The following is a 57,671-nucleotide window of genomic DNA, read 5'->3' as shown; positions in this document are numbered from 1 at the left end:
AACCCAAAGATGGAGTTGACCTCGCGACATTAACTCTCAACATTGAGAATGAGCTAAAATCCAAATTTTCTATTGAACATCCAACTATAGCCATTGATTGGCAAGGCAATAGTACTTGTAGCTTAGAAAACCCAACTCAAATTGATCCACACGCTGGACATAATCACTAACCTTAAATCTTTATTGTTATTCACTGATGAGGAGACTTTAATGTCTGATAAATACTACAATTTAGGAGATTACCAGCGTCAAATAACTACGTCATCTCCTGATACTCAACTTTGGTTTGATCGTGGCTTATTATGGACATATTGTTTCAATCCGAGTGAAGCCATAAATTGTTTTAAGAAAGCTCTAGAACATGATGCAAAATGCGCAATGGCTTATTGGGGCATCGCCTTTGCATCTGGTCCAAATTACAATAAAGCTTGGCATTTATTTGATCCTTCAGACTTACAGAATACCATTCCATATATTAATGAAATTATGGAACAAGCAAAGTTAGCAGCGACTCATAATGCGACACAATTTGAGAAAGATTTAATTGATGCCCTTGCTCCACGCTTTCCAAAACACGTGACTATAGATGAACAAGACTTTCATGAGCTGAATTTTGCATATGCTCAAGCTATGAGATCATTTTATGAAAAATATTCTAATGATCTTGATGCAGCTGCAATGTTTGCAGATGCACTCATGTGCTTGAGCCCTCGTAAATTGTGGGATTTAGATACCGGTGAAGCCATAGGTTTAGGTACAGTTGAAGCTAGAAACGTGCTTGAAGTTGCTTTCACTAAACCTGGGGCAAATCGTCATCCTGTAATTAATCATCTCTATATACATTTAATGGAAATGTCACCTTATCCTGAAGTTGCATTGCCAGCTGCTGATAACCTTCGTAATTTATCACCTGATGGGTCACATTTAGCCCATATGTCCACACATATTGATAATGCATGCGGAGATTGGCGTCGAGTGGTTTATTCTAATCTTGATGCAATCGCAGCCGATGAAAGATATTTTTCTAGAGAAAAGAATCCAGGTGGTTGGAATATCTTGTATCGCGTTCATAATTTAATGGTAGGTGCTTATGGTGCAATGATGGCAGGTAAATCACAGGAAGCGTTATTTATGGCTCATCGTATCAATGACATTTTAACACCCGAAGTACTACATATCACTACACCGCCAATGGCTAATTTAACTGAAAGCCATTGCACAACACTACCACATGTTATGATTAGATTTGGCATGTGGGAAGATATTCTGAAACTTGAGCTACCTAAAGATAAAGGTCTATATAGTTCCACAACCGCAATGATTCACTACGCAAAAGGCATAGCATTTGCTTCATTAAGAAGAGTTAAAGAGGCCGAAAAAGAAAGAGAGTCTTTTATAAAAGCAGTAGCTAATGTATCAGAAGAGCGCTTTAACTCTATACCTGTTAAAGAGGTCGAAGCTTTAAAAATTGCTGCCAAAATGATTCATGGCGAAATTGAGTATCGTAAAGGTAATACGAAAGAAGCATTCGCAATCTTGCGAGAAGGCATTAAATTAGAAGATGCTCTTCCTTATTGTGATCCTCCAGCTTGGTTACAACCAGTTCGGCATGCATTCTGCGCACTTAATATGGAACAAGGAAACTTTGAAGTAGCAGCCCAAGAATATCGGATTGAACTGGGGCTAGAAGGTGACCTTGGACGTCGCCGAATTCGCCCTAACAATGTATGGAGTCTTCATGGACTTTATGAGTGTTTAGCAAAACTAGGTCTAGAGAAAGAAGCTCGAGATATTTCGCTGCAACGTGATATAGCACTTGCCTCGGCTGATATTAATATTGAAGCATCCTGTTTCTGCCGATTAAGTGCATTTGAAGATAACACTACAAGTTGCTGTTAAAAACAGATAGCACTTTCCTCAAATAGATATCAAGGCATATAGCTAGACATTTCTTAATTATATGCCCTTGATCTTAACTTTTTGTAGATGATACTGATAACTTAAATAAATGCATGATATATTTCTTGTTTAGAGTAATAAAAATAAAGAATTCCTATAACCCTCTTTCCCCTTAAAGTTATTTAATTTAGATATTTTTGCAATACATTACGTACTACTATAAATTAGTGCTCCTCACTAATATGACTTGCCATATCTAATAAAACCTGACTAACATGTAAATCATCAATCTCATAAAATACTTGTTTAGATTGTCTTTCGCCTTTGACTAAACGAGCTGAACGCAATAAACGAAGATTATGACTGACTAAAGATTGGGATAAATCAAGAGCATCACTGATTTCACCTACTGAACTAGGCCCCCGCATACAAAAAAGTAGAATTTTAAGTCGTGAAGCATCACCTAATAGCCGAAATGTTTCAGCTAAAGACATAATCTCATCTTGAGATAATGGTATCGGGTGATTATTAAAATTCATACTAATACTTAAATTCCTATTATTTAGAAAATATATATGTTTACATATTCTACCCTTGACCTTCCCATAATGGCAAGGTTTATGCTCTTAATAATTGGGTAAGCACTATAGGTATATCTTATGGGAAAGGCAACAGATAAGCTTTCTAATAATATGAAAGTTACATTAAAAATTGAAGGGATGACATGTGCCAGCTGTGTTGGGCGTGTTGAAACAGCACTCAAAAAAGTTGATGGTGTACAGTCTGCCTCGGTCAATCTAGCGACAGAACGTGCAGATATTGTACTTGATCAGCCTGTGGATCGTCAGGTACTGGTTCATGCCATTGAACAATCAGGTTATGACGTGCCCGCAAATAATATTGAATTATCAATTAAAGGCATGACCTGTGCTAGTTGTGTAGGTCGTGTCGAAAAAGCCCTTAAAGCCGTTGCAGGTGTAAAAGAGGCCAATGTCAATCTTGCGACTGAGCGTGCAACGGTCAGTGGTTCAGCAAATGTCGATGACTTGATTACCGCAATTGATAAAGCTGGTTACGATGCCACAGAAATTCAAGCTTCTATTCCTGACCAGACAGAGCTGCTTGAGAAAAAAGATCAAGAACGTGCTGAACTTAAGCGTGATTTGATTCTTGCAACCCTATTGGCTTTGCCTGTATTTATTTTGGAAATGGGATCTCACCTTATCCCTGGTGTTCATCAACTGATTGATCAAACTATTGGGATGCAGAATAGCTGGTATTTACAATTCATCCTGACCACGTTGGTTTTAGTTATTCCAGGACGAAGATTCTATCTAAAAGGTTTGCCTGCATTACTCCGTTTAGCACCTGATATGAACTCGCTGGTTGCGGTTGGTACATTAGCAGCTTACCTATTTTCTATTGTTGCCACATTCATACCCAACATCCTTCCCACAGGAACGGTAAATGTATATTACGAAGCTGCTGCGGTGATTGTGGCATTAATCTTACTGGGTCGTTTTCTTGAAGCAAAAGCCAAAGGGCGAACATCTGAAGCAATCCAGCGTTTAGTCAGCTTACAGGCCAAAACTGCCCATGTTTTACGCGATGGCCAAATGGTAGATATTGCACTAGACCAAGTGGTTGCAGATGACATTATCATTGTGAAACCAGGTGAAAGAATCCCTGTCGATGGTCAAGTCACTGATGGAAAAAGTTTTGTTGATGAATCCATGATTACGGGTGAACCAATCCCTGTTGAGAAAGGCATCGGCAGTGATGTGGTAGGCGGCACCATTAACCAGAATGGCACGTTGACCTTTACCGCTGTGGCGGTGGGTGGCGAAACTATGCTGGCTCAAATCATTCGTTTGGTTGAGCAAGCACAGGGTTCTAAAATGCCGATTCAAGCTGTGGTGGATAAAGTTACCTTATGGTTTGTCCCTGCGGTGATGATTGCCGCAGTACTTACATTCCTAGTCTGGCTTATTTTTGGTCCATCACCAGCCTTAACCTTTGCGTTGGTTAATGCTGTGGCAGTGCTGATCATTGCCTGCCCGTGTGCAATGGGATTAGCGACACCAACCTCAATTATGGTGGGTACAGGTCGTGGTGCAGAGTTAGGAGTGTTGTTCCGTAAAGGTGAAGCCTTACAACTATTAAAAGATGCTAAAGTTGTTGCAGTTGATAAAACAGGGACGTTGACAGAGGGTCATCCTGTGCTGACTGACTTTGAAGTAACCCAATTGTTTGAGCGTGATTATGTTCTAGGCATGGTTGCGGCTGTCGAATCCCGTTCTGAACATCCGATTGCTAAAGCAATTGTTGATGCGGCAAAAAGTGAAAACCTAGCTCTACCTAAAGTCGATACCTTTGATTCAGTCACTGGTATGGGTGTCTATGCAACCATCAATGGTAATGAAAAAATCAATATTGGTGCAGACCGTTATATGGTTCAACTTGGTATTGATGTTGCTCCATTTGCTGTTACAGCTCAGCGTCTTGGTGATGAGGGTAAATCCCCTCTTTATGTTGCTGTCGATGGCGAACTAGCAGGAATTATTGCAGTTGCCGACCCAATCAAATCCACAACGCCAGCAGCGATTAAGGCTCTACACCAATTAGGGCTTAAGGTGGCAATGGTTACTGGTGACAATGTTCGTACTGCTCAAGCGATTGCCAAACAATTGGGTATTGATGAAGTGATTGCTGAAGTTTTACCAGAGGGTAAAGTTAGTGCGGTTAAAGAGCTGAAAGCAAAATATGGCCATATCGCTTTTGTGGGTGATGGTATTAACGATGCGCCAGCTTTGGCTGAAGCTGATGTGGGACTTGCGATTGGTACAGGTACAGATGTTGCAATTGAATCTGCCGATGTCGTGTTAATGTCAGGGAACTTACAAGGTGTTGCCAATGCGATTGCCTTGTCCAAAGCAACGATTGGTAATATTCATCAGAACTTATTCTGGGCATTTGCCTATAACACCATGTTGATTCCTGTTGCTGCTGGTATATTGTACCCAGCCTATGGAATACTGATGTCCCCAATCTTTGCAGCAGGTGCAATGGCTTTGTCCAGTGTATTTGTACTCGGTAATGCATTACGTTTACGTCGATTCCAGTCACCATCCGTCAGTCAAGGCTAAGGAGGATATGATGAACATTGGTAAAGTCTCTAAAGCTTCAGGAGTTACCGCCAAGATGATTCGTTATTACGAGCAGATAGGCCTGATTCCCGCTGCTGGACGTAATAATGCAGGATATCGCTCTTACTCAGTAAATGATGTTGAACGTTTAAAGTTTATCAAACGAAGTCGTGAACTCGGTTTTTCAGTAGCGGAAATATCAGACCTACTCGATTTATGGAATAACCGCAGTAGACAGAGTGCTGATGTCAAACGCCTGGCTCAGGGTCATATTGAAAAGCTGGAAGAACGTATCAATGACCTACAGCAAATGGCGAATACTCTCAAGGACTTAATCGACTGCTGTGCTGGTGATAATAGACCTGATTGTCCGATTCTTGAAGGTTTGCAAGAGCCCCACAATGATATAAAGGACGTTCACCATCATAATGACCTGCTTTCCGTTTCACCTTTAACCCGAAAGAAATGACAAATAATGGGAGGTTATATCAATATAACCTCCTATGCCATACCTATAAAAATTCTTATAAATCAATATAGCTTATTGACTTCTAATATCAGTTCTTCAAAATCTAATTAATTAACTACATTTATGAATATATATGTCAAAAAGAACAAGAGATAATTTCACCCAAAGAACAATTGATGCACTACGTCGCAGAGTATCAAACTGTTGTTCAAACCCTGAATGCTATGTTCTAACAGTGGAGCCTCAAGCGACTGATCCAACAAAAGTAATTGATACAGGTGTAGCAGCACATATTTGTGCTGCATCTATCGGTGGTCCTCGCTATAAGGCAGAGATGACAACTGAAGAAAGAAAAGACATCAATAATGCAATTTGGCTTTGTGCACATTGCTCTATAAAAATAGATAGGGAACCAGAGGCTTATCCAGCCCCTTTATTGCACCATTGGAAGAAAGAAGCAGAACATAGAATAAAAATTAATTCAAACTCAAGGCTTTATACGCAGAATGAGGCAGACTACAAAGTTCATCGTACCTTATTACAAGGTATAGGAGTAAACCTATCTGATCGAATGCAGACTTCCATCTCAGAAGTAGCAAGAGCTGTAAAATCATATATTCATAAATTAGACCCACGGCTAGATGTGGAATACTCTTTTATCAATGGTTCTAACCACTTTGAGATCAATGTTAAAGAAGATACAGATGATCCTGTTATCATCAACTTTATTCCTATTGATCCATCTGAATATAATGAAAAATTTTCGGACTTAATAGATCATGGCCAAACTCTCTCATGTGATATTGCCAAGGTAACCACCAACTCATTAGGGCTAGACTCAATATTTCCCCAGAACCTAAAGGATGGCATCCTGATTATTGAGCCCAATAATAAAAGAACTGCCATTGTTGAGATACAGGATGAAGAGGGTGAAACGCTTATGAGTTTTGAAGATGAATTGATATTAGGAAAAGAAACCTTTTCCTTTTCCTCCATGAAATATAATCATCTTCTAAGTTTTAAAATCAATAAAATTCCATATTCTGGACAACCTATAAAGGATGGTTTTAATCTGGATTTAAACTTCCAGTTATGGGATAACAAAAACTTATCTAAATTACCTTACTTTGATCAAATTTTTAAATTTTATAAATCATTGTCAAATAGTAAAGAATTCAAAGCAATCATATATATAGATGGTTTAGAAGTATTCTCTTCAAGCACCTCAATTGGAAAAACTTATTTTTCCAGACTATTACCTTTACTATCATATACTTATTATTGCAGACTCATTTGTAATGTTCTTCATATCGAATTACCATTCAAAAGTGACATTACGTTTAGTATTGAAGAATACCGCGATGTTTTTGAAACTGCCAAGGCAATAAAAGCAGTTCAGATCAATAATAAATTTTCTTGTACTTTTACCTTGATTAGGGACTCTCTACTATCTATCAGCACCTTTATGGGAAGTAGTGAGATTATTATCCAACAGAATATAATTATAGAGCTCGACAATGTATTCAAAGAGAATATAAAGAAAGATGTTTTTATAAGACATACATTCACTAATCCAAATTTATCTGTAATTAATAATACTAAATCCAAGAAAAATTATACTTACAAAATCAAAGCAGATAACAAACACCATCTTGGTCGATATAAAAGGATGACCACATTAACTCCAATAACACCTGCAAATGAAAAAGAGGTTATGTCTATATGACCACATATATAACCAATAAAGTAAGAATATATAAGTCAATTACTTAAAGAGTTTTTTAATTAGTACCAAGATATTCTATACACCACTGCCAAATCTTGTTCACAGTAGTATTAGAGTGTGAGGATTTTTTCCGTACAAGATAATAACTTGGTTCAATGGTCATTATTTCCGAAACAACCTGTACCAGTTTTCCTGATTTAATCTCTTCATCTACAAAGGCTCGGCATGCTAACGCAATGCCTTGCCCTGACAAAGCAGCGTCTAATGCCAGAGTGGTTTGACTAAAAACAAGTCCAGATAACTTAACATTTGTATTTAGGAACTTGGGCCAGTTATCGTGAGCATCATGTAGAAGTGGCATTGATATTAATTGTTCAGGCTTTAAAGGAAGAGTTAAATCTTGGACAAGAAAAGGACTTGCCACAACAATCAGTTCCTGACGGAACAATAACTGCGCTTCCAAATTCTCTGGAAATGACTTTTTAGTAAGGCGTACAGCAATATCAACCTGATCCCGATCAAAATCTGATACAGCTTCAGTAGCTAATGTATGCAGCTTGATATCAGGCAATGATGTATGTAGTTTACCTAAAAGAGGGATCAACAACTTGGCAGCAATCGTCGGAGTTACACTAATGGTTACGCTATCAGGTTGATCCAAAATCGATTCCGTTTATTCTGTAAAAATATCAAAGGCATGAGTCATATTGACCAAGTAATTAGCTCCCTCTGGAGTCAAAGCCAGTCCTCTTGGAAGACGCTGAAATAGTGTAACCCCCAGATGTTCCTCCAATGCCCGGACCTGCTGAGCAATCGCACCTTGGGTAACTCCCAGTTCATCCGCAGCAGCACGGAAACTCAACTTCCGTCCTGCCGATTCAAAAGCACGCAAAGCATTTAAAGATGGGAGTTTCCGACGAGATAACATAGAACCAAATAGACAGTAGTTTTTCTACACTCTAATGCGTTTATTAATCGTGTGCAAGTCATTCAACTAGTTGAAATAATGTCCTAATAAAAGCAATTTTTATGCTGAGTCTTCCTTTAGAAAATAAAGTATAGGACTGGAAAATTATCCTGACTGAGGTGTCTGTTATGGCAAATGATCTTATTCAAATTAATACTTTGGCCTGGAAAGAACTTGAATTGGCAACTATCACCCCTGAATCAGGTTTCCGCTATATCAATCTATGCTCGGTAGATAAAGAGGATACGCCACAGGCCAGAATGGTCGTGCTAAGACATGTAAATCAATTAAAACGTATTCTTGAGATCCATACCGATATTCGCAGTCCAAAATGGAATGAACTCTTGGCAAACCCATCTACGACCATTCTGGGGTTTTGCTCAAAGACGCGTTTGCAGCTTCGCCTAAAAGGTATTGCCACACTTCATGCTTCTGGTACTGAAGTTGCTCAACAGGCATGGCAATCATTGAGTATATGGACACAGAGAACCTATACGGGTGGACCACCAGGAGATGAGTGTGCTTTTACCACTGGTTGCCACTCACTTCTAGAAACAGACAGTGATGAAAGACAAGATGGATATTCATGTTTTGGTGTTATTTCTGTCCAGATTGAGATTTTAGACTGGTTTCAATTGCAGCACCAAAACAACCAGCGTGCATATTTCACTTATGACAACGATGGAAATTTGATGAATAGCCATTGGATTAACCCCTAAACTGACTCAATAGGATACAGATAAGATGCTTCGCGCTTATGTCGCACTAGTTCTACTTGGAATCATTTGGGGAACAAATTTTATCTATATGAAATGGGCCACTATCCTTATTTCCCCCTCACAAACCGTATTCCTGCGAGTCCTATTTGGATTTCTTCCTCTTTTAGTGATTGCTATTTATACAAGGGCAATCAATCGCCAGCAATTACGTTATCTCCCTCATTTCACCGTGATGTCAGTATTGGCAACGACACTCTATTATTATGGGTTTGTCGCTGGAACAGCTCTTCTTCCCACCAGTATCGCTGGACTGCTTAGTGGCTCTATTCCCATTTTTACGTTCTTGGCTTCCATCATATTTCTTCGTGAGGAACAACCTACAAAGCGGATGACCCTTGGAATTATACTAGGATTCCTAGGCATCATCTTAAGTGCCAGACCATGGGAAAGCACACAGGAGATCCCTTTGATGGGTATCGTATGGATGATTGTTGGAACACTCAGTGTTGGATGTTCTTTTGTTTATGCCCGATATTTTCTTTCTCCCTTAAACTTACCTCCAGTGGCATTAGCAACATGGCAGTCAGGCATCGCAACACTTACATTGTTGCTTCTAACAGACTTTGACCATATTACTGCGATTACATCGGACATCCATACACTATGGGGGGTGATTATTGGCCTAGGGATGTTGGGAACGGGAGGTGCTTTCTTCATTTATTACTACATCATTCAAAAGCTTGGACCAGTAAAAGCTGCTGGGGCTACATATATTGCCCCAATTGTGGCTGTTATCATTGGCGCTATGATTGGAGAAAGTATAGGAGTAATTGAATTATTGGCATTAGTTTTGATTCTTGGAGGGGTGGTGTTAATTCAACTTCCCAAAAATACTTAAGTTTTAGCTTTTTATTGGAAATAAAAAGCGACTACTTTGAGTCGCTTTATTATTTTGTTCACTCTTAGCGAGGAGGAAAACCAGCCTCTGTTAAAGCCTCAACCACTTGTTGCTGAGTTGCAGTTGTTTCAACTTTCACACTGCGATTTGGAGGATCAGTAATTACCTTTGCATTAGCATCAACTGCTTGAATTGCTCTGGTGACACCACGGGCACAACCGCCACAGGTCATACCTTCAACATGAAATTCCATATTTATCTCCACTATTATTCAAGATTTATTTAATATAAACCTTGCCATAATTGTAAGGTCAAGTCTTACTAAAATTTAATTAAGTAAAAAGTAGTTATTTTGGCCATTTCTGGTGGTAATCATCAATTACATATTCATGAATATGGATTCCATTGACCAGATGTTGTTGCAAATGCTCATGTTCTGGTGGTAAATCATCATGATTATGAGCCAAATACATTTCGTCCTGAGCTGACCATACACGCATCGCAAGTATGAGTGAAATAACGGCAATTACTGCCATAGGTATAAAAGTCTGTAATGTTCCCACATTGGTACTCAACCACCCAACTAATGGATAAGTAATCAACCAGCACGCATGAGAAAACGCAAATTGTGCTGCAAATAAAGCTGTTCTATTTTCACTGGATGCTGATTTACGAATTAATCGCCCTGTTGGTGTTTGAGCCACTGAATAGCCCACACCTAAAATAAACCACAATGCCAATAACCAAGCATAGGAATGAATAAAATAGCCAGAGAACAAGCCAATGGTCAGTATGGTTGTACCTGTTAACATCACGGTTCTATCATTAAATTTATCAAGAACTTTAGGCAATATAAATGCTGAAAGCATAGAACCAAGACCAAATAGACCAAACGCCCAAGTTGTTGCATGTTCTGTCAGTTTAAAGGTTGATTGAACCAGTACCACTGTATTGACAATAACTACAGCACTTGCCGAAGCAATGGCTAGATTTAATGCAAGTAAGGCTTTCAATCGTGGAGTATTAAAATATATTTTTGCCCCCTGTTTGATTCGACTATATATACCTTTAAATTCAGGAATTTTTGCTACAGGTAGTTTTGCACTGACAACAAATAATGCTGAACCAATGAAGCCAATGACTGTACCTAAGAATAAATTGTTATAACTAATAACTGTCAATAACAGCCCTGCTAACATCGGGCTAATTATATTTTCTAAATCATAAGCTAGACGGGACAATGATAAGGCGTTGGTATAATCTTTTTCATCAGGCAATACATCTGGAATCGTTGCCTGAAATGTAGGGGTAAATGCTGCTGATGCGGATTGTAAAATAAAAATTAACAGGTAAATCTGCCAGATTTGGGTTACAAATGGTAAGCAAAGTGCTGTTAATGCCCGAATAATATCTAATCCAACCAAAACCTTTTTTCGGGGTAAACGTTCTGCAAAAGCTGAGGCAACAGGTGCGACGGCAATATAAGCAATCATTTTAATTGCCAGTGCAATACCGAGAACCTGTGCCGCTTTTTCGCCAGCCATATCATACGCAAGTAAAGCCAATGCAATCGTAATTAAGCCAGTACCAATTAATGCAATCACTTGTGCAAGAAATAGATGTCTATATGTTGTGTTTTTTAATACTGTAAACATTTTATCGGCTCTCCTAGTTCACCTGCTTTATCCATAGGACACTTAAGAGCATTGCCCTTAAATGTCCTTAAATAGATTAAAAAATCCGTTTTATTTCACTAAACTGTCCTTCAACTGTTAAAGTTACTGTGACAGATTCTTTGTTACGGTTTCGCCAGAACCAACCATGTTTACCGTCAAATGCAGCCGTTAAAGTCCCTGATTGCTGAGTTTCATTTCGACCTTTGCCATAACCATGATAAAAATCTTTCGGGGCATTCACTGGGTCTCCATGTGTATCAAAATTCAAACCACCACCTGATGTTTTCCAGTCGAAATTAACACTTGCACCTTTAGGCATTGCCAGTTTCACTTCTGTTGCCTGACCAGCCTTGAGGTCAATCGAAATAGATTCTTTGGTCACAGCAGGTATCATTTTGGCTGGTTCACTTTCATTTGAAACCTTTGTATTTGCTTCTGTTTGTCCTAGAGCTTGGGTTGCCTCTGAAACACTAGTATCTTGTCCAGAAATATCAAACTCTTCTGCAAAACCGCCAGTGTTTTCGCCCAATCCCTGTTCAGCTTCTTTGGCTAAAGACTGTTTAATTTCTCCCATCTCAACCAAACCAATGGCTTTTCCTATACCTGTTGGGTCGATACCATATTCAGCGGGCATCACACATGTCACTAATACAACTACCGCACTTATGGCTGCAATTACTGTTGATTTAATCAACTTTTTGGAAGATGGAAGTTGAATATTTTTTGGAATTTCAGTGTTGTACATAATTCAATCCTTATTGTGTGATAAAGCCAGTAAGCTGATAGCCGACCAATAAAAAACCAAGAAACATCAAAAAGACATTACTTTGATAAGCTGTTTTAAAGAAGTAAGGGGTTTTTCGCCACATGGTCATAAATAGCAAAATGATGCACAGTGCCATGAGCTGACCGAGTTCAACACCGACATTAAATGAAATTAAATTTGCCAATAGGCCATCTTTAGGGACTTCATATTCCTGAATTTTGACGGCTAAACCAAAACCATGTATCAGACCAAAAATTAAGGTTGCAATTTTGGTATTGGGTTGATACCCAAACCATCTTTGATAAGCACCCAAATTATCTAAGGCTTTATAAACAATAGAGAAACCAATGATTGCATCAATAATGTAGGCATTCATTGAGATGTTGTAGTACACACCAATCAGCATGGTGATTGAGTGACCAATGGCAAAAAGGCTGACATATAAGCCTATATCTTTTATTCGATATAGGAAGAAAATAATGCCAACGAGAAACAATAGGTGGTCGTATCCCGTGAGCATATGTTTCGCTCCCAAATAGATAAATGGGATGATATGGACACCGTAGATTTCCTGAATGTAACCTTTGTCACCTTCCGAAACACCATGCGCAAATAACATTGGGCTAAACAAGAATAGGCTTAATACTACTATCAGTTTTAAGCGGCTTCTTGATTTCACCCACTGCAAGAAAGAACTTGTCATATAAATTAAACTCCAAAAAATTAAATGATGAATTGATAATTCATTCATTTTTTGGCGGTTTAAAAATGCGACTCATCACTAAAAGGGTATAGTGTTTGATTCTGTCAATAATTTGAGAATTGAAAATCAGTACAATAAAACTAATATTTTGACCAACATCATAACCAACAAAATGTTCATGATAAGTATCTTGGTGGCTATGTATATGCGGTTGATTCACTTCATGTGGATGTGTTTCTGCATAAGGTGCGTTCTGAAATGAACTGATTTCAGTTACATGTGTATTAGAATGCAGGCACAATGCAAGACTAAGGATGCAGACAAGCCACATCATTGTTCCTTTAAACTTTTTATCTTGCACCATGCCTATCATTTCATTTCTTCCCTAAACCTGTTGCTCAGAGAAATTTTCTACTTCTGCTTTACGCTTGGCTCTTTGATTGAACCAGACATACAAGGTAGGCAGAATAATCAATGTAAGTAATGTGGAAGAAATAATCCCGCCAATAACTACAGTTGCGATTGGGCGTTGAACCTCTGAACCAATGCCGACATTTAACGCCATTGGAATAAATCCCAGAGAAGCAACCAGAGCCGTAATTAATACAGGTCTTAATCTTTCTAAAGCACCATGCTTTACCGCATCAACCAAACTTTGACCTTGAGCTTGCAAGCGTTGAATTGCGGTGACTAAGACCAATCCATTTAATACCGCCACACCTGAGAGGGCAATAAAGCCCACAGCAGCAGAGATTGAAAGTGGAATATCCCTTAATGCTAAAGCGATGACACCACCAGTTAATGCAAATGGCACACCAGTAAAGACCAATAAACTATTACGAATATTCCCTAATGCCATGTAAATCATGGTAAAGATTAATAATAGTGCTACAGGTACAATAATCATCAAACGATTAGTAGCAGACTGCATCTGCTCAAATGTACCGCCCCAAGACATCCAGTAACCTTCTGGTAATTTGAATTGGGAATCTACTTTGGCTTGAGCTTCAGCAATATAACTACCCATATCTGTTCCACGTACATTGGCAGTGATGACTATTCGGCGTTTACCATTTTCACGAGAAATCTGGTTTGGACCTTGAATGGTTTTTAACTCAATCAAATCGGACAACAGTACACTTGACCCATCTGGCAAACGCATTGGAATTTGATAGAGTTTTTCCAGATTACTGACCGCACTTTCTTCCATTCTAACGACAATATCGAACTTTCTATCACCCTCAAACATTCTGCCTGCGGTTTGCCCAGTAATCAGACTAGATACTTTATTTTGAACATCTTCAGCATCTAAACCATAATTGGCAATCATGTCCCGCTTAAGTTCAATAGAAACCATTTGTAGACCAGACATTTGTTCAACTTTTAAATCGGCAGTTCCATTAACAGTTTCAAGGATATCTGCGACTTCATTGCCAAGTTCCAACAGTTGTTCCAAATCATCACCTGAAATTTTTACAGCAACATCCGTACGTACACCAGAAATCAACTCATTAAAACGCATCTGAATGGGTTGGGTGAACTCGTAGTTATTGCCATAAACACCTTTTGAAACTCGTTCGATTTCTGCCACGACATCAGCTTTCTCCTTGTTAGGATTCGGCCACTCCCTACGGAGCTTTAACACGACATAGTTATCTGCCACATTAGGTGGCATAGGATCTGTTGCAATTTCGGCTGTTCCAATTTTGGCAAAAATCGATTTCACCTCTGGTATCTTTTGGATTTCTCGTTCAAGTGCATATTGCATTTCGATTGCCTGGCTTAGTGATGTTCCAGGAATACGTAATGCGTGTAATGCCACATCACCCTCATCCAACGATGGAATAAACTCTGAACCAAGACGAGTAGACAAACTGGCAGTAAATACAAAGAAACCTGCTACACAAGCAACCAGTATCAGTCGATGGTTAAGTGACCAGTCCAGAACAGGGTGATAAAACTTTTTAATGCCATGAACAATTTTGGACTCTTCATCTTTTACTTTGCCTGTGGTAACTAATGCAATCATGGCAGGGACAAAAGTAATCGAGAGAATCATCGCTGCAAGTAATGCCATCACCACTGTTGCTGCCATTGGCGTGAACATTTTTCCTTCAACACCTGTCAGCGTCATCACAGGTAGATAAACCAGAATAATGATAAGCTGACCATAAAGAATGGCTTTTCTAGATTCTTTGGTGGCATCAAATACTGTGGCAAATCGTTCCTGTCGAGTTAGTACTCTCCCTAACTCTTTCTGTTTTAAAGCAAGTTTTGCCAGAGATGCTTCGACAATAACCACAGCACCATCAACGATAATCCCGAAGTCCAATGCCCCAAGACTCATTAGATTGGCACTGATTTTCTGATTGACCATGCCTGTAATGGTCATCAACATGGATAATGGAATGACCATTGCTGTAATAAGTGCGGCACGGAAATGCCCAAGAAAGATAAATAGAACCACAATCACAAGGATTGCACCTTCTAACAGATTCTTTTTAACGGTTTCAATTGTTGCATCAACCAGTGTAGTACGGTTATAAACAGCTTTCGCTTCCACACCTTCTGGTAGTGACTTCTGGACTTCCTGTAATTTTTGATCTACAGCATGGGCGACACTACGAGAGTTCTCTCCAATGAGCATGAATGCTGTACCCAATACAATTTCCTGACCATTCTTGGTCGCTGCACCTGTACGCAATTCACTTCCGATAGATACTTCTGCAACATCATTTAAACGCAGGATATAGCCATTACTTGTCGTAATTGGAATACTCTTGATTTGCTCAATTGATGTGATTTGTGAATCTGAACGCAGTAGATATTGCTCACCATTTTTTTCAATATAACCAGAACCTTTGTTCATGCTATTTTTTGAAATAGCTTCAACAATTACCTGTTGGTCTAAGCCGATACTCCGCAAATAAGGATAATTAGGACGTACCACAAATTGTTTTACATAGCCACCAATGGTATTGATTTCATTGACACCCTCAACATTTCGCAGTTGTGGCTTAATCACCCAATCCTGCAATGTCCTTAAATCCGTAGCTGACATTGGATTTGGATTATTGGGTGTATTCTCAACGGTATACATAAAGATTTCGCCAAGTCCTGTAGACACAGGTCCCATTGAAGTGGAAATACTACTTGGCAGACTTGGTACAATACCCTGAAGCCTTTCATTCACCAATTGGCGGGCAAAATAAATATCTGTACCTTCTTTAAAGATAACAGTGACTTGTGATAGTCCATATCTTGACACCGAACGGGTATAGTTAAGATTGGGGATACCTGCTAGGGCTGTTTCAATTGGAAAGGTCACCTGAGTTTCCATTTCCAGTGGTGAGAGTCCCTGAGCCTCGCTGTTAATTTGTACCTGAACATTTGTAATATCAGGGACTGCATCAATCGGCAGTTTGAAATAGTTATAGACACCAAATGCCCCAATAAACAAAAATACAATCAATACGAACCAACGGTTCTTGATTGACAGTTTTACAATCTGGTCAAACATGTTCGCTACTCCTGCTTTTAATGGTCATGAGAAGCGCCAGATTTACCCAGCTCTGCTTTTATGAGATAAGAATTACCTGCTGCATATTTTTGTCCAACTTTTAAACCCGATTTGACCTCAACAAATCCATTGAATTTCTCACCCAACTCAAGTGGACGAACTTCAAAGTCATCACCAACACGAAGAAAAACCACGTCCCAGTCACGATAGGTTTGTAGTGCATCTTCACGCACCACCATCGGTTTCATGGATTGACTTTCAAAGATTTGTGCTGAAATCAACTGACCTGAACGCCAGTTAAACTGATTCGGAATTTCAACAAAGGCTTGAGCAGTACGAGTTTTAGGGTCAATCACATCACTGATATATTTGATGCGCCCCAATGCTTCTTCCGAAGCTGTTGTCTGTGATTGGATGGTGACTTTATTACTTGTTTTCACCACATTCAATTTATCAGCAGGAATATTCACTACTGCTAAAAGTTGTGAAGTGTTGGCAATTTTAAACATCGGAGTAGATGGGTTAACATTTGTGCCAATGGCACTTAGAATTTCCAGCACTGTGCCTGACATCGCGGCACGTACTTCAATCATTCCATTGCCAGAACCACCATAAGAGTTAATGATGTTACTTAACTCATTGACACGAACATGGGCATTATCAAATTCACGTTCGGCATTAATATAGTCAATTTCAGGGGAAACACGTTTCTGCCATAAAGCCCGTTCTTGCTCCATTTTTTTACGTGTAAACTGCAAGGTATCCTGAGCGATAGTACGTTCAGCATTTAGACGAATCACATCCTGACTTTGTACGGTTGCCAATAAGTCACCCTTACTGACCTTATCACCAATCGTACGATAGGTTTTAACCAGTGTGCCACTTGCTTTAGGGGTAATAAAACTCTCAAAATTGTCTGGAAATTTAAGTTCACCTTTAAGCTGTAAGCTATTTTCAAACATCATAGGCTGAACAGTTAATACTTCGAGTCCACTACTTTTTAGACTGGCATCAGGAATATTGGTACGACCCTCTTTGGTGTCCCACCTCCATGTATGCTTTTTACCTTGATATTCCACATTGATCATCATCAAAAATGAATGTGGTTCATAAATCACTTCATTTCCAATCAGATAGTCACTTTCAGGTACAAAGCTAATATTTTGTTCCGCATCAAGACGCTTGATGAAAATATTTGCAGTCAGTTCTTGAGGCTTTAAGGGCTTATCCTTGAAATAGCCATATACACGTAAATGAGGTTCAACACCTTCCTCAAAAATCTTAACTTCCGTAGAGAAATCGCCATCTCGATATAAACGTCCACCATGTTGGCCTTTTTCATCACCTGCAACTGCAACGCTTTCCTCTACCGTTTCACCTGAATTCGCCTTTGGTTTATTACCTGTCTTATACCAAGCAATCGCACACAGGATAATCAGTAATGCAACAACACCTGTTGCAATTAAAGTATTGGTGGTTTTATTCATGTTTGTGTTCCCCCTATTCCTGTTCTAAATTGGTGACGTAGTTTTTCTCAATCTCTGCAATTTGATTTTGCAAAGCCAACCACAGGTCATAACGGGCTAACTGTTTATCCAACCAAATTTGCTTATTACTATTAAATTCCAATAGGGAAGTCTTGCCTGCCTGATAGCCCAGTTCAGCAATACGTAAACTTTCATTGGCTGCGGGTAATACCGTGCTGTCATATTGCTTGATTGCATCAATCAGGTTTGAAATCTCAACCGATTTATTTTCCAATTCAATTTTAGCGTTACGATTTGCCCAGACAGATTGGGTTTCTGCATTGGCTTGGGTAGCTTGAGCAATGGCAATATTGCCTTTATTACGATTGAAGACAGCGAGGGGAATTGAGGTGGAAACTAAAAATACCTTGTCACTGGTTTCCTGATAATTTCGGACACCAACACCCAATGTAATATCAGGTACGGCCTCTCTTTTTGCCAATTCAAGTTGTGTTTTTGCCAACTGTGTTTTTAAGACACTTTCCTGTTCCAATAAACTGACACGATTGGAAAAGTTAATATCTAGAGGCACTTCAATGGCTTGATTTGGCAAATCAGGAAGATACTTAGAGCAGAGGTTTCTCTGATATTGAATCCTCTTTAACTCATTTTGATGACGTAAAGCTGATTCTGCTGACAATGCCGAACTTAACTGGACATCAGAGGGAATCACTCGACCGAATTTTAACTTTTCAGTGAGTACATTGACTTGTCGCTTATACAAACTACTTTCAGTTGAAAAAATTTCAGCACGCTGGGTTGCAACATACCAGTTTGACAGACAAGTCCTTAATTCTGATTTAAGTTCTGCCTGACGTTTTACAATCTCAAACTGATTATTGTTGCCCTGAAATCCTGCCAGTTGTTTACGTAACTGTAACTTATTATTTAAGGGAATATCTTGAGAAAGCCCAATCATGGTAGTAGGGCCATCAAGTTCTTTAAGCTTGGAATTTCCTAAATTATCCAGCTCCATATTAAAAGTTGGATTGTTCAATCGCCCAGCATATTGTTGATTGATATCATACGCAGACTGAACCGTACCGGGTTTGTCGGAGAGTCAATATTCTGAGAGACTATCCCGATGACAAAACCAAACTATACCCCCGAAATTAGAGAAAGAGCGGTTCAATTACTAATTGAATCTGAAAAAGATTATCCTTCTACTTGGGCAGCAATCACAGCTATTGCTCCTAAAATCGGTTGTACTCCTGAAACATTGCGTGTTTGGTATTTAAAGCATCTGGATCAACTAAATCCTGCCAAAGTACAACAGATATCTGACCAAGAAAAAATGAAGCAAATGGAACGTGAAATTAAAGAATTAAAACGTGCCAATGAAATTCTACGCAAAGCAGCCGCTTTTTTCGCCCAGGCGGAGCTCGACCGCCCACACAAATAATGGTGGATTTTATCCATAACAATAAAGATCGATATGGTGTTGAAGCGATTTGTAGAATTTTACCGATTGCACCTTCAACCTATTACCGAACTTTAGATCTCACTGACAATCCAGAACATCGAGCGAAACGAGATCTACATGATGAGTATCATGCTGAACAAATTAAACGAATTTGGAAAGAAAGTTCAGGTCGATATGGTGTACGTAAAGTTTGGCAAAAATTGAAACGTGAGGGTTATGTTATTGCACGTTGTACAGTTGCTCGATTGATGCAAAAGCTAGGTATACAAGGTGTTTGGCGTGGTAAGAATAAACAAACCACCCGTAACCGAGATGACCAAAAACGGGCAGATGATTTAGTGAAACGTAATTTTAATGCTGATCATCCAAACCAACTATGGGTGGGTGACTTTACGTATATTCAAACTCATTCAGGCTGGGTATATACCGCATTTGTTATTGATGTGTTCTCACGAGCAATTGTTGGATGGAAAGTATCTACACGGATGAATACAGATATGGTGCTTGATGCATTAGAGCAAGCATTGCATGATCGAGGCATGCCAAAGAATGTGATTCATCATTCCGACAGAGGTGTGCAATATCTTTCCATTCGCTATACCAATCGTTTAGAAGCAGCAAATTTACGAGCATCAGTCGGTACAACGGGTGATTCATACGATAATGCTCTGGCTGAAACGGTGAATGGCTTATACAAAACAGAGGTGATTGAATATTTAAAAGCAGATTGGCAAGGTTTAGCAGATGTACAACTTGCGACACTAAACTGGGTAGATTGGTTCAATAAAAAGCGTGTACACAGTGCACTGGGTTATGTATCGCCTTTTGAGTTTGAAGCAATGTACTATGATAAGATTAACCCGTTAGGTCAGGTGGCTTAACTTAAATAAAAAAGTCTCCGACAAACCCGGTACGGTTCAGACTGAGATTGTTGCAAACTCTTGAGAATTACATCATTTGCTAATACCTGTTGTTGTAGTCGGGCATAATCTTGCTCTGCAAAAGCAGGTGCTGCCATGACTACCAAACCACAGGTAAGAAATATCTGATAAATTTTAGACATGACTTTACCTATACAAAAAAAATGAAAAATTATTTTTTGTATAGAAAAATCAATTACGTAAAACGATTAAAGCTTTTGTATAAGTATAAGAGTTACTAATAAAAGATTGCCTTTTCCTAAATCCAAAAGACCTAATAGGTATTTCAAAAAAACTAAGAAAAAGTAGTATAAGAGGTAGGGCAAAGCTCAAGAAGAATACAGGATCAAGAGCAAAATGTTCTTGAATCGTAATAGGCTTAACTGAATGTTGTAAAGCAGATTGATCATAACTTTTCCAATTATGATTTTTTGTATCTTCCTGAGAAATTTGATTATCATGATGAACTAGAGTCCAGTGACTTATATCTCCAGACACAATAGAAATATTTAGATCATGGTGATGGTCTAAATTTTTAGCAATTACAGGCGCCCATGTATAAACACCCGTAGTTGTTATTGAAAACAAAAACAGGACAAATACAAGAATAAGTTTTATGAACTTATTATTTGACATACTGACCAGATTCACCTTTTATCTGTACCAAGAATACTTAATCAAGTTTCAAAAGTAAATGTCTTAAAAACAAACTAGAAACACTTATTCATGATGATCTGAAATATAGTTTACCGTGTATTTGGGGATTTCTACTTCCAAGTTTTCATCTTGGACTTTAACCTGACAAGATAGTCTTGATTCAGCCGTAAGCCCCCAAGCACGATCCAGTAAGTCAGCCTCTACATCATCCATTTCTTCCAGACTATCAAACCCTTTTTTCACGACAACATGACATGTTGTACATGCACCTGATAAATCGCAGGCATGTTCTATGGGAATGCCATGATCCAATAAACTTCGACATAAATTACTTCCACTTTCAATTTCAAGTTCCGCACCCTGTGGACAAATCTTTTCATGCGGAAGAACTATAATTTTTGGCATATAACATAATCCTCAATTCATCAAATTTATAGATAAAACAAGGGGCTTTAAAAAGCCCCTCATTTAAAAGAACATCGAATAGAGAAGTATCTACTTATGTTTACTTAACCATTCATTCATCATCTTGATTTCTGATTCCTGGGCAGAGATAACATCTTCAGCAAGCTGACGCACTTCTGGATCAGAACCGTATTGAAGAACTACTTTAGCCATATCAATTGCACCTTGATGATGGGGAATCATGCCTCTCATGAAATCAACATCAGCATTTCCTGTAAATGGAACCATCATATCTGCGTGCATTTCATCATTGACCTTAATGTATGCTTGAGTTGATGGGCTATCTTCATTTTTGCTGTCAGAATGATTTTTATTTTTTGCCAACCATTCATTCATCATCTTGATTTCTGACTCCTGGGCAGAGATAACATCTTCAGCAAGCTGACGCACTTTTGGATCAGAGCCGTATTGAAGAACTACTTTTGCCATATCAACCGCACCCTGATGGTGAGGAATCATACCCAACATAAAGTCAGTATCTGCATTTCCCGTGAAATCAATACCCATTCCGCTGTGCATACGAGTATTTACTTCCATATAGGCATTTGTAGATGGATTATCTGTTTTAGCTGAACCATTCATATCATGGTGCATTGAATGGCTTTCATGTTTATTCTCACTCATTGAATTATCCTTTGGAGCGTCAGAAGAGGAACACCCCGCACTAAATACAATCGCACCGATCATTAACATTGGAACAAAGCGTTTCATGGAGTTATCCTCTTACTACAATTATGAAAAAATAATGGGTAATAAGCTCGGAAGTTATTCTTTCCTATCAGGTACATCATTACCCTTGATGTAGTAACTCTATTCTTTCCAATTATGGTAAGGTCAACACCTAATCAAATAAAAATAATTAAAAAATAAAACAATTAAAAACAAATACTTAAATACAATTAACTCCGTAGTGAGTCACAATAATCAATAGAATTAAAAAAATCACCTCCAATCACAAATAATATTTTTATATAAATATAAATGTGATATGTGTTTTCATGGTTTCACAATTATTTATTTGATTATTGGATGCACTACAAAAGACTACAAACATTCTCAAACTTTATACTTAAAAATTATCTTACTTCTCATCTTAAATTTGAGCATTTATGACAATAAAACCTTATTTATTAAAACCTTAAAATAATTATTAAGGTATAATGAACCGTACCGGGTTTGTCGGAGAGTCAATATTCTGAGAGACTACCCCGATGACAAAATTAAAATATACCCCTGAAATCAGAGAAAGAGCGGTTCAATTATTGATTGAATCTGAAAAAGATTATCCTTCTACTTGGGCTGCAATCACAGCAATTGCGCCTAAGATTGGTTGTACTCCTGAAACACTTCGTGCCTGGCATCAAAAGCATTTAGATCAGCAAAATCCTATTAAAGTACAACAGATATCTGATCAAGAAAAAATGAGGCAAATGGAACGTGAAATTAAAGAATTAAAGCGTGCCAATGAAATTCTACGTAAAGCAGCCGCTTTTTTCGCCCAGGCGGAGCTCGACCGCCCACACAAATAATGGTGGATTTTATCCATAACAATAAAGATCGATATGGTGTTGAAGCGATTTGTAGAATTTTACCGATTGCAGCTTCAACCTATTACCGGACTTTAGATCTCGCTGACAATCCAGAACATCGAGCGAAACGAGATCTACATGATGAGCATCATGCTGAACAAATTAAACGAATTTGGAAGGAAAGTTCAGGTCGATATGGTGTACGTAAAGTCTGGCAAAAATTAAAACGTGAGGGTTATGTTATTGCGCGCTGTACAGTTGCTCGATTAATGCAAAAGCTAGGTATACAAGGTGTTTGGCGTGGTAAGAACAAACAAACCACCCGTAGCCGAGATGACCAAAAACGGGCAGATGATTTAGTGAAACGTAATTTTAATGCTGATCATCCAAACCAACTATGGGTGGGTGACTTTACCTATATTCAAACTCATTCAGGCTGGGTATATACCGCATTTGTTATTGATGTGTTCTCACGAGCAATTGTTGGATGGAAAGTATCTACACGGATGAATACAGATATGGTACTCGATGCACTTGAGCAAGCATTGCACGATCGAGGCATGCCAAAGAATGTGATTCATCATTCCGACAGAGGTGTGCAATATCTTTCCATTCGCTATACCAATCGTTTAGAAGCTGCAAATTTACGAGCATCAGTCGGTACGACTGGTGATTCATACGATAATGCTTTGGCTGAAACGGTGAATGGCTTATACAAAACAGAGGTGATTGAATATCTAAAAGCAGATTGGCAAGGTTTAGCAGATGTACAACTTGCGACACTAAACTGGGTAGATTGGTTCAATAAAAAGCGTGTACACAGTGCACTGGGTTATGTATCGCCTTTTGAGTTTGAAGCAATGTACTATGATAAGATTAACCCGTTAGGTCAGGTGGCCTAACTTAAATAAAAAAGTCTCCGACAAACCCGGTACGGTTCATAATTATTTTAACCATAACTACTATTTTTTGAGTTTCACAATGTCTGAAATTGATTTTTATAAAAGATTGAACAGATTAGAGAAAAGACGAAAAGGTACTGACCTTACATACAATGCTTTTGATAGTGTAACAGCAGGCGTAACTTCATTTAATGAGTTTGATGAATTAAAACGTACAATAGAAAAATGGCAGATTGTATCAGACAAACCATCTATCCGTTATGCAGTAGGAGCAATGCAAGAAGTTAGTAAACGTTACACAGAAATCAGTATTGAAACTGCTAAAAGAATTGAAAAACAATTAGAGCCTAGGCTACTAAATAATCATAACATTGTCACAGAATACAGATTACAAGGGTCAGTTCCCCTAAATATTCATATCAAAGGTGTAAGTGATGTTGATTTACTTGTACTTAACAAATCACATTATCGTACAGAGGGTTATTTAGGTACTTTACGTCATGATGATATAAAAATATTAAGAGAACTCAGGAACGCGTGCACTTATGAATTAAGACAAGCATATCCTGCCGTAACAATTGATACTACTGGTGCTAAATCTATAACTTTAACAGGTGGATCACTTCCTCGGGATGTAGATGTTGTACCCTCTCATTGGGTAGAAACATATGAGTACCAACAACAAAAGCACCTTTATTTAAGAGGAGTCAATATTCTAGATAATAAAACTCCTACTACATTGATGAACTTACCTTTCAAGCATATTTTTTATATAGATTACAAATGTAAATACTATGCTGATGGAGGATTGAAAAAATCTATCCGCCTTTGTAAAACAATAAAAGCCGATTTAGTTGAAGAGGGCAAAGTAATTTACTTAAGTAGTTTTGATCTAGCCTCTATTATGTATCATTCCAATCTAGAAAATTTAAAGAAAGGTAGAACAAATGCTTTAGCAATAGTTCTTGAAACAAAAAGATTTTTTGATTATCTGTATCATAACCCAAACTATAGAAATAGCTTATATACACCTGATATGACCAGAAAAATATTTGATAGTTATCAGAAAGAAACCTCTCTCACAACAATGAGCATTGCCTTAGATAAACTCGTTACGGAAATACGTAAAGATTTGGGTTACCTATATGACGAAACCATTGGCTCTTATCCATTAGTTATCTAATTTTTCCCATAACATTGTTCCCATGGTTCTTCGACCAGTAACATTATAATATTTAGCACTGGCACTTTTATTGTCTTTATGAAGTGTCAGCTCTACAAATCCTCGATGGATACGTAACTCTTCATGATCTAAATCTTTTGGTTTGTTTTCATAACTATAAAGAACTTTGTATTCTTCAATTTCGTCATAAATAATTGCAGCAGAAATACTGTCAGATGTGGAAAATTCTGTTTCTAATCTGATTCTTACTTTATCCCAACTTTGTAAAATTGTTACTTTTCCAATCCACTCTCTATTGTGCTTAATCATTTCAGAATTTTCTTCTTGGTAATCAGAGATACCTTTACATGACCATTCTCCCGAAATATCAGGATATTTCAGAATCTTGAAAAATAAACCTGTTTTCCATATCCATTTATCAAATAGAAAATAAAAAGTAAGAAATAATAAAGCAGTGATAGCACTAGAAATGATGACATTCCAATAAGGAGACAATCCACCCAAGAACTTCAGTAAAAAGTAAATCAATATCCAAGATATAAACGTAGCAAGTGAATAAACATATTTCCCTGCATGAGACCTATTGAATCCATTATGAACACAATATTCATGACCTAATTGCCCCATACATACCCTCTGGAAGCCCAAAATTCAGTTTTAACTTTATGTAGCTACATTAGCGTTATATGGTCCAGTTATACAAGCAATTTAGGTATCCAATATTGCTGATCACCAAACCTCACTTCAAAGCCATCATTCAGCCCCCTATAATTAATACTATCCATTTGATTAAAAAAGGATTTATCCAAATTATGAAAATACATCAATCCTAACTTTATCCACTCTAGTTCATTAAAATTTTCCTCTGGGGCTTTCATGATGGCCAACAATTGTTTTTCCAGTTTCTTCATATTACTTTTTTCTGTTATTTTTTCATCTAGTACCCATGACGTATCAAGGTTCGTATCATAATTCTTGTTTAAAAAATTAAGAAAGCCAACAATAGCGCAAGCTTGTCCAGGGGACTTAAATAAGTAATATTTTACATGCCACATTGTTGGTAAATCTAATCGTGATTGACTTACCAACAGCATTAAAGCAGATGCTGGTTTCATGGCTAAACGGGCAGAACGTATACTCGTTTTCCCTAAATCCATTTTATTTATTAAAACCTGATAATAGTTCTGAAGAATTTGGGCTGAAAGCGATGAACCAGGACATGAGTTCGCCAGTTTTCTCAGTTGGTCAAATTCAGAACAGTGGCCTTTAGATTGGGTATCTATATGCAGGTGATGTACTGCAACCAACCACCGGATGGGCAGCTCATATTTGCGTAAACCACTTGTTCTTAGTCTATGTAATAAAGAGTCATTGTCTGGGATCTGATCTCCCCAAAGATCACTGGTCGGTGGTGTTTCAAAAAGTATGCTGAAACAAAGCAGGTTGAATTTTGATAAAATAGAGAAATGCGAATAACTCTAGAAATCAAATGTCCAACCTGCCTCAGTGACAGTATAAAGAAAAATGGCATCAAAGTAGATGGGAAACAAAACTATCAGTGCAAAGACTGTAAACGTCAGTTTATTGGTGACCATGCTCTGAGCTATCTAGGATGTAATTCAGGCATTACTCGAAAAATATTACAGTTGATGGTCAGAGGTAGTGGTATACGAGATATCGCTGAAGTTGAGCGAATCAGTATCGGTAAAGTTTTACGTACTTTAACCGAATCGACCTACCAAATTCAGCCTAAACAAAGTCATTATGAGTCTCTTGAAGTTGATGAGTTTTGGACTTTTGTGGGAAATAAAAATAATAAACAATGGCTTATTTACGCCTACCATCGAGAAACAGGTGAGATTGTTGCTTATGTTTGGGGTAAAAGAGACTTAGCTACAGTTCAACGATTGAAAACAAAGCTTAAACAATTAGGTATTCACTACACCCGAATTGCAAGTGATCATTGGGACAGTTTCATAACTGCTTTTAAAAACTGCAAGCAAAGTATTGGTAAATTTTTTACTGTAGGTATTGAAGGTAATAATTGCAAAATAAGGCATCGAATTAGGCGTGGTTTTAGAAGGAGTTGTAATTTTTCAAAAAAGATTGAAAACCATTTTAAAGCTTTCGACTTAACCTTTTTTTACATCAATAATGGCTTCATTTAATGTCAGCATACTTTTTGAAACACCACCCACTGGTCTTTTCAAAAAAATGAATATGTTTACGAATTAGTAATGCAGCCTTATGCGGTCCAACCTCATGATCAAGCCAATTCATATAATCTTTAAAGTAACCTTTGAGGCTTGGATTTACTAATGTATTAACCAGTTCCTTAATCCTATTCCCCAATATTCTTCGCCATGTACATAATTCACAGTATTTCCCATATCCAGCAGGAATCTGTTGCTGGCAAGTTAGACATTGAAGTGGTGGACAGGTCAAACATTTCTTACAAAGCATTTTGCCTGACACAACATCCTGTTCAATCAACCTATATCTTCTACAACTTTGGCATGTCTGGTAATCACGGGTTGCACACTTTGGGCAAACTCTTAAATTATCTCCAAAACGGCTGATACGAGATAAGCGTTGTGATGTCACACCACACCGTTCACAAGCTTGAAACTCTCTAAAATAAACTGAACAACTATTACAAACAGGGCCTTGCTCCGTTATTTTTCCTATAGGGTAATCAATACGCTGACATCTAATGCAAGGTCTATTGGTTTCACATTGTTGGCAAACGGCCAAGTTATCAGCTTTATATAATCTGGAACTTTTACCACACGACGGACAATCCTGTTTTTTAAAAACTCGTACATAGCACTTATGGCAATAGTTACGCTGTTTATAAAGTCGGTGTATCTTTTCAACCGCATCACCACATTCATCACACTGAGGCATGGTGTTGTCCCCCCAAAAGTTACCCTAGTTTTCTTTTTAATCTTAAAAACTTGCGTATTACAGTCTCCTTACTTTTAGGTTTAAAGGTAGCTACCAATGCTCTCTTTGGAGGGTAGTTCCGATAAATCGAGCCTAATTGTTCTTCAACAGGCCTTAATATGGCTGGCAACTGGTTTCTCTTATCCCAAAATGAAGACCTGTTCATATTTAAAGATTTTGCTGTTTCAATAAACTTTTCCTGGGGAATAATGAGTAATTGATAAATACAGGAAAATAGCCGTTCTCTCTCGGTAACTGGAAGTTGGTTAACAGCCAATCCATTCGATATAAGCTCAGGATGGGGCACCTGAATTCTGAGTTGTTCAAGAAAAGCCCATCCTTTTCCATTTACTGAGCCAGCTAAAGCTTTTCTAATAAATTGTGAAAATAACTTAATCACCGTTAACCAATCAGTTACTGAAATCAACTTGTCTTGATAGGTTGCACAGCCTTGTTCCAGGAATTGATCAAAGATTTTTTGGAATGCCAAGGCATGACAATCCACAAGGCTTTTATTAACCTCCAATAGACTTTTTTTACATATTGAACAGCAAGTCATAACCTGATCAGGGGCTTCAAGACGTCTAGGTTGAATAGCATTATGGCAATGAGGACATTGATCATGTAAATGCTGATTATGTTTTATACAACCTGTATGCCAGGCAAAACGCCAAGGCAGACGGAAATAGGCAACATTATCCTCAGATAGACACTCAGGACAATATTGCCAGCCACCTCGATGCTTACGGTTTCTTGTACCTAATACCAAGTACCATGCATCAAGAGTTTGATTATCCAGATTATATTTAATTAAAAAATTGCGAAGCGTAGCAGAATTAAATTGGCTTTCATCAATTTTTGTCGTATTGATCAATACCTGTACTTGCTCTGCACTTAAACCACGATCTACATCTACAGACCAGATTCGCCATTTGGGCCAAAGTACTCCAGTTAAACTTAATGGGTCACAACCACTGTCAAGTGCGGCACGTATCAACCAAGAAGATAATGCCTCATCTTGCTTTAAGTCCGTGGGAATAAACCATGAATGGATTTCTGTTGCACTTATCATACCTAGTCCTCCACATTGCTTATTTCACACTTTCTAGCAAGCTACGGTCGATAAACTCCTGACCAGAAACAACAGCTTTCTTTGCGGCGTCCCGTAAAATCGTTCGCAGATTACCTAAGTTTCCATCTGTAATATCATGCAGATATTTTACTGTTGCTGGTTCAGCCAGTTTTGAAGCCTGTTTGAGGGGAAGAACTTTCTCAAATTTATTTACCATAGCTTGAAAGTCTTTATCTAGTTTCCATAAGGGCAAATTAACCACACGAAAACGGCTGACATGCTGTGGATCAGTACGCAGAACACTAATTGCTTCTTCTGTACCAAACCCAACAATGGGTATCTGTGTTTCATTACACAAATACTTAATCGCATTCATTACTGTTCTTTGCTTAATCGGACTGCCACATAATAGAGAATTCATTTCGTCGATAATGAGGAGCTTTACCTCATAAAGTTTAAGGCAATGGACCACTTGGTAACGTAGCTTCGCAACGGGATCTCTTTCTCGAAAAGGAACCCAGAACTTATCAAGAATAGCCATATACAGAGCTTTTTCATCAGGGGAAACAGGTGCCTGTACAATGATTACAGGTTTTACTGCATTATTTTCTGCATTGACATAACCCTCCCCATACAGCTTAAAGAACTGGTTAATAATTGAGGTTTTACCATTATTTGGCTTACTCAATACCAGTAAGTTGGGCATACGGCTCCGCTTAGGAAGTGTCAGGAATCCTTTCAATTGGTCTAACAAGTCATTGGCTGCTGGATACCCAATCCATCGGTCCTCTTCCAGGAAGTAGAGTCTGTCCTCATTAGACTGTTCCACAATAGGGCGAAACTCTTGAAAAACATGTGAATAGTTACTCATGAAATATCCTCATCATTTTCCAGCTCATCGAGAGGCAATAAACCATATACGTTTTCAAGCTGTTGCTCCAAAATCGTACTCTCTTGTTGAGGTTTTTTGCCCTGAATTGAAGCAGGGTTAACACTCTGTTGATGTTGGGTACTGCGCTGATGTGATCTGCGAGCCCGTCGAGTTTTAGTACTTGCCTCCTGAACACGCTCCCGAAGTTTAGCTAGAGCCTGTCCAAGTTCATGATCTTTTAGATATTCGCCAGTTTCCTTTTTCAGTTCCTGAATCTTTTTGTGTTCCCAAATACTAAATGGTGGAATACTTTGATCCGCTAAAGGAACCTTAAAATAATTTTTGATTTCGGGATCAAAGAACCATATCTCACTAATATTTCTTGGATCACGCCTAAAGATAAATTTACGTTTTTCCTTTTGATTATCAGGGTCTACAGCATTAATCCAACCTCTTAGTACATCAGCATAATAAGCAAGACCATCAATTGTTACACCTGTTGTTTGAATCGTCCTTTCAAAACTTGGTAGAAAATCAAGAAAGAAATTATGATCATTTGCAGGCAATCTAGCAGCCCCAGAACCTAACGTGTTTTTATCACCAAAGATACCTAACTCAAAAGCATGTAGTGGAGAAGTACCTAAAGCAGAGTGTTTCCTTTTGTGGTAAACATTACAGATAAAATCAATCAGCCAGTCCTCAAATTCGGAGAATGTGAAAACTGCTTCCGCATCTGAGTTATAGCCTTTTCTTTCAAAAATATTTGAAAAAGTTGTTCCTGGAACTGCGTGAATATCGGTTGCAAATGTTCCCATCAAACGTTCAATGTGCCCGCCAAAACGTGGTTTTTTAACTGGTCGGTATTCCAGACGAATATCATGTGCCATACAAGCATTTCTGAAAGTTTCTGAGTGAAACTCAGGTCCATTATCGACATGAATGGTGTTCATAATTCCCCAGACAGGCCATTCAGCTTGAATCTTGCGCGAAGCTAGCCATTTCTCTTTGGGCAGTACAGCTTGAGAAACGCTCATTGCAATAGACATAACAGAGGGGGCATCTAATGATAAGTAATATCCCACAACTACCCTTGAACGCACATCAATTGCCAACGTAAGAAAAGGTCGTCCTATAGGACACCTGCTAAAATCATCAACCAGAATAAGATCAACAGGCGTATGGTCAATCTGTACGACGGCAAGTGGATAATCAGCATGAGGGAATTTCCCTGCGGCAGGTGTAAATTTGTTATCGGCCTTTTCCTTATGTCCCCTCTTACGAAGAGAGTCTCTCTGGCTAATCGCTGCAATACGATTTCTTACTGTATTGGCATGAGGCACCTCTAGGATATGGTATTCATGACATAAGCGTTTCACTTCAAGTACAACTTTTTGAACACTTATTCTTTGATTAGTTAGGTATAAATCCTTGATGGCTTTTTCAATGATTGCTTCAGCATGTTTATTAATTATCTTCTTGCCTTGTGGCAATCCCTCTTTTCTGGGCCGCAATCCATCAATAGTTCCATATGCCTTATAGATTTTTAACCATCTATAGATAGTGGCTGGATTAATATCATGTTCTTGGGCTCGTAACTCTACTTCCTTACGACCACTCACGCCTCCCTCAATGAAAGGACGGATGATGTTGAAACGTCTTTCAGCCTCAATCCAGTCTTTATCAGCGATGAGCTCTAGATCTTCATGCTGTTCCACAGCTATTGACGGCCTTAATTCACTGATAGCCGCAATATTTTTCCTACCTGTATTATTGTTTTCAACAAAAACTGATTTCAGGTCAATGACTTCAATAATCGTATGAGGAATCCCTTTTATCTGAACAGGTTCCCCAGCAGCTATTTTGATATTCACACGTCTATCATTCATGACAAACTCCCACTTACCCAGAGTTCAGTAGATGGCTGTAAAGGTGCACTTAAATCGCAAACCAGATAACCATGAGCAACTAAATACCAGATTTGACTAATTCCATTTGCTCGGTCCCATTTGCCAAGAAAATGTCTGGCTAATAGAGTCTCAAAAGTTACTACTTCTCGATCTCTCACATAATCCAATAAGTGCTTTGAATCAGCAGGGGGAAATTCCATCTTTCGGTACTTTTGTAAAAACATGGCATTCGACCATAACTGGTCCCGAATACGACCCTCATGTGCAATATGAAATTTCCAACCCTCTTCTTTGCATACCCTCATGGCAGCACGATATCTAGCTTTCCATAGATGTAAATTAAGTTGCAATTCATCTGTAGGTTTTACTTCAACCAGTTTAGGTGCAATAAATGGAAGAAAATCATCATGCTTATAAGTTACCAGGTAGTCAGGGGTGTAAACTCGTTTCTGCCCATTATCAAAATACTCAATCGTAAAGGGTTGAGATTCAACAGCAAGAACATTAGGGTCAACCTCTAATCGAATGAGAAAATCGCGTTCCAGTGTTGATTCAAAGGCCACTGCCGAATCTTTTTTAAAAGGGTATAAACCAGATACACTAATCCGTGTATTACCAATTTTTCTTCGAGCTGGTACGATGTTAACGGTGTCGCATGATTGATTGTTCATTCTGGGTTCCGTTGCATAGTTCTTTATAAAATTTGTCGCATAGTTATTTGTAAAAGGCAGTCTAAGTCATTGACCCTAGCTCATATTGTCGCATAGTTCTTTGGAAATGACACTTTTGCCAAGCCATAAATCCATACTTTGCCCGTAAGTAGTCGGTCGAAAGAATTGCAGCACAATCTTTGATATTCCATAGTTCTGGATTACCGCTTTCTATGCGTTCTTTTCGTTTATTTCTGTGCAATTTCACATCATTAGAATTGCGTTTGGCTTTATCTTTTTTATCTAACATTAGCTTATTTCCTTTTATCTATTGTTAGAGTAAATGCGCCTGTAAAAATGTTTGGCGTGTAATAGCTATTTATTGATCTGTGGAAGATATGATCAACTTTCATTAAAAGCTCAGTCAGTTGAAGTTTGTCTTCAATCTGGAATTGCATTCGATCTATGTACAACAATTTTGAAAGAGCAGCCTTAATTAAAAAAGCATCACTGATCCCGATTATAGGTGCATCAGTGTTTTTTGTCTTTTGGCTGAAGTTATTGTGCGGATTGACTAGAGGGAGGAATTTTTCAAATATTTTTTCTAACACCGTGAATGTGTTATCGGAAAAATTAAAAAAATCAGATTTCGTATTGGCATTGTCGCCAACAAAACTAATTTGTACAGTTCGCATAAGTGCCTCTCAGTTCTCTTGGAATCTGAAAAAATTTAAAAACAATGTTCATCAGTCATTTCTGATCTGATATAAGCACTATAATTATATCTTAGCATTAAGTCAATATATTTTATTTAATATGTACAAAGTACATATTAAATAAAATTTGAACTTTTACTGATTATATGCACAATGTACCTATAAGGTATTTTTCGATTTTTGTGCTTTATACATAGTGATGCGACACTATAGGTCGCTTTTTGGCATTTTTTGAAGTCAGAATGCTTCAAAAAGATTATACTTAGTGGATGTGAAAGAGCCTAATTATGGTGGATGAGGTGGTGGATAAAGAACAATGATAATACAACCGAAGATATGATTAAAAAAATATTTTAAGAGCTTGATGATGGTGTTTTTTTAGTGGGCTAAAATGGGGTTTTTCTGATACTGAGGTAAGATCAGAGTTATATCAATGGTTTGATAGTAATAACTCTCTAATTCTAAATATTTTGAAGGGTACTTGATATTTATTAAATATGGCGCATTAATTGCGCCATATTTTCTTATAGAGAGTTTGAAATTTCTTCTTTATTTTCTTTTTCAATTAGTTTTATATTTTGCTTTTTTTCAAAAGCATCTATGGAGTTGACGCATATTTTTATTAATTTTTTTGCCCATTCTGGTTCTTTTATTGCAACAGCATCATCAATTGCAAATTTTAAGTTGTTATAGAGTTCTAATTTTTCTTTCCTTTCTAATTGTAAAAATGAAATATATTCGATTGTATTTTGTAGTTGTAATTCGGCCCTATTCTTGGTTTCAGCTTGATTGCTCATTAGATCCTGATCTACCGCACTCACCGCATAAAACATGGTCTGAAGTGTTAAGTTTACTTTATTAAGGGTATCCCTTTCGGTATTGGCTTTAAAATCTAATTTATCATTTAGGTTTGATATTGCTTTATTAAGGTCGTGCCAGTCGTTTTTGGTGCAAATATATTGCATCATGGGGATAATGCTTTTACCTTGCTCTGAAGCCATTGCACGTACTAGATCACCTGCAATTTCAAATGAGTTATCTGTTGTATTGGATGAAGCAAGTTGGTGCTTTTTTTCATCCAATTTATTAATCAACCATGTTGTAAAAACTGAGGGATCAAGGGCATTTGTTGTTTTCTTCAATGAAATTTCAGGTACTCTGCTATGAATTTGATGGGCTAATAGGTTTGGTTTGTCTGGTGTTGATTTTGTCATTTCAATTTTTTTATAAGCTGATATTTCGTGTAAAAGGTTGTTCAGAATGTCAAAACAATGCTGAGTACCGTACTTAATTTCCAAGTCATTCCAGTCTGATATTTCATTCGCTTCATCTTTTTTTACAGGTGGAATTAAAACATTGCCATTAACCGCATTAGCAGCTTCTAGAGCTTTTGTTACTCCTCCATTTTGGCCTTTGCTTAATTGTTCTTTTAAGTCATTATCTGCAACTTGATAAATACTCGCATGTGGAAAACGCTCTTTAATGGCCACTGCGACAGATAAGAGGTTATTCTTATCAAAAGCCGAGAGGATGCATGGTTTATCTTTGCTGATCCGAGAGAAGCTTTTACCTGTTGAGTATCCCTCTGATATTGCAAAATGTTGATCATCTAGGGATGGTAGGCGATTGATCGGGCAAAATGTAGCTTCTTTCTGGCCAGATGAAAGGTTAGCCTTAAAAAACTTATGTGCACCTTTATTGTCTCGATCTGGAAAAGAAGAAATGGTTTGCACATTTACAATTTTTAAATCTTTATTGTAGTAAGGCGTAATTAATGTATTCCTGAGATGATAATTTTGAAACCACCCATGAGTGAAATATTTAGGTTTTTCATAATCAATTATTTTTCCTTTTGCTTTGGCTTTTTGAATGGTTCTAGCAACAAGCATGTGAAAAGATTTTGCAAATAGTGGCTGATGAACTATCTTTCTGCAATTAAAAAGATTGAGATTATCATCTGTGATTAACTTTGCTTTTAAATACGGTATTTCGTTTATTGACTTAATCGGGATTGCTCTTGCAAACTCAATACGTGACCAAGTTGCAGCAATGCGTTGTCTTGTATTTAGGTGGCGATCTCTACGTCTCTTTTTAATGGTATTTAGTTTTCTGCGTTTTTCTTCTTGCCTCTGTTCTTGAGGGGAAAGTTGCTTTTTTTTGAGTTGTTTAGGGTCTAGATGCCAGACTTTTTTTACAATGCCTTTATCGTAATTACTATACAAAACACTCGGCACATCATAGTTAAAATTTAATCTATACCATGCCGATTTTGAATTTCTGTTTTTGCCAGTTCGTTCAAGGCAAGTTACCCACTTTCGACTTCCATCCGTTACAAGCTTGTCGAATGAAACATCCAGTCCCTCGCTACGCAAATAGTCAACAAACAGATCCTTAGCATCTGCTTCTGAAATGTCTAATCTCACCGTTATTCTCCTTATCTTAGCATTCTAGATGTCTAAGCTATTAAATCTTTTGGGTGTCTTTTTATTGTAGCATCAAAAAAATTAAGTATTCATTTTACAATTTTATTATTGTGTACATTGTTCACGTTGCAGATAAGAAATTAAAGCTAATGACTCTATTTTTGTTAAACTGAGCTTGGTGAAATCTTCAATCAAAACGTGTTTAATTGTTGCATCCATATCATTAAGACCAAACTCATCAAAATAGATACTAAATATAAATTTATGGATGTCTTGTCCATATTTATATAGGAATAGTGATTCAGATTGAGATTTGGTAATTATTTTGAGAGCTTGAACTACTTCTGGATCTATTTTTTTTAAAACTGATGCGGTATGTTCTTCCAGTAGTGATATGTAGTCGATTAGCATTCGATTAATGTGTTTAGACCAAGAAACATTGCTTTCTTCTGCATCAGTGTTGGCCGTGCTGCGAGACAAACTTGAGATGTATTGTGAAACGGGCTTGCTTATGGAAATCCTTTTTTTCTCTGACATAACTCATCTACTATAAAAGAAAAGCTACTTTTTTAAGTAGCTTTATAAAAAATAGATTCTACATTATTTCTTAAACAAAACAGTACTCAAGTTGGAATCATAGAGGCTAAGTTTTGGCTGAACATACAGCACTTGATCCGATGGATTTGATTTGCTGAAGTCAATATTATCCAAGAAGTTCAAATAGAAAACCCCTGCATTTTTCTGAATAAGATCATACTTTTTTTGATCAGGATTTTTAAAAAAAGTATGTGATGTACCTGATCTTACTTTTTGCAACTTATCGAAATCCAGTAATAGAAACGTGAAATCAGTTGATTGTTGACGTTTGTGCAGATTGTTTGCAAAAGGTATCGCCAGATCAATACAGTAATCTTTTTTATTCAACGTGGTTAGTACGTTGCCGTCTGTTGTTTGGTAAGCTGATATGTAAGGTTGATCACACTGGTAGTACATTGCATTGACAGGTATGTAATAAGCTCTCTTAAGAACAGAGATCCAAAAAACTAAAATGATTAGACTGATTAACGCAGTCAAGGCGAAATATCTTAAGAAGCGATAAAGTTTGATTCTATTCATTTGTAACACCAATTTATAGATAGTTCGCAAGTAGTAATTCATTTAGGTATGTGAAGAAGCCTGCAACCTCAAGGATTTGAAAATAGAGTACTTGTAGTGATACCAGAGTGACAATAAAAAATGGCCGTCTCAACCATGAACGTGGAAAATTAGGAAATTTTTTAGCAACATAAAAAGGTGTGGATAATAAAACAATTTGAATAAAAACAACTATTAATAGTAGAAATATGGCCATGTAGTTGTACCGTAAAAATCAAATTTTAAAAAAATTATAGTTTATATTTTTAAAAATACATAATACAATATTTTAAAAATCTACATGAAGAAATTTTTCTTAAGGTGAGGGTATGTTCGGAAAGATATTTAAGGGGGTGAAGTTCCTCTACGTTACAGTCCCACTCAAAGGACTATTGGCCAATCTTGGCTACAAACAATTGAAGCAAAGTTTGGAAGTGAATAAAAAGCAGTTCAAACAAATCAGGAATCCAATTTGTCCAGTATGTTTTAAATGTTGTATCAATTTCGAAAAAAATAATTTCAATGCTGCTGCTGAAAATAAGAAGTCTAATCTTCCTAAAAACTCAATACAGCTTCATATAACTTGTGATAATCCAGAATGTACCCTTGATGAAGTTATATATAGTATTGATGATAAAAAGCAAATTAAACAGAATGTTGATAATCTGATTGTTAAAATAGGTGATAAAAAAAGGGATAATATACTAAAAGAATTATCTCCTAGTTTTGTTAATATGAAAATTAATGAACACTTTCAAAAAGCTCAACTATTTAAATGGCTTTCTATAGCCTGTTTTACTGCTGCAATTATAACTTTTATTTTCTATGGGTTCATCGCATTTATCTGTTGGAGTTTATTCGGCACAGGTATGTTCTTGCTTTCTTTGAAGTGTGCTTTTCAATGTTGGCAGGCTCAAACATTTAATATATTTCGTACTTCAAGTTTATTTATGTATTGGTTTAAAAATCATCAATGGTTTAAAAAGCCTACTCTAATCCAATTAAAAAGCTAATTATGGTGGTTAGTATGTCTAATTCAAAATTAATTTTTTTATGTTTGATTTCCTTTTTTTCAAATTCGGTATTTAGTAAAGTACCACAATTAAGTTCTGATCAACTTGGGCAATACGCTAACCAATTAAATAACTCACCTAAACCAGTTTCAGCGCATAATATTAATCCAACAATAAGTAATGTCTCTTTCAATCAAAAGATCGATGTTTCTAGACCTGCTTACAGATCTACGAGTTATACGGGTAATTCGACCAGTGAGCAAGCAATTGAATCTCAAAAGGTTAAAAGGGAAGAAAATAATTGGGTTGTAGATTTGGTGAATAGTAAAAAACCACAACAGGTGAATTATGCAAATTTTCAACAACAACCTCTGCAAACTCAATCAAATCAATATCAAGCGCAAGCAGGCCGAAAGGCTACTTTAAATTGTGTAATACAAGCAGCACGTAGCGAGGGAGTACCTTTGTTTGTATTGCTTGGTATTCAAAGTAAAGAACGTGGAGAGAATGGTCAGATCAATGCGTCTAATGACTTAGGGCATTTTCAGATCAATACTCAACATTTCAGAGCAGGGGGCATGTTTAGTAATATAGATATGAATCTTGCTCGTCATGATGGATGCCTGAATGCAACACTTGCAGCTAGAGTATTGAGAAGCCGTCTTCAGTCAAATGGATCTGCTGATTTCTGGACAAAGGCTGCTGCTTATCATTCTTGGACACCTCAGTTGAATGCAATATATCGAAATGGAACTCTTAAAAACAAGGGTCTAATAGAGTATTCGATGCAGTGGAAAAAGTGGCTAGAGTTGAATGGAATTAATCCTAACTAATTTATGTGCTTGGAGAAAAAATTGTCTACACAATCTACAGATATTACGTTTAATCATATATTCAGACATTTGCTAGAACTAACGCAATTAAATGAAGATCCAGATACGCTAATTCAGTTATTTAATGAGCAAGGACTTACGATTGATGTTCAAAGAATTGAAGCTTGGACTAAGGATTTTTCTGATCCATCAGCTAGACGAATGCCAAAAATGATGTTCTGTGGCTTTATGAACATTCTAATGAATATCAAAAATGAAGCTCAATTAAAAGAGATTAATCTTTTTGATTTGAGAGGAATACTTGAGGACATTCGAGAAGCAGAAGTTATTTAAAAATATTTTACAAAGGGCATTCAAGTGAAATTAAATCAAAAAAATTCAATATCATTTATCTTTTTTTCTACATTGTTGTCTGGATGTTTTAATCCTTTCGGTATTGACTTGGATTCTGCTAAGTCTGATATAGCAGAAGAAATATATTACAATCATCTAAGAAGTAATTATTCTTCACTCTCTAAAAATTATACTGTTGATGATAAAGAATTTGATATTAACCCATTAAGCCTTAGTGTTGATTATGCGGTAATGGGTAATTGCAAGAGCGTGTTTTCTATATCAAAAGAGGATGTTGAGAAAAAGGAAAAGGCTATAAACTTAACTTATTATGCAATGTCATCTACTGAAAATATCGATAAAACAGCATATATAGCATGTATTGATCGTTATTTGAGAACTTCGGAACTTGATGCCGAGACGCTAAATAACCTTACCAATGATCCAGACTATTCAAGAATGAAACTATATTCAGACTTTGATAATAAAATTAAAGAAATTAAAGTGGATGGGAAAATAACATTACATGAAACTTTAGAATTATTATCAATTATGAGTAACCATACCAAAGAAGAAAAAAAGCAAAACTATAATTCCAAAGTTGCAGCTTTATAATGCGTTATGAATCTTGCTTGTTGAGGCTAATTATTGGCACAAGCCAGACTTTGTATAGATATTCGAATTAATCTCGAAGTCTACAGAAATCCTGAATTTCAGAAGTGAAATCTAACACTGAATATTTAATTGATTTTCCAAACTGGATGTCAATTAAATGTTTTAAGTTATGAGAGCTACTAAAATATTTACTTGGTACGATTTCATTCATCTGAGTTTCAAAACGATCGAGGAGATCCTTGCAAACATCTTTTGCGTAATCAATATCATCACAATCGCTAAAAGAACCTTTTCCATTTAGAAAGGACATGACTTTAGATGACATAAATTTAGAGTAATGACTTTCTACCGTATTTTGCATGTTATGCAAACAAGTTAAAAAATCTATAAGTTTATTGGGTGTGATACTTTCATGTAAAACACTTAAGATCTCACCATCAGCATTAAATATAGCATATCCCAATTCGACAGCGGTCGGCATTCCAGTTGAACTGAATACGAGTGGGTTACCCTTGTGATCTAAGCAGCTGATAGTTTCTCCATCTTTAAACAGGTTGTTCTCACATAGATCATTAACTGTTGTGGATACTACAAGCATTTTAGAAAGCTTTTGGCCGATGCTATCAATATTGTTGTTTAATGTATTAACTGGTTGCTGAGTGAAGCGTTTGATAGCTGCATTTACTTCAATAGTAATTTGATTTTCAGTATAGTAGTGTGCATTTTGGATATTGAATATGTTGAATAAGCCAACGTGTAAAATCGAACTTTCAACTATTGAATCAGGTGAAATTTTAATATCATTCGGGGAGGTGGCTAGTACTGTTATTATGCAATTCTGGTATCTTTCTTTTAATTGGCTCTCGCAATAATTCGTAAGGGAGAAGATATTACTAACAACAGGTCTAAGTTTATCTTCATTTAAACAAATGATGATTCTCGGTAACTGGCAGCCAACTATCGGGTCTACAGTTCCGAATTTATCACTGAAAATCATACCACCTACACCCTCAAGCATATTTTTATGTTTCCCATGTATGAGCAGCAAGCTGACTCCTTATAGGTAACGAAATGAGACTCACGAAATTATTTTTCTCAGATTTAATTGATCTGTTTAATTAAATATACAGATCTGTATGTATATTACAACAAGTGTGCTGATTATAACAAATATTAGCACAAACTAACAATATCCGTCATTCATAAATTTTATACAGCAAATAAATTGTGAACATATTAATTGAAATGTCTATAAGTTTTCAGCGAAATCATAGTGTTGCAGAAATTCTTCCAACTGCTCATGTATATGATTTTCATTTGAAAGTTTTGGAGGCATTAGTTTTAATCTGATTTCAAAATCAACAATATGTGTTGTCCAGTGAAGACCAATTAATCTTGCTTTACTTTGTTCTGCGATCTGTTGTGCGGATCTAGCTTGTCTGTAATTAACTCCATAAGTTATACCAACTCTCCAGTTTTTAGGATTTGTTGGAGATGTAGCGTGGTACGTTCCTCCTTTCCCTTTGCTCCAAAATAGATTCTCATTGTCTTTATAAGATGGCTTCTGCTTAACAACAGGTTTCACTGAATTCTTAGAAAAATTATCGATTTCAATTTCATCTGTACAAAGTGCAGTCAATAGGGAAATATAAGGAGATAGATGGTCGTTAAGCTCGTCTTTTGTTTCATATTTTATGCCATTAATATATGAAATTTGCTGACTTATTTTTCCTGATCGATGAATATCGAAGATAACTACTGGTAGTGGCTCTAAGGACTGTAGTGATGATTTACTAAAAGGATTATGCGTGTTCAATAGTATGATTAGTTGATTAGGGGATTTATTTTTGATTGTATTTAATGTTTTTTCTTGAAAATTTAAGATCGCATGAAAACCATGCACTGTTTTACCTTGTAAATCCAATGGTTTTTCAAAATCTATGTATAAACTACCCTCTGGTAAATTTAGTAAAAGTCTAAAATCCAAAAATTTCCCTGCGGTGCTTGTACTTAAGCATTCAAAAGTATAATCATCAAAACGATAAATACTTTTGCTATATCGCCAAGTGAAATGAACGATAAAATTAAAGAAATAGGGCGTATACAACTTATGTTTGCTATCTAACAATAGGCTTGTCATGAATGGTTCTACGAGATCCACCCATAAGAAATTAGGTAGAAAAACGCTTGGATGCCATTCATATTCACTCAACGCCCCATTGATGCGTCCAGCATTCATTGCTTTGGTGGCAGCAACGGACTGATAGAATGCTTTTTTCATAGCTTCATATTCAGTATCTAGATCAATCAAATAATTGATTGGACTAAATGATGTTGAAGTGGTCATATCCTTTCCTTATGAAAAAAAGTGATCAAATTTTATAAATCTAGTGCTGATCATCTTAACAGTAAGAAATACTACTATATATTCAGGTTTTAAAAACAGGCTAAAGTGGGAATTTTGGCTAGTGTTTGTCCGACAATCTAAATTTTTTAAAAAATAGTAATATTCAAAAAATAATTGCTATTATAGAGCCGTACCTATCAACAAACTACAGATCACTGGTGACTGTAAAAAGGATAAAGATATGAGTGCTCAAAATCTGGTTATTGTTGAGTCGAAAAATAAAGTCTCAAAAGTCCAAACCTATCTCGATCAACTATACGGAAAATCTTCCTTTATAGTTTCTTATAGCTCTGGCCATATTCGTGATTTACCAACTGATAGCTTCGGCCTTACCGAAAATTATACTCCAACTGATATGTGCTGAATTAGCAGGAGACTTTCACTTGGGATATGCTAGGCAGCTAACCGATAAAAGTTCTCTGCTATTTGATTTGGCGTTTTAAAATCCAAACTCTTTTGAATTCTTCGCTGATTATAAAATAACACAATGTATTCTGTAATATCTGCTTTAGCTTCATCTCTGGTTTTATAGTTGCAATGATGCACTAATTCATTCTTGAGTATGCCCCAGAAACTTTCAATCGGTGCATTATCGTAACAGTCCCCACGTTTGCTCATTGAACCTTGAAAATCACATTTTTCCAGTATCTTTCGATATTCATGGCTGCAATATTGGCTGCCTCTGTCCGAATGAATAATTAAGCCTTTCGTTGGTTTTTGATTACGAATCGCCATAGTCAGTGCATTGCAAACAAGTTGTGCGGTCATACGCTCATTTAAGCTATAGCCAACCACTTGTTTCGTGTACAGGTCTTTTACTGCTGCCAAGTATAACCAACCTTCAGCAGTCCAAATGTATGTAATATCGCTTGACCATGCAAGATTGGGCTTAGTCATTGAAAACTGTTGCTCTAGTAAATTTGCGTAGATCGCTCGATTATGATCACTCTTCGTAGTTCTTTTGAAACGCTTATGACGCTTACAATACAGCTGGTTGAGCTTTTTTATTTGACGTACAGCATACGTACTGATTTTGATACCTTGCGCTTGTAAATGCTTAGTTAATCGAATATAGCCATAGCTTTGTTTAGTTTCCTCATGAGCTATTTTGACCAAAATTGTCTGTTGATTTCGCTGAACCAATCTTTTATTCATGCCTCGTTTTAGCCAATCATAAAATCGTGACACTGAAACGTGAAGTAATCTAGCCATAAAGCTAATCGGGAATAAATATCTTTGCTGTTTCATATAGGCGTACCTTACTGACTTTCTTTCGCAAAGTACGCTGCTGCCTTTTTTAGAAATTCACGTTCCATTTCAGCTGTTTTGAGCTGTTGTTTGAGCTTTTTATTTTCTTCGAGTAAGGCATTTAGATCAGGTGAATATTGTTTAGTGCCTGCTAAGGTGCCAGTCTTTGCTTTATTATTCCAATTTGAAAGAGTTTGCATTGAAATGCCAAGTTGTCTGGCTGTTTCCGATACATTGCCTTGATTGGCTTCAATCAATTTTATTGCTTCAACTTTAAATTCTGCGGTGTAAGTCTTCTGTTTCTTGCTCATGGTAAACTCCTGATGAGTGTCTATAGTTTACCAAGTTAAAACCTCCTGTTTTCTCAGCACACATCAATTGCATCCGAGAACCTTTTGATCGTATTCACTGGGCAGGAACAGAAACTGCAACTGAATGGAGCGGTTACTTAGATGGCGCATTGCAGTCTGGTATTCGTGCAGCAAAGGAAGTTATACATAAGCAAGCGATTTAATTGATATAAAGAAAACCGACTTTGGCATGAAAAGTCGGTTTTCTTTTACTTAAAATTTAGGAGTGATACCCTAAAAAATAAAAGCATCTATAAAAAAAGATGCTTTTCATAAATACTGAACAAAGAAATTATTTTAAAGTTGGATCTCCTTTCTTTAAAAAGAAACCTAGGGTTAACTTTTGGATCAGGCTGCCGTAAGGAGCATAAAATAATTGCGTAGGGAAAAATCTATGCCGTGTAAATACGGTTTTAGCATGCGATAACTCGCGGAATCCTTCGTGCCCATGATAAGTGCCCATACCTGAGTTCCCAATCCCACCGAAAGGTGCATCATGATTGACAACATGCCATCCCCAATCGTTGATCGTGACCCCACCAGAATGTGTGTACTTCAAAATATGCTCTAATTCGGCAGAATCATGTGAAAAGGCATACAGTGCTAAAGGTCGTTCATCAGTTTGAATATAACCAATCGCATCCTCTAAGTTATTGTATGACACGATCGGAAGAACTGGGCCAAACAATTCCTCCTTCATAATCCGCATTTGCTGCGTACAGTTAAGTACGATATGCACTGGCATACGTCGACCATCTTTTGCAAAATTATAGTCACCACATGCAATTACTTTTGCACCTTTGGCTTTCGCATCAGCCAGTATGTCTCGAATTCTATTTAAATGGCGCTCATTAATGATCGAGGTGTAATCATGATTTTGGCTTACATCACGACCAAACATTGAGATGAAAGTGTTTTTACACTCTTCAACAAACTGATCAACACTTTCTTGTGGAACTAAAGCGTAATCAGGCGCTACGCAAATTTGCCCTGAGTTGGTTGCTTTACCATGTAAAATTCGTTTGGCTGCATCTGCAATTGGATAATGACGAGTGACAAGTGCAGGGGACTTTCCGCCGAGTTCAAGTGTAACTGGGGTTAAGTTTTCTGATGCTGAGCGCATCACAACACGCCCAATTGCAGGCGAACCAGTAAAGACAATATGGTTGAAAGCTAGACCCGTAAACTGTGCTGGATCAGCGATTTCCTCACCAAAAACAGCTACTTCATCTTCATCAAAGATCTCTTTCAACATTCGACGAAGTACGTCATTTGTTGCTGGCGTAAACTCTGAAAGTTTGATCATGACCCGATTTCCAGCCGCTAAAGCAGCAACTAACGGGCCGAGTGCAAGATAAACTGGGAAATTCCAAGGGACAATTACACCAACTACACCTTTAGGCTGGTACTGTACGTGTAACTTATTGGAGAAAAAATAATAATTCCGCATGACGTCTACTTGGACGCATCCAACGCTGAACATGTTTAATTGCATGTTCAGCCTCTAAAACAGAACCTAAAAGATCAAGTAATTTGGACTCTTCGATCGATCTAGAATCAAAATCCTGACTTATTGCTTTCGCGATAACATCTTGATAGCGAATAATTTGCTTTCTTAGCTTAATTAATTTGTCTCGTCTATACGCTAACTCTGGATATGGCGTGGCATCAAAAGCATTTCTTTGTTGAACAAATACATTTTGCATATGTGTCACAGACGAGCGCTGAATCTCATTTAAATCGGTTAATTTCATGATAGATCCTTTAAGATAATCAAGTAATCAAAAGGGATGACACTTCAAAAGGAATAAAATTTAAAAGCTCATTCAACTCTTTAGATGCCAACGGATAATTAGAGTTAAACTATTTCAAGAACTTCTTGAGCAGCACGTATTGCAGATTCGAGTGCACCTTCGTAGTAACCTGCAAACTCTGTTGCCGTTTCTGTTCCAGCCCAATGGATATGAACAAAAGGAGTTCTTAATGCATCGCCATATTGAGTAATCACGCCTAGCTTGGTATGCGCCGCATATCCACCAGATGACCATTCTTCGTTATTCCAATTACAATCAACATACTCAAGGGGTGTAGCCGCTTCAGCACCAAAATAATGTACTAAATCTGCAATCACGATTTTTTTTCGTTCTTCAGTTGATAATGAAGCCATATGAACTGCATGATCACCCTCAATAAGTCCAACCAGTATTCCAATATTTTCGTCAATCGGTGACTGATCAAAAACCAATCCTAAATGACGATCTGGACTTAAAACAGAACCATTTAAACCACGATGACGCCAAAATGGAGTTGGATAAGCGATGTGCATTTTTATGACATTACCCATCTCCATTCCTTGTAAAAGCTTGGATTTTTTTTCAGGAAGTTCAGGTGTAAATTTTATTTGAGTGACTTGTTTCGGTGGCGCAGTGATAATAAGTTTCTTCGCTTTATAACTCGTTTCGGCACAGTTTACTTGCACGCCATTTTCATCCTGAGTTACCGACAAAACAGGGCTATTCAGAACAATATCTTGCTCAAATAAGTCTGCCATTTTTTTAGTAATTTGCCATGCACCGCCGACAAACTTATCTTGTTGAGCGCCGCCCTTAACATCGGCCATTACTTTAATACCTTGCCCTTGACGTAAGCCTTCTAGAAAAAATAAATAAGAAGTCTCTGAAGGTTCGGCACATAGAATCGCTCTAATAATCAGCGCTACAAAATCACGTACAGCTTGATCAGCAGTATTGGCTTCTATCCACTGCTGAAGAGATAAATTATCCCATTCTGAGGCACGTTCAGCGCGCCAAGGTTGATGTGTTGGCAAAGATTTCATGTCACGCTGCCAAATATAATAAATATGCGCTAATGAAAAATAAGCAGTGAAGGGTAGACTTGGAATCAGTTGAAATTTACTAACCTGATCTTTCAGGCTTAATAGTCCTTTTCCCTTCGTATATTGAGAATAAATTTTAATATTGAGTGCTTCGGCTTGCTTTCTTAAACGGGGTTGTTGTGCACCTAGCCATTGTCCACCATGATCAATCGCCTGACCACAGATCTCACCTCGTTTCGCTCGTCCACCAACACGATCGCGAGCCTCAAGAACTAAAACTTTTTTCCCTGCATTTTTTAATTCAAGCGCAGCCTTCAAACCTGCTAGACCAGCACCAATCACGATAACGTCTAAATCTTGATTTATTAGATTCATTTGTTGCGACTCCAATTTATTTAAAATGTTTATTAAATATAAATGGCTTTGTTGCACAAACCTAGCATCAAAAGCTTATTCAGCAATATAATTTCAAAATGAATAAGCCTGCCTCTAAAATCTACCGTACAACCAATTGGTCATCCTATAACCGAGCCTTAATTAACCGAGGTAATATTTCCATTTGGTTTGATCCAAAGACTCAGTGGTATGCACAATCACAAGGCAAGCAAGGTCGAAATCAAACCTACTCTGATACAGCGATTCAATGCTGCTTAATGATCAAATCGCTATTCCGACTCTCTTTACGCATGGTCACAGGTTTTGTTCAAAGCTTGATTAAACTCTCTGGATTAGATTGGACAGCTCCGGATTATTCCACCCTTTGTCGTAGACAAAAGCATATTGATATTGCGATTAGCTATCAAAAAAGTAGTAATGGGCTACATCTACTCGTAGATTCTACTGGCTTGAAGTTTATTGGTGAAGGTGAATGGAAATGCAAGAAACATGGGGCTGAATATCGTCGCCAATGGCGTAAGCTTCACATTGCTATAGATGCTAAAACCCTGCAAATACGTGCAGTACAACTCACCACAAATAATGTCAGTGATTCTCAAGTACTCGAAGATTTACTTGCTAAAATTCCCTTGGATGAACCAATTGATTCTGTTTATACAGATGGTGCTTATGACACCAAGCACTGCCGACAAGTCATTTTAGATCGAGATGCACATGCGATCATTCCACCTAGAAAGAATGCAAAGCCTTGGAAGGATCAGCAAGCGAGGTCTATAGAGCGGAACAAATTATTAAAGACAGTCAAACGGCTAGGCAGATCGCTTTGGAAAAAGTGGTCTGGTTATCACCGTCGAAGTTTGGTTGAAACCAAGATGCATTGCATCAAATTATTAGGCGATAAATTAACAGCGCGGAGTTTTCCAAGTCAGGTGAATGAGATCCATGCACGCATGGCAGTCTTGAATAAATTCACAGAATTAGGTCGCCCTCATACCCAAGTTGTCTCTTAAATTTGAGTAGCTTAAGGGAACTCAGCCTTTCAAACCTTTATGCAACAAAGCCTTTTAAACCATGTTTGATTTCAATGTTTTGTATATATATCATTCATCTTGAATTTGTTACGTTTTCAAAATATGAAAAATCGATATTTCTTCCTCATTGATGTCAACAACTGCTACGTCAGTTGTGAGCGTGTCTTTAATCCTGCGCTTAGTAAGCGTCCAGTCATTGTACTTTCAAATAACGATGGCTGCGTTGTTGCACGTTCTCCAGAAGCAAAAGCACTAAAAATTAAGATGGGTGTACCAATTTTCGAAATAAGAGAAATAGTTGAAAAACATAAAGTCGTAGTCCTATCTAGTAACTATGCAATGTATGCTGAAATGAGTAGAAGATTTCATAATATTCTTAGGGAAATTACTTCGGAATCAGAGTGCGAGTCTTACAGTATTGATGAATCATTCATAGAAGTAACTGCCTATGTTAAAAATTATAATTTGACCCAATTTGCTCATTTCATATTACAACGTATTTTGATGTGGCTTGGTCTGCCATGTTGCATTGGTATTGGCCGAACTAAAACAGAATCCTTATACAGAATATGATTTTTTTCAAAAAAAATATTTAAATTCAAAATAATATAGATATGTTACTAACATAACTTTCCAATTTTAAGAGCTGTATTAGAGAAGATGACTTCTATTTCGAATGACCTGAAAAGTTAAATTCTATGGTTCCCGTTTGCAGTTTATTCATAAAGCGATTTTTAGCCTTGTGGACACTCGTAGAATAAGTTTAACGGTTCAATATATAATTTTAACACTTGTAAGTATTTGGTTTTTAATATTAATTATTCTAAATTATTTCTATCAGGTTATGAATGGTTTTGAGTTTTGCATCACAATATTTTAGATTTAAATTAATATCATGTTTTAACTTTAAATACTGTGGAGCCAGCTCTGGAAATTTTAAATACAATTCATCAATGAACTTACTTTGAAGCTCAAATTGCTCTAATTCATTGTCTATCAATTTTTTTTCGTTTTGAATAAGATCTTTATAATTAGATGCTAACATTTTCTTTCGGAATTGCTGTAATTTTATAGTTTCACTGTATAGAAAAATTCTACCATTATATTTTGAATATTCGACACTTAAAAAATCATTTGTTATCAAAACTCTCAAAGCACTGTACATTTTTTTTCTTAAGCTCTTTTCCTCATACAGATTCAAGTGTTCAATATTTATCCAAAACAGCTTGGCCTCCCAATTTTGTATTCGGTTTTCTAACAATATTTTTGCAAAATAATCTTCTAACGGGAGATAAAAATCAAACATGAGTATTTTCATTAAGAAAAGAAATGAGGATTATAGTCCGTGGATATGTAGTCCTCAATTGGTGATATTTCTGTTTTTTGAACAGTTAGTTTCAAATGTCAGAATTATCTATAGCGATTGGTCAATTAATACGCAAAAAAAGAACTTTAACAAGCATTACTCAAGAAGCTCTTGCTCTTCAGTGTGGTATTGATCGCAGTTATATGGGACGTATTGAGCGTGGTGAGGTCAATCTAACAGTAGAAAAACTCTATGAGATTGCGTCTGCATTAAGGACTGATGTAAGGAATTTATTACCTTAATTTATACATTCTTTCTATCGTGCCATGTCTAAGGACGAGAGTATTCTCATAACTAAAGAGAGGGTTGAACTACGCTTTCTAAATAAATTTTAATTGGGTCCTACTACTTATCTTGTAGAAGATCATCTAACTCATCTTCAATATCTTCTAATTTATGCTTTAGCTGTTTGATAGAGTTAATCAATTTTGAATTTTTTGGGGAGCTAGGGTTCTGGAGTTTGTAGAAAATTTCAAGTAACTCAGTTCGTTGAGAGCTTAAACTGTCAATTTGAGTCTCTAAAGCGATTCTAGGAGTCCATTGACTAAGTAATTCTTGTTCATAATCTATTCGTTGTTGATTTGACATTTCACGTAAGTTTTTACTCATTTAGAAGCCTTCCATCCATTACATATTCTACTATTTTAGAATATTATCGATCTAAAAAGATAAATTTCCAATTAAATAAATAATATGTTTTCAGTATTATATGCCATTAGCTAAAAATTTAAATCAGGATATCGGATATACTCTTTTTATAAAGTTCTAGGCTAGAATATCTATTATGTTGTTTTTTAACTAGAACATGTTGAACCAAAATGAGATTTTAGAAATGAAAATTAAAAGCTTAGATGATGAAAGTGATATAGCTGTAGCAGCAGCTAAGGTATTACATAAAAGCTTTATTGAGAATGCACGTACTAATACCATACTGTATGTAGAAAATGATGCTATATGGAGTAAGACTCCAAATAGCACCCCAGTCTTAATTAAACAATTGTCTGGACGTAATCCAGATCTAACCCAAAAAAATTCTCGATTCGGAACTTATAAAATTAGGAAACGAAACATTAGCAGTTCAAACGATTAATTTATAATAAACAGAGCTTTATAATTCTATAGGTTTAGAAGGAGATGAAATGGCATTGAATATTTATTAGGGTTTATTACAACTGAATTTGCTAAATATTCAATCGATGTAGATGCCGAGTTAAGGAAAAAACGATACATATTTTAGCTCATTCAGTCGGAGCCATGGTCTTGTTGCATGCTTGTCAAGATGATTAAGCTTTGCCCAGTGAAATATTATTAAACTGTAAAGAAAATCTAATCTATTTTACTGCTGATTCAACTGCTTAAGTCATGTACTCGTTTTATTTCAGTAGTTGAAATTAGCTTGTAGAATCCTGATCGGGTGCTGAAAAAAAAGGGGTCATTTGCTCGGCATGTAATGTTTGCTGGCAACAGTCACAACTCAGTGTGGGTTTTATCACATGACCACAGCTTTTGTGCATATAGTGCAGTTCCTTAAATTCCTTATTTTCATTTTGCCAGCTATTTCCCCATGTACTTATCGAGACAATAACTGGATATAGCGCTAATCCTTTTTCCGTCAATTTATATTTATAGCGTTTCGGGGCTTCGTTATATAGCACCTTTTCAAAAATGTGATTATCGACCAGGCGATTCAACCGTTCAGTTAACAAATGTCGTGTAATGCCGAGTTGCTTTTGGAAATCATCAAAACGATGGGTAGCCATAAATGCGTTACGAATGATAAGCAATGTCCATCGATCACCAAAGATTGAGAGACTTCGAGCAATTGGACAGTTCATTTCACCTAGTTCATGCCATTTCATTGCTTACTCCATTGGAATTATCTTTCTGGGAATTCAGTTGTCATTTTAGGACGATTTAGCACAGCCACACATTTCCTTTGTTGACAATATATTTTAGCGAAGTTATTTTATAAATGTAAGTTCTTTTTTGGAACTTTAATATTTTTAAAGTTTAGGTGAGATATTTCATAGCTAATTTTGCGGTGTTAGATAAATCAAGGCAAAAGATTGCTGCGTCATTTCTCAATCTGTTTCTTAAAATAATAGATCGAGGTCATTATGTTGACTCAAGCAGCGTCAAAAGCAAACTGGGAAATGATTCCCCGTAAAGTGGATTTTAAATGGGATGTCTCACCATTACAGTGGATTCCGCAAGACCCATTTGCGAGCCATAGTGTAAACCATTTTAGTTTTACGTTAGTGCGAGGTGAGTTTTTCTTTTGTCGTATGTTGAATCAAGCTTTGCCTTACATTACAGATGAAAAATTAAAACAGGATGCCAAGATTTTTATCCGTCAGGAAGCTATTCATTCACAAGCACATAAAGTGTCAATTGATGAATATTTGGTGCGTTATGGAGTAAACACCACTGAACAATATCAACGTGTGGTGAAAATCTTTGACAATTTTTTACTGGATGATCCTTTCGGTTATAAATTGCCAAAAAGATTACAACGTGGTTGGTTAAATTTGCGGGTGGGCGTGGTTGCTGCCGCTGAACATTTTACTTCTGGTCTTGGACAATATGTTTTAACCCGATCTCATTGGGAAGATCGAGGTTGTGATCCTGTGGTGAGTGATTTATTTACATGGCATAGCGCAGAAGAAGTTGAGCACCGCACCGTTGCATTTGATGTGTATCAGCATATTAGTGGCAACTATGCGCTACGTGCTTTTGTAATGGGAATCACAGCACCTTTATTTATTTATTTGATGGCAGCAGGAACAGTACAATTGGCAATGGATGATCCAGCCGTACCGAAAAAGCAAAAAAGTATATGGAGAGCTGCATTCTGGAAAGCATGGCATCGTTCTGATTTAAACAGTTATGTACCTGGCCCACTGTGGTATTTAGAAACCACATTACGTTATTTTAAACCTAGTTATCATCCTTATTATGAAGCATCGACTGAGCTTGCTCAGGCTTATCTTTCACGGTCTAAAGGGGTGATCGATAACGCTAAAGTAGCACTACAGGTGAACGCATGAATTTGCTAGAAAAAAATAAAGTTTATGTCAATTCTGGCAATATCTGTTTGGCAGCGTATCACTGGGATAAGTTAGATTCTAAAAAAGAAAGTATTGTTTTGATTCATGGTTATCCAGATTCGGCTGAAGTTTGGGAAGATGTTGCCCAACATTTAAAGTCGGATTTTAATGTGATTGCCTATGATGTGCGTGGTACTGGGCTATCGGATATTCCTGCGACCACTCAAGAATACGATTTTGAATACTTAGTACAAGATTTATCTGCGGTGATCGCCAAGTTAAGTCCAAACAAACCTATACATCTGGTTGGACATGATTGGGGAGCATTGCAGGCTTGGGAAGCCGTGTTAGGCGATCGTTTAAAAGATCAGGTCGCAAGTTACATTGCAATGGCACCAAGTGCGGATCATGTGGGCTGGTGGTTTAAACGTCAATGGGCAGAAAAGCGTTATTTGAGTGTGATTAAACGTATGGTTTCCTCAGGTTATATGCCAATGCTGCGGCTGCCTGTACTACCTGAATTCACATGGCGTTTAGGTCTTGATAAAGTTTGGCCGAAAGCAGTAGGTTTTTTAGAGAAAACCCAGGTTTCTGCAAATTCCACTCAAGTGCGAAATGCCATTAGTGGTCTGGGATTGTATCGTCAAAACTTATTGACACGTTTATATGAACCAACATCACGTAAAACCAGCATTCCAGTGTATATGCTGTTGATGAATCAAGATCCTTTCGTGCCAGTTTCCTTGAGTTTAGGTATGCAGGAATGGGCAGACCATGTTGAATATGATGAAGTTACCGCGGGGCATTGGGGGATACTCAGTCAACCTCAAGCAGTTGCAGAAAAAATCAAAGGTTTTGTCAACAAACTGTGACGCAGATTCATAAAAAGTCAATGAATCGAATCTTTCATGTCAAATAGATCTTCAAAGATCTATTTGATTAAAACTTAAATCAAATTGATCAAACAGCGAGTAAAGCAATGAAAAAACCACATGAAATGTCAGGATTGGAAATTATGCAAGCCTTTAAACAAGGCTTAGTTCCACAACCCGGTATTGCCAAAACCATGGGAATGGAAGGCGTTGGTGATGTTGAATTTGGAAGGATTGTTTTTACTGCAACGGCTGATGAACGTCATAGCAATCCATTGGGTGGGGTGCATGGTGGTTTTGCTGCAACTGTACTGGATTCAGTAACTGGCTGCGCAACACATACGGTACTTGCAGCGGGCGAGGGTTATGGAACAACTGATTTAGCCATTAAAATGTGTCGACCAATGCCATTCAATAAAAAACTAATTGCAGAAGGTAAAGTCATCAATGTCGGTAAAAATTTGGTGATTTCAGAAGGTTATCTGCGTGATGAAGATGGCAAACTATATGCGCATGCAACCGCAACCAATATGATTATTCGTCGATAATGGACTTACTTCCTCTATAAACGAAAGTAGATATGCAAGATCAATTTTATCAAAGACATTTTCCTAAAGTGCTGCAACTCATGGGTGCTGGATTTATATTTTTCTTTGGTTTGATCTTGCTAGCGATGCTCTTTGGTGTTTTAAATCATCTACTTCATAGTGATGAGGGCATTTTGCTGATGCGCTTAATCCGTTGGGGCGGAGTCGAACCTCATGCTGAACATTATGAAGCCATGATTAGTATTATTTATGTGGTATGGGGTTTGTTTTTAATCAAAGCTGCCAAACATCCCGAACACAATATTAATTTTCTTGACTTCACTTTGTTTGCAAATTTTGCTCACTTTGGCTTAATGACTGGCATGGCATTTAGGATGCCCAATGAAAAAATTCATTTAATTGGAGATTTATTATTAGGGTGGGGAATTTTAATACTATTCATCATTTTTTGGTTTCCATCGCGCCAATATTATCAAAAAATGATGTGGCATTAAGATTCTGTCCGAAGATTATCTTCTTTGCTTTGCAGCTACCACTTCATCATTGGTGCAGGTTTGAATGGATGTTTGAATAAATTTTTGGTGGCTAAAATGGTGAGGAGTTGATGAAAACCTGCATTTGGAAATTGTTGATTTAATTGCTGTAAAGTAGCCTTATCTAAATCAAATCGAAATACACCTAAAGAGAAATCAACCAAATCTGCCTGACGGAAAAATTCAACTCGTTTATCACCAGTATACGCAGAGATTTTGTGATGTTCATTGATCATTGCCATGATCAGCTGCCGATCTAAGTCTGGATATTGATTGCAATACTGCTGAGCTTCACGTTCTGATGGTGGTAAATAATCTAGCGTTTTATCCGTCCAAATGCCTAGATCATGGAATGCCAACGCAATCGCTGCCTGATCAATCTCGGCTTGCGAGACAGTCATTTTCTGTTGCGCCAACCATACATAGATATTAAGTACACGATAACAATGATTTTTATAACCAGTAAAATCCCGACCAATTTTAGGCTGATAGTGATTTAAAATTTGATCCAATATTTCATGTTGTGTGATCATGGAGATTTCCTTATAGTTCATGATATTCATCAAATGATGTGAAAATCAGACACGATTGAAAAATAGCGTCTGATCCTTTTTTGATTTCAGATAATGTTAAACTGCATCCTGAATGCGTAGCCATGGTGTTGCTTGTTCAATTTCATACGCCAATTCCAGTAAAACACGTTCTTGTCCATGATTAGCAGAGAACTGTAAACCAATTGGAAGCCCATTGTTGGACATACCCATTGGCAATGACACAGCGGGTCCACCAGTCGCATTATTCCAAGGTGTAAAGGCAATAAAATTTTCCAGACGTTGAATCAGTTGATCAAAGTCCTGATCAGGAGAAAGGTAGCCAATTTCAGGGGTGGTGTGGACAAACATAGGCGTTAATAAAAGATCGTAGTTCTTAAATGCCTGAGCGTAATCATTATAAGACTTTTTAAGACGATACATTGCCAATGGTGCTTTGTACATTTGTCGCTGAAAGTAATTTTTTAGACCGTGGCTAAACGGTTCAGCCAGACTCGCATCAAAACGTGGATTAACCACTACTCGACCGAAGTGAAGTATAGAAAATGCCAACATACTCCAGTAGAGTGGGAAATCATTTACAAAACTTTGTGGTGTTGGAATGGTCACTTCTTCGATATGATGTCCCATACTGTCGAGCAGCTTGACTGCATTGACAAGGGTTTGCCGTGTTTCTGCATCGGTCGGTGCTGTTAATGAATCGAATGCTACCCCAATTTTTAAACGGCGTTTATTGGGATGCTCTACCAAGCCAATTGGGGCAAGTTTTGGATTTTTATAACTCTGCTCCATACCTGCCCAAAAATGTGCAGTATCACGTACACTGCGGGTCATGACGCCCTCAGACACAATGTTAATCGGCAATGAGCGAGCCGCATGGGTATCAATGCTGCGCCCACGTGACGGCTTTAATCCAATCAATCCACAACATGCCGCAGGAATACGCACTGAACCGCCACCATCATTGCCATGTGCAATCGGGGTAACACCTGCGGCAACCAATGCTGCTGAACCACTGGATGAACCACCCGCTGTATAATCGATATGCCACGGATTGCGAGTCGGAATCGGGAGTTCTGTACTTGGATTTAAGCCAAACTCAGGTAGTCGGCTTTTGCCCATTACCATAAAACCTTGCTGCAAATACTGTCGGGTAAAGGCATCATCCTTTTTGACAGCCTTAGCAGTTTTTAATCCCTGTGAACCACAACGGGTAGGAAAACCTTTTAAATCAATATTATCTTTAATAAATGTAGGTATACCCGCAAATATCCCAGTTGATGGTGTATTGGCCTGTCTTATACGACTGTAATTATCAATTTCAATTGCATTAATACTTGGATCAACTTTTTGCGCACGTGCAATACTGGCTTCGATAATTTCCTTTTGGCTCAGTTTTTTGTCACGGAGCAATTGTGTCAATGCCACTGCATCATGGTTACCCAGTGCATCATCGGTAAAGGCGTGAATAATTTTATTGTTACTCATGGATAACTCCACTATAAAAATGATTGTTTAAATTAATGTTGTGATTCAATGACTTCCTGAGCGGCGCGCACTCCTGACTGTAATGCACCATCCAGATAGCCAACCCAGTGAGTTGCGGTTTCTGTGCCTGCCCAGTGAATGCGTCCACAAGGCTGACGGATACTGTCACCGAATGCAGTCATCACCCCTGGTGGCATATGACCGACATAACAGCCTTTACTCCATTCTTCTTTGATCCAGTCCTGCTCAACATAGCCAATGGGATGTGCGGCATCTTCTCCAAAATAATGGACTAAATCGGCAATCACGATTTCACGACGAGCCTGTTCATCCATGGCGCTGGCAGTCACGGCATGCGCACCATCAATAAAGCCGACCAATACACCAATATTCTTATCACTCAAGGATTGGTCAAACACCACATTAAAATAACGATCATCACTGGCAACTGAACCATTTAACCCACGCTTTCGCCAAAATGGTCGAGCATAGGCCACGTGGATCTTGATCACGGTTCCCATTGGCATCTGCTCATGCAGACTGTGACGCTTTGTAGGTAAGGCAGGGCTATAATGAATTTTACTGGCTAAAATTGGGGGAATAGCCATGATGAGATGTTTAGCAGTATAAGTCTGTGTTGCTGTCATGACTTTGACCGACTCGCTATTCTGCTCAATAGCAACCACAGGCGCGTTCAATACAATACTGTCCTGAATCGTATCCGCCATACGTTTGGCAATTTGCCATGCACCACCGACAAATTTATCTTGCTGTGCGCCTTTTTTGGTGCTTAATAAATGTTCAACCCCATGGCCCTGACGTAAGTATTCTAAAAAATATAAATAGGAAACTTGATCGGCTTCAGCACATAACACTGCACGTGAAACAATGCGTGCAAATTCTCGGGCATCCGCAGTATGTACATGTTTGAGTATCCAGCTTTCTAACGACTCGGCATCCCATTCCGCTGCACGAGTCGCTGTCCACGGTGCATCAGCAGGTAGACTTGCCATTGCCCGATTCCAACGTTGTTCAAGGATGCCAAGTTCCAATAGCGCATGTAATGGCAAACGAGGGATATTGAAGCGAAATTTTTTAAGTTTGCCTTTGACTGACATGAGACCTGCACCCTTGTCATATTGAGGATAGATCTTTACCCCGAATTCTTTGGCTTGTTGTAATAATAGTTTCTGTTCTGGACCGACCCATTGACCACCTAAATCAATGATTTGACCACAGATTTCACCAGCTTTAGAACGTCCGCCAACGCGATCACGTGCTTCTAATAGCAATACTTGTTTACCTGTCTCGCGTAGTGCTGTGGCTGCCTTTAATCCAGCAAAACCTGCTCCCACAATAATGACATCGTATTCTTGTTTAACTTTCGTCAT

General features: G+C 37.4%; 55 protein-coding genes, 6 pseudogenes and 2 other annotated features (1 of these 63 running past the window's edge). Of the genes and pseudogenes, 25 read left to right on the top strand and 36 right to left on the bottom strand.

All coding sequences use genetic code 11. From position 1 onward, the window contains the following. Together QLH32_RS18545 and QLH32_RS18540 are read left to right on the top strand one after the other, a co-directional pair. On the top strand, positions 1 to 170 hold the 3' portion of the coding sequence (locus QLH32_RS18545) for a cation diffusion facilitator family transporter (RefSeq protein ID WP_023187986.1). Its footprint begins 835 nt before the window's first position; only the last 170 of its 1,005 coding nucleotides appear in the window; its start codon lies beyond the left edge, outside the window; it ends in the stop codon at positions 168 to 170. Between the two features lie 40 nt (positions 171 to 210). Beyond that, a complete protein-coding gene (locus QLH32_RS18540; RefSeq protein ID WP_023187987.1) occupies positions 211 to 1,899 on the top strand; it encodes a hypothetical protein in 1,689 nt (562 codons plus the stop codon). Between the two features lie 224 nt (positions 1,900 to 2,123). On the opposite strand, the gene QLH32_RS18535 is transcribed toward QLH32_RS18540, so the two are convergent. After that, positions 2,124 to 2,438 carry an ArsR/SmtB family transcription factor gene (locus QLH32_RS18535; RefSeq protein ID WP_023187988.1) on the bottom strand — a complete coding sequence of 105 codons (315 nt, stop codon included), beginning with the start codon at positions 2,436 to 2,438 and terminating at the stop codon, positions 2,124 to 2,126. A gap of 120 nt (positions 2,439 to 2,558) precedes the next feature. Here QLH32_RS18535 and QLH32_RS18530 point away from each other — a divergent pair, with 120 nt between their 5' ends. From QLH32_RS18530 to QLH32_RS18520, 3 genes are all read left to right on the top strand, one after another. After that, on the top strand, positions 2,559 to 5,045 hold the full coding sequence (locus tag QLH32_RS18530; protein ID WP_023187989.1) for a heavy metal translocating P-type ATPase: 2,487 nt from the start codon (positions 2,559 to 2,561) through the stop codon (positions 5,043 to 5,045). Positions 5,046 to 5,055: 10 nt separating this feature from the next. Continuing rightward, positions 5,056 to 5,514 carry a Cu(I)-responsive transcriptional regulator gene (cueR, locus tag QLH32_RS18525; protein ID WP_023187990.1) on the top strand — a complete coding sequence of 153 codons (459 nt, stop codon included), beginning with the start codon at positions 5,056 to 5,058 and terminating at the stop codon, positions 5,512 to 5,514. Positions 5,515 to 5,647: 133 nt separating this feature from the next. After that, positions 5,648 to 7,240, top strand: coding sequence for a hypothetical protein (locus QLH32_RS18520; protein WP_023187991.1), 1,593 nt, complete (start codon positions 5,648 to 5,650; stop codon positions 7,238 to 7,240). Between the two features lie 55 nt (positions 7,241 to 7,295). On the opposite strand, the pseudogene QLH32_RS18515 reads toward QLH32_RS18520, so the two are convergent. After that, a pseudogene (locus QLH32_RS18515) lies at positions 7,296 to 8,168 on the bottom strand (LysR substrate-binding domain-containing protein). Between the two features lie 167 nt (positions 8,169 to 8,335). Between QLH32_RS18515 and QLH32_RS18510 the strand changes: the two are divergent. Together QLH32_RS18510 and QLH32_RS18505 are read left to right on the top strand one after the other, a co-directional pair. Next, entirely contained in the window at positions 8,336 to 8,926 is a 591-nt protein-coding gene (locus QLH32_RS18510; protein WP_023187992.1) for a PNPOx family protein, read from the top strand. Positions 8,927 to 8,951: 25 nt separating this feature from the next. Beyond that, positions 8,952 to 9,824, top strand: a complete 873-nt coding sequence (locus QLH32_RS18505) for a DMT family transporter (protein WP_023187993.1) — start codon at positions 8,952 to 8,954, stop codon at positions 9,822 to 9,824. A 64-nt stretch (positions 9,825 to 9,888) separates the two neighbouring features. Here QLH32_RS18505 and QLH32_RS18500 read toward each other — a convergent pair whose 3' ends face one another. From QLH32_RS18500 to QLH32_RS18465, 8 genes and pseudogenes are all read right to left on the bottom strand, one after another. Continuing rightward, a complete protein-coding gene (locus QLH32_RS18500) occupies positions 9,889 to 10,077 on the bottom strand; it encodes a heavy-metal-associated domain-containing protein (protein WP_023187994.1) in 189 nt (62 codons plus the stop codon). Positions 10,078 to 10,171: 94 nt separating this feature from the next. Continuing rightward, complete coding sequence (locus tag QLH32_RS18495) at positions 10,172 to 11,479, bottom strand: MFS transporter (protein ID WP_023187995.1); 1,308 nt, start codon at positions 11,477 to 11,479, stop codon at positions 10,172 to 10,174. Between the two features lie 76 nt (positions 11,480 to 11,555). After that, complete coding sequence (locus tag QLH32_RS18490) at positions 11,556 to 12,245, bottom strand: hypothetical protein (RefSeq protein WP_023187996.1); 690 nt, start codon at positions 12,243 to 12,245, stop codon at positions 11,556 to 11,558. Between the two features lie 10 nt (positions 12,246 to 12,255). After that, positions 12,256 to 12,969: a HupE/UreJ family protein gene (locus QLH32_RS18485; protein ID WP_023270952.1), complete on the bottom strand. Its 714-nt coding sequence runs from the start codon at positions 12,967 to 12,969 to the stop codon at positions 12,256 to 12,258. 40 nt (positions 12,970 to 13,009) lie between these two features. Then, positions 13,010 to 13,342 (bottom strand): hypothetical protein, encoded by a 333-nt coding sequence (locus tag QLH32_RS18480; RefSeq protein WP_023187998.1) that lies wholly within the window; start codon positions 13,340 to 13,342, stop codon positions 13,010 to 13,012. 12 nt (positions 13,343 to 13,354) lie between these two features. Continuing rightward, a complete protein-coding gene (locus QLH32_RS18475; RefSeq protein ID WP_023187999.1) occupies positions 13,355 to 16,489 on the bottom strand; it encodes an efflux RND transporter permease subunit in 3,135 nt (1,044 codons plus the stop codon). A 17-nt stretch (positions 16,490 to 16,506) separates the two neighbouring features. Next, positions 16,507 to 17,976, bottom strand: coding sequence for an efflux RND transporter periplasmic adaptor subunit (locus QLH32_RS18470; protein ID WP_023188000.1), 1,470 nt, complete (start codon positions 17,974 to 17,976; stop codon positions 16,507 to 16,509). A 13-nt stretch (positions 17,977 to 17,989) separates the two neighbouring features. Beyond that, positions 17,990 to 19,051 (bottom strand): annotated as a pseudogene (locus tag QLH32_RS18465) (TolC family protein); the annotation flags it as partial. 48 nt (positions 19,052 to 19,099) lie between these two features. On the opposite strand from QLH32_RS18465, the gene QLH32_RS18460 reads away from it, so the two are divergent. Continuing rightward, positions 19,100 to 20,319 (top strand): IS3-like element ISAba19 family transposase gene (locus QLH32_RS18460; protein WP_087486619.1). Its coding sequence is split into 2 segments (ribosomal slippage): positions 19,100 to 19,376 and positions 19,376 to 20,319, totalling 1,221 coding nucleotides; the frame shifts between segments, so codons are not numbered across the junction. Then, positions 19,375 to 19,491, top strand: a sequence feature (AL1L pseudoknot). It overlaps the preceding gene by 117 nt. 231 nt (positions 20,320 to 20,550) lie before the next feature. Here the strand turns inward: QLH32_RS18460 and QLH32_RS18455 are convergent. The 3 genes from QLH32_RS18455 to copM all read right to left on the bottom strand — a co-directional run bounded on the left by QLH32_RS18455 (position 20,551) and on the right by copM (position 22,191). Continuing rightward, entirely contained in the window at positions 20,551 to 20,994 is a 444-nt protein-coding gene (locus tag QLH32_RS18455; protein ID WP_023188002.1) for a hypothetical protein, read from the bottom strand. 84 nt (positions 20,995 to 21,078) lie between these two features. Beyond that, complete coding sequence (gene fdx, locus QLH32_RS18450) at positions 21,079 to 21,420, bottom strand: ISC system 2Fe-2S type ferredoxin (protein ID WP_023188003.1); 342 nt, start codon at positions 21,418 to 21,420, stop codon at positions 21,079 to 21,081. A 90-nt stretch (positions 21,421 to 21,510) separates the two neighbouring features. After that, positions 21,511 to 22,191 (bottom strand): CopM family metallochaperone, encoded by a 681-nt coding sequence (copM, locus tag QLH32_RS18445; protein ID WP_023188004.1) that lies wholly within the window; start codon positions 22,189 to 22,191, stop codon positions 21,511 to 21,513. A gap of 500 nt (positions 22,192 to 22,691) precedes the next feature. Here copM and QLH32_RS18440 point away from each other — a divergent pair. After that, positions 22,692 to 23,911 (top strand): IS3 family transposase gene (locus QLH32_RS18440; RefSeq protein WP_283269435.1). Its coding sequence is split into 2 segments (ribosomal slippage): positions 22,692 to 22,968 and positions 22,968 to 23,911, totalling 1,221 coding nucleotides; the frame shifts between segments, so codons are not numbered across the junction. Further along, positions 22,967 to 23,083, top strand: a sequence feature (AL1L pseudoknot). It overlaps the preceding gene by 117 nt. 79 nt (positions 23,912 to 23,990) lie before the next feature. Beyond that, entirely contained in the window at positions 23,991 to 25,094 is a 1,104-nt protein-coding gene (locus QLH32_RS18435; protein ID WP_001289337.1) for a nucleotidyltransferase family protein, read from the top strand. Here QLH32_RS18435 and QLH32_RS18430 read toward each other — a convergent pair. Further along, on the bottom strand, positions 25,083 to 25,721 hold the full coding sequence (locus QLH32_RS18430; protein WP_000530048.1) for a Cap15 family cyclic dinucleotide receptor domain-containing protein: 639 nt from the start codon (positions 25,719 to 25,721) through the stop codon (positions 25,083 to 25,085). The two genes, QLH32_RS18435 and QLH32_RS18430, sit on opposite strands and share 12 nt — an antisense overlap. Before the next feature lie 68 nt (positions 25,722 to 25,789). Next, complete coding sequence (locus tag QLH32_RS18425; protein WP_283269434.1) at positions 25,790 to 26,401, bottom strand: hypothetical protein; 612 nt, start codon at positions 26,399 to 26,401, stop codon at positions 25,790 to 25,792. A 159-nt stretch (positions 26,402 to 26,560) separates the two neighbouring features. Between QLH32_RS18425 and QLH32_RS18420 the strand changes: the two genes are divergently transcribed. Continuing rightward, entirely contained in the window at positions 26,561 to 27,262 is a 702-nt protein-coding gene (locus QLH32_RS18420) for an IS1-like element ISPa14 family transposase (RefSeq protein ID WP_001223318.1), read from the top strand. A gap of 28 nt (positions 27,263 to 27,290) precedes the next feature. Here QLH32_RS18420 and QLH32_RS19830 read toward each other — a convergent pair. The 10 genes and pseudogenes from QLH32_RS19830 to QLH32_RS18375 form a co-directional block, all read right to left on the bottom strand. Continuing rightward, positions 27,291 to 28,001 (bottom strand): annotated as a pseudogene (locus QLH32_RS19830) (hypothetical protein); the annotation flags it as partial. Between the two features lie 19 nt (positions 28,002 to 28,020). Further along, positions 28,021 to 29,112 (bottom strand): TniQ family protein, encoded by a 1,092-nt coding sequence (locus QLH32_RS18415; protein ID WP_000622362.1) that lies wholly within the window; start codon positions 29,110 to 29,112, stop codon positions 28,021 to 28,023. 19 nt (positions 29,113 to 29,131) lie between these two features. Then, a complete protein-coding gene (locus QLH32_RS18410; RefSeq protein ID WP_000073961.1) occupies positions 29,132 to 29,983 on the bottom strand; it encodes a TniB family NTP-binding protein in 852 nt (283 codons plus the stop codon). Further along, on the bottom strand, positions 29,980 to 31,869 hold the full coding sequence (locus QLH32_RS18405; RefSeq protein ID WP_032047827.1) for a TnsB C-terminal domain-containing protein: 1,890 nt from the start codon (positions 31,867 to 31,869) through the stop codon (positions 29,980 to 29,982). The genes QLH32_RS18410 and QLH32_RS18405 overlap by 4 nt, the downstream gene beginning before the upstream one ends. Continuing rightward, on the bottom strand, positions 31,866 to 32,561 hold the full coding sequence (locus tag QLH32_RS18400; protein ID WP_032047828.1) for a heteromeric transposase endonuclease subunit TnsA: 696 nt from the start codon (positions 32,559 to 32,561) through the stop codon (positions 31,866 to 31,868). The genes QLH32_RS18405 and QLH32_RS18400 overlap by 4 nt, the downstream gene beginning before the upstream one ends. 61 nt (positions 32,562 to 32,622) lie before the next feature. Continuing rightward, on the bottom strand, positions 32,623 to 32,850 hold the full coding sequence (locus QLH32_RS18395; RefSeq protein ID WP_283269430.1) for a hypothetical protein: 228 nt from the start codon (positions 32,848 to 32,850) through the stop codon (positions 32,623 to 32,625). A gap of 4 nt (positions 32,851 to 32,854) precedes the next feature. Further along, entirely contained in the window at positions 32,855 to 33,235 is a 381-nt protein-coding gene (locus QLH32_RS18390; RefSeq protein WP_045124703.1) for a hypothetical protein, read from the bottom strand. 545 nt (positions 33,236 to 33,780) lie between these two features. After that, positions 33,781 to 35,679 (bottom strand): primase/helicase family protein, encoded by a 1,899-nt coding sequence (locus QLH32_RS18385; RefSeq protein ID WP_061403639.1) that lies wholly within the window; start codon positions 35,677 to 35,679, stop codon positions 33,781 to 33,783. A 105-nt stretch (positions 35,680 to 35,784) separates the two neighbouring features. Then, on the bottom strand, positions 35,785 to 36,216 hold the full coding sequence (locus QLH32_RS18380) for a hypothetical protein (RefSeq protein ID WP_061403640.1): 432 nt from the start codon (positions 36,214 to 36,216) through the stop codon (positions 35,785 to 35,787). A 63-nt stretch (positions 36,217 to 36,279) separates the two neighbouring features. Then, positions 36,280 to 36,795: a hypothetical protein gene (locus QLH32_RS18375; RefSeq protein ID WP_061403641.1), complete on the bottom strand. Its 516-nt coding sequence runs from the start codon at positions 36,793 to 36,795 to the stop codon at positions 36,280 to 36,282. 347 nt (positions 36,796 to 37,142) lie between these two features. Between QLH32_RS18375 and QLH32_RS18370 the strand changes: the two genes are divergently transcribed. From QLH32_RS18370 to QLH32_RS18355, 4 genes are read left to right on the top strand one after another with little or no spacing between them, the layout of a single operon-like run. After that, on the top strand, positions 37,143 to 37,826 hold the full coding sequence (locus QLH32_RS18370) for a hypothetical protein (RefSeq protein ID WP_061403642.1): 684 nt from the start codon (positions 37,143 to 37,145) through the stop codon (positions 37,824 to 37,826). Between the two features lie 14 nt (positions 37,827 to 37,840). Next, entirely contained in the window at positions 37,841 to 38,659 is an 819-nt protein-coding gene (locus tag QLH32_RS18365; RefSeq protein ID WP_283269428.1) for a transglycosylase SLT domain-containing protein, read from the top strand. A 21-nt stretch (positions 38,660 to 38,680) separates the two neighbouring features. Further along, entirely contained in the window at positions 38,681 to 38,992 is a 312-nt protein-coding gene (locus QLH32_RS18360) for a DUF1456 domain-containing protein (RefSeq protein WP_155393329.1), read from the top strand. A 24-nt stretch (positions 38,993 to 39,016) separates the two neighbouring features. Then, positions 39,017 to 39,607 (top strand): hypothetical protein, encoded by a 591-nt coding sequence (locus QLH32_RS18355; protein ID WP_283269426.1) that lies wholly within the window; start codon positions 39,017 to 39,019, stop codon positions 39,605 to 39,607. Between the two features lie 67 nt (positions 39,608 to 39,674). Here the strand turns inward: QLH32_RS18355 and QLH32_RS18350 are convergent, their stop codons facing one another. Both QLH32_RS18350 and QLH32_RS18345 read right to left on the bottom strand, forming a co-directional pair. Beyond that, positions 39,675 to 40,655: a hypothetical protein gene (locus tag QLH32_RS18350; RefSeq protein WP_240016415.1), complete on the bottom strand. Its 981-nt coding sequence runs from the start codon at positions 40,653 to 40,655 to the stop codon at positions 39,675 to 39,677. A gap of 201 nt (positions 40,656 to 40,856) precedes the next feature. Continuing rightward, on the bottom strand, positions 40,857 to 41,954 hold the full coding sequence (locus QLH32_RS18345) for an AcrVA2 family anti-CRISPR protein (protein ID WP_240016345.1): 1,098 nt from the start codon (positions 41,952 to 41,954) through the stop codon (positions 40,857 to 40,859). Between the two features lie 241 nt (positions 41,955 to 42,195). Here QLH32_RS18345 and QLH32_RS18340 point away from each other — a divergent pair, with 241 nt between their 5' ends. Beyond that, positions 42,196 to 42,378, top strand: a complete 183-nt coding sequence (locus QLH32_RS18340; RefSeq protein WP_283269424.1) for a toprim domain-containing protein — start codon at positions 42,196 to 42,198, stop codon at positions 42,376 to 42,378. Between the two features lie 29 nt (positions 42,379 to 42,407). Here the strand turns inward: QLH32_RS18340 and QLH32_RS18335 are convergent. Next, positions 42,408 to 43,573 (bottom strand): IS3-like element ISAba21 family transposase gene (locus QLH32_RS18335; RefSeq protein ID WP_085947548.1). Its coding sequence is split into 2 segments (ribosomal slippage): positions 42,408 to 43,315 and positions 43,315 to 43,573, totalling 1,167 coding nucleotides; the frame shifts between segments, so codons are not numbered across the junction. A 65-nt stretch (positions 43,574 to 43,638) separates the two neighbouring features. On the opposite strand from QLH32_RS18335, the pseudogene QLH32_RS18330 reads away from it, so the two are divergent. Then, positions 43,639 to 43,776, top strand: a pseudogene (locus QLH32_RS18330) (FAD-dependent oxidoreductase); the annotation flags it as partial. Between the two features lie 128 nt (positions 43,777 to 43,904). Here the strand turns inward: QLH32_RS18330 and QLH32_RS18325 are convergent. Together QLH32_RS18325 and QLH32_RS18320 are read right to left on the bottom strand one after the other, a co-directional pair. Next, positions 43,905 to 45,366 (bottom strand): annotated as a pseudogene (locus QLH32_RS18325) (coniferyl aldehyde dehydrogenase). A gap of 104 nt (positions 45,367 to 45,470) precedes the next feature. Continuing rightward, positions 45,471 to 46,823 (bottom strand): flavin monoamine oxidase family protein, encoded by a 1,353-nt coding sequence (locus QLH32_RS18320; protein ID WP_283269422.1) that lies wholly within the window; start codon positions 46,821 to 46,823, stop codon positions 45,471 to 45,473. A 98-nt stretch (positions 46,824 to 46,921) separates the two neighbouring features. Between QLH32_RS18320 and QLH32_RS18315 the strand changes: the two genes are divergently transcribed. Beyond that, a complete protein-coding gene (locus QLH32_RS18315) occupies positions 46,922 to 47,854 on the top strand; it encodes an IS5 family transposase (RefSeq protein WP_283268533.1) in 933 nt (310 codons plus the stop codon). A gap of 123 nt (positions 47,855 to 47,977) precedes the next feature. Continuing rightward, positions 47,978 to 48,433: pseudogene (locus tag QLH32_RS18310) on the top strand (Y-family DNA polymerase); the annotation flags it as partial. A gap of 265 nt (positions 48,434 to 48,698) precedes the next feature. On the opposite strand, the gene QLH32_RS18305 reads toward QLH32_RS18310, so the two are convergent. Then, positions 48,699 to 49,181, bottom strand: coding sequence for a hypothetical protein (locus QLH32_RS18305; protein ID WP_283269421.1), 483 nt, complete (start codon positions 49,179 to 49,181; stop codon positions 48,699 to 48,701). Between the two features lie 95 nt (positions 49,182 to 49,276). Here QLH32_RS18305 and QLH32_RS18300 point away from each other — a divergent pair, with 95 nt between their 5' ends. Then, positions 49,277 to 49,483 carry a helix-turn-helix domain-containing protein gene (locus QLH32_RS18300; RefSeq protein WP_283269420.1) on the top strand — a complete coding sequence of 69 codons (207 nt, stop codon included), beginning with the start codon at positions 49,277 to 49,279 and terminating at the stop codon, positions 49,481 to 49,483. Positions 49,484 to 49,586: 103 nt separating this feature from the next. Here the strand turns inward: QLH32_RS18300 and QLH32_RS18295 are convergent, their stop codons facing one another. After that, entirely contained in the window at positions 49,587 to 49,850 is a 264-nt protein-coding gene (locus tag QLH32_RS18295) for a hypothetical protein (protein ID WP_283269419.1), read from the bottom strand. A gap of 223 nt (positions 49,851 to 50,073) precedes the next feature. Between QLH32_RS18295 and QLH32_RS18290 the strand changes: the two genes are divergently transcribed. After that, complete coding sequence (locus tag QLH32_RS18290) at positions 50,074 to 50,331, top strand: hypothetical protein (RefSeq protein WP_283269418.1); 258 nt, start codon at positions 50,074 to 50,076, stop codon at positions 50,329 to 50,331. A gap of 301 nt (positions 50,332 to 50,632) precedes the next feature. Here the strand turns inward: QLH32_RS18290 and QLH32_RS18285 are convergent, their stop codons facing one another. Then, positions 50,633 to 51,100, bottom strand: a complete 468-nt coding sequence (locus QLH32_RS18285; protein ID WP_283269416.1) for a winged helix-turn-helix transcriptional regulator — start codon at positions 51,098 to 51,100, stop codon at positions 50,633 to 50,635. 261 nt (positions 51,101 to 51,361) lie between these two features. Between QLH32_RS18285 and QLH32_RS18280 the strand changes: the two genes are divergently transcribed. From QLH32_RS18280 to QLH32_RS18265, 4 genes are all read left to right on the top strand, one after another. Beyond that, positions 51,362 to 52,288: a metal-dependent hydrolase gene (locus QLH32_RS18280; RefSeq protein WP_283269512.1), complete on the top strand. Its 927-nt coding sequence runs from the start codon at positions 51,362 to 51,364 to the stop codon at positions 52,286 to 52,288. Further along, a complete protein-coding gene (locus QLH32_RS18275) occupies positions 52,285 to 53,160 on the top strand; it encodes an alpha/beta fold hydrolase (protein WP_283269414.1) in 876 nt (291 codons plus the stop codon). Before QLH32_RS18280 ends, QLH32_RS18275 begins: the two co-directional genes overlap by 4 nt. 107 nt (positions 53,161 to 53,267) lie before the next feature. Continuing rightward, positions 53,268 to 53,708, top strand: a complete 441-nt coding sequence (locus QLH32_RS18270) for a PaaI family thioesterase (RefSeq protein ID WP_283269412.1) — start codon at positions 53,268 to 53,270, stop codon at positions 53,706 to 53,708. Between the two features lie 32 nt (positions 53,709 to 53,740). Further along, complete coding sequence (locus QLH32_RS18265) at positions 53,741 to 54,202, top strand: DUF6632 domain-containing protein (RefSeq protein WP_283269411.1); 462 nt, start codon at positions 53,741 to 53,743, stop codon at positions 54,200 to 54,202. 35 nt (positions 54,203 to 54,237) lie between these two features. Here the strand turns inward: QLH32_RS18265 and QLH32_RS18260 are convergent, their stop codons facing one another. The 3 genes from QLH32_RS18260 to QLH32_RS18250 form a co-directional block, all read right to left on the bottom strand. After that, positions 54,238 to 54,774 (bottom strand): phosphohydrolase, encoded by a 537-nt coding sequence (locus tag QLH32_RS18260; RefSeq protein WP_283269410.1) that lies wholly within the window; start codon positions 54,772 to 54,774, stop codon positions 54,238 to 54,240. 96 nt (positions 54,775 to 54,870) lie between these two features. Continuing rightward, a complete protein-coding gene (locus tag QLH32_RS18255; protein ID WP_283269409.1) occupies positions 54,871 to 56,280 on the bottom strand; it encodes an amidase in 1,410 nt (469 codons plus the stop codon). Between the two features lie 32 nt (positions 56,281 to 56,312). Beyond that, positions 56,313 to 57,671, bottom strand: a complete 1,359-nt coding sequence (locus QLH32_RS18250; RefSeq protein ID WP_283269408.1) for a flavin monoamine oxidase family protein — start codon at positions 57,669 to 57,671, stop codon at positions 56,313 to 56,315.

This window comes from Acinetobacter corruptisaponis (assembly GCF_030053775.1).
Classification (GTDB): Bacteria; Pseudomonadota; Gammaproteobacteria; order Pseudomonadales; family Moraxellaceae; genus Acinetobacter; species Acinetobacter corruptisaponis.
The sequence above is the reverse complement of the archived record's forward strand: the minus strand, read 5'-3'. Positions and strand labels throughout refer to the sequence as shown.

Coding starts and splice junctions, on each gene's coding strand:
- QLH32_RS18540 (WP_023187987.1), top strand. CDS start 211: ATGTCTGATAAATACTACAATTTAGGAGATTACCAGCGTCAAATAACT.
- QLH32_RS18535 (WP_023187988.1), bottom strand. CDS start 2,438: ATGAATTTTAATAATCACCCGATACCATTATCTCAAGATGAGATTATG.
- QLH32_RS18530 (WP_023187989.1), top strand. CDS start 2,559: ATGGGAAAGGCAACAGATAAGCTTTCTAATAATATGAAAGTTACATTA.
- cueR (WP_023187990.1), top strand. CDS start 5,056: ATGAACATTGGTAAAGTCTCTAAAGCTTCAGGAGTTACCGCCAAGATG.
- QLH32_RS18520 (WP_023187991.1), top strand. CDS start 5,648: ATGTCAAAAAGAACAAGAGATAATTTCACCCAAAGAACAATTGATGCA.
- QLH32_RS18510 (WP_023187992.1), top strand. CDS start 8,336: ATGGCAAATGATCTTATTCAAATTAATACTTTGGCCTGGAAAGAACTT.
- QLH32_RS18505 (WP_023187993.1), top strand. CDS start 8,952: ATGCTTCGCGCTTATGTCGCACTAGTTCTACTTGGAATCATTTGGGGA.
- QLH32_RS18500 (WP_023187994.1), bottom strand. CDS start 10,077: ATGGAATTTCATGTTGAAGGTATGACCTGTGGCGGTTGTGCCCGTGGT.
- QLH32_RS18495 (WP_023187995.1), bottom strand. CDS start 11,479: ATGTTTACAGTATTAAAAAACACAACATATAGACATCTATTTCTTGCA.
- QLH32_RS18490 (WP_023187996.1), bottom strand. CDS start 12,245: ATGTACAACACTGAAATTCCAAAAAATATTCAACTTCCATCTTCCAAA.
- QLH32_RS18485 (WP_023270952.1), bottom strand. CDS start 12,969: ATGACAAGTTCTTTCTTGCAGTGGGTGAAATCAAGAAGCCGCTTAAAA.
- QLH32_RS18480 (WP_023187998.1), bottom strand. CDS start 13,342: ATGATAGGCATGGTGCAAGATAAAAAGTTTAAAGGAACAATGATGTGG.
- QLH32_RS18475 (WP_023187999.1), bottom strand. CDS start 16,489: ATGTTTGACCAGATTGTAAAACTGTCAATCAAGAACCGTTGGTTCGTA.
- QLH32_RS18470 (WP_023188000.1), bottom strand. CDS start 17,976: ATGAATAAAACCACCAATACTTTAATTGCAACAGGTGTTGTTGCATTA.
- QLH32_RS18455 (WP_023188002.1), bottom strand. CDS start 20,994: ATGTCAAATAATAAGTTCATAAAACTTATTCTTGTATTTGTCCTGTTT.
- fdx (WP_023188003.1), bottom strand. CDS start 21,420: ATGCCAAAAATTATAGTTCTTCCGCATGAAAAGATTTGTCCACAGGGT.
- copM (WP_023188004.1), bottom strand. CDS start 22,191: ATGAAACGCTTTGTTCCAATGTTAATGATCGGTGCGATTGTATTTAGT.
- QLH32_RS18435 (WP_001289337.1), top strand. CDS start 23,991: ATGTCTGAAATTGATTTTTATAAAAGATTGAACAGATTAGAGAAAAGA.
- QLH32_RS18430 (WP_000530048.1), bottom strand. CDS start 25,721: ATGGGGCAATTAGGTCATGAATATTGTGTTCATAATGGATTCAATAGG.
- QLH32_RS18420 (WP_001223318.1), top strand. CDS start 26,561: ATGCGAATAACTCTAGAAATCAAATGTCCAACCTGCCTCAGTGACAGT.
- QLH32_RS18415 (WP_000622362.1), bottom strand. CDS start 29,112: ATGATAAGTGCAACAGAAATCCATTCATGGTTTATTCCCACGGACTTA.
- QLH32_RS18410 (WP_000073961.1), bottom strand. CDS start 29,983: ATGAGTAACTATTCACATGTTTTTCAAGAGTTTCGCCCTATTGTGGAA.
- QLH32_RS18405 (WP_032047827.1), bottom strand. CDS start 31,869: ATGAATGATAGACGTGTGAATATCAAAATAGCTGCTGGGGAACCTGTT.
- QLH32_RS18400 (WP_032047828.1), bottom strand. CDS start 32,561: ATGAACAATCAATCATGCGACACCGTTAACATCGTACCAGCTCGAAGA.
- QLH32_RS18395 (WP_283269430.1), bottom strand. CDS start 32,850: ATGTTAGATAAAAAAGATAAAGCCAAACGCAATTCTAATGATGTGAAA.
- QLH32_RS18390 (WP_045124703.1), bottom strand. CDS start 33,235: ATGCGAACTGTACAAATTAGTTTTGTTGGCGACAATGCCAATACGAAA.
- QLH32_RS18380 (WP_061403640.1), bottom strand. CDS start 36,216: ATGTCAGAGAAAAAAAGGATTTCCATAAGCAAGCCCGTTTCACAATAC.
- QLH32_RS18375 (WP_061403641.1), bottom strand. CDS start 36,795: ATGAATAGAATCAAACTTTATCGCTTCTTAAGATATTTCGCCTTGACT.
- QLH32_RS18370 (WP_061403642.1), top strand. CDS start 37,143: ATGTTCGGAAAGATATTTAAGGGGGTGAAGTTCCTCTACGTTACAGTC.
- QLH32_RS18365 (WP_283269428.1), top strand. CDS start 37,841: ATGTCTAATTCAAAATTAATTTTTTTATGTTTGATTTCCTTTTTTTCA.
- QLH32_RS18345 (WP_240016345.1), bottom strand. CDS start 41,954: ATGACCACTTCAACATCATTTAGTCCAATCAATTATTTGATTGATCTA.
- QLH32_RS18340 (WP_283269424.1), top strand. CDS start 42,196: ATGAGTGCTCAAAATCTGGTTATTGTTGAGTCGAAAAATAAAGTCTCA.
- QLH32_RS18320 (WP_283269422.1), bottom strand. CDS start 46,823: ATGAATCTAATAAATCAAGATTTAGACGTTATCGTGATTGGTGCTGGT.
- QLH32_RS18315 (WP_283268533.1), top strand. CDS start 46,922: ATGAATAAGCCTGCCTCTAAAATCTACCGTACAACCAATTGGTCATCC.
- QLH32_RS18305 (WP_283269421.1), bottom strand. CDS start 49,181: ATGTTTGATTTTTATCTCCCGTTAGAAGATTATTTTGCAAAAATATTG.
- QLH32_RS18300 (WP_283269420.1), top strand. CDS start 49,277: ATGTCAGAATTATCTATAGCGATTGGTCAATTAATACGCAAAAAAAGA.
- QLH32_RS18295 (WP_283269419.1), bottom strand. CDS start 49,850: ATGAGTAAAAACTTACGTGAAATGTCAAATCAACAACGAATAGATTAT.
- QLH32_RS18290 (WP_283269418.1), top strand. CDS start 50,074: ATGAAAATTAAAAGCTTAGATGATGAAAGTGATATAGCTGTAGCAGCA.
- QLH32_RS18285 (WP_283269416.1), bottom strand. CDS start 51,100: ATGAAATGGCATGAACTAGGTGAAATGAACTGTCCAATTGCTCGAAGT.
- QLH32_RS18275 (WP_283269414.1), top strand. CDS start 52,285: ATGAATTTGCTAGAAAAAAATAAAGTTTATGTCAATTCTGGCAATATC.
- QLH32_RS18270 (WP_283269412.1), top strand. CDS start 53,268: ATGAAAAAACCACATGAAATGTCAGGATTGGAAATTATGCAAGCCTTT.
- QLH32_RS18265 (WP_283269411.1), top strand. CDS start 53,741: ATGCAAGATCAATTTTATCAAAGACATTTTCCTAAAGTGCTGCAACTC.
- QLH32_RS18260 (WP_283269410.1), bottom strand. CDS start 54,774: ATGATCACACAACATGAAATATTGGATCAAATTTTAAATCACTATCAG.
- QLH32_RS18255 (WP_283269409.1), bottom strand. CDS start 56,280: ATGAGTAACAATAAAATTATTCACGCCTTTACCGATGATGCACTGGGT.
- QLH32_RS18250 (WP_283269408.1), bottom strand. CDS start 57,671: ATGACGAAAGTTAAACAAGAATACGATGTCATTATTGTGGGAGCAGGT.